The sequence below is a fragment of the Actinospineispora acaciae DSM 45401 genome (assembly GCF_000620785.1).
GTDB lineage: Bacteria > Actinomycetota > Actinomycetes > Mycobacteriales > Pseudonocardiaceae > Pseudonocardia > Pseudonocardia acaciae.
Genome location: NZ_JIAI01000024.1, coordinates 1 through 57,314 on the forward strand (window position 1 = coordinate 1; position 57,314 = coordinate 57,314).

The 57,314-nt window shown below is 73.0% G+C and carries 53 protein-coding genes and 1 pseudogene (1 of these 54 running past the window's edge); 38 read left to right on the forward strand and 16 right to left on the reverse strand.

Annotated features, from left to right (window positions below):
* The 11 genes and pseudogenes from N912_RS0145190 to N912_RS0145240 form a co-directional block, all read left to right on the forward strand.
* Nucleotides 1–349: pseudogene (locus N912_RS0145190) on the forward strand (Acg family FMN-binding oxidoreductase); the annotation flags it as partial.
* A 54-nt stretch (nt 350–403) separates the two neighbouring features.
* Nucleotides 404–1,750 (forward strand): hypothetical protein, encoded by a 1,347-nt coding sequence (locus N912_RS0145195; RefSeq protein WP_245645931.1) that lies wholly within the window; start codon nt 404–406, stop codon nt 1,748–1,750.
* 11 nt (nt 1,751–1,761) lie between these two features.
* The gene (locus N912_RS0145200; RefSeq protein ID WP_028927638.1) at nt 1,762–2,829 is read left to right on the forward strand and encodes an NAD-dependent epimerase/dehydratase family protein; all 1,068 of its coding nucleotides are present in this window, start codon (nt 1,762–1,764) and stop codon (nt 2,827–2,829) included.
* Nucleotides 2,830–2,885: 56 nt separating this feature from the next.
* Nucleotides 2,886–3,554: a glycosyltransferase family 2 protein gene (locus N912_RS0145205; RefSeq protein ID WP_037070063.1), complete on the forward strand. Its 669-nt coding sequence runs from the start codon at nt 2,886–2,888 to the stop codon at nt 3,552–3,554.
* The gene (locus tag N912_RS0145210; protein ID WP_028927640.1) at nt 3,551–4,267 is read left to right on the forward strand and encodes a TIGR04282 family arsenosugar biosynthesis glycosyltransferase; all 717 of its coding nucleotides are present in this window, start codon (nt 3,551–3,553) and stop codon (nt 4,265–4,267) included. The genes N912_RS0145205 and N912_RS0145210 overlap by 4 nt, the downstream gene beginning before the upstream one ends.
* Complete coding sequence (locus N912_RS64230) at nt 4,264–4,932, forward strand: class I SAM-dependent methyltransferase (RefSeq protein ID WP_064745581.1); 669 nt, start codon at nt 4,264–4,266, stop codon at nt 4,930–4,932. The genes N912_RS0145210 and N912_RS64230 overlap by 4 nt, the downstream gene beginning before the upstream one ends.
* A 111-nt stretch (nt 4,933–5,043) precedes the next feature.
* Nucleotides 5,044–6,015, forward strand: coding sequence for an aldo/keto reductase (locus N912_RS58760; RefSeq protein WP_245645932.1), 972 nt, complete (start codon nt 5,044–5,046; stop codon nt 6,013–6,015).
* Nucleotides 6,012–6,851, forward strand: coding sequence for an amidohydrolase family protein (locus N912_RS0145225; protein ID WP_037070075.1), 840 nt, complete (start codon nt 6,012–6,014; stop codon nt 6,849–6,851). The genes N912_RS58760 and N912_RS0145225 overlap by 4 nt, the downstream gene beginning before the upstream one ends.
* Nucleotides 6,848–8,383, forward strand: a complete 1,536-nt coding sequence (locus N912_RS58765; protein WP_342670907.1) for a sugar ABC transporter ATP-binding protein — start codon at nt 6,848–6,850, stop codon at nt 8,381–8,383. Before N912_RS0145225 ends, N912_RS58765 begins: the two co-directional genes overlap by 4 nt.
* Nucleotides 8,380–9,387, forward strand: coding sequence for an ABC transporter permease (locus tag N912_RS0145235; RefSeq protein WP_028927642.1), 1,008 nt, complete (start codon nt 8,380–8,382; stop codon nt 9,385–9,387). The genes N912_RS58765 and N912_RS0145235 overlap by 4 nt, the downstream gene beginning before the upstream one ends.
* Before the next feature lie 40 nt (nt 9,388–9,427).
* Nucleotides 9,428–10,390 carry an ABC transporter substrate-binding protein gene (locus N912_RS0145240; RefSeq protein ID WP_028927643.1) on the forward strand — a complete coding sequence of 321 codons (963 nt, stop codon included), beginning with the start codon at nt 9,428–9,430 and terminating at the stop codon, nt 10,388–10,390.
* A gap of 101 nt (nt 10,391–10,491) precedes the next feature.
* On the opposite strand, the gene N912_RS58770 is transcribed toward N912_RS0145240, so the two are convergent.
* A complete protein-coding gene (locus N912_RS58770; protein ID WP_156994398.1) occupies nt 10,492–10,758 on the reverse strand; it encodes a hypothetical protein in 267 nt (88 codons plus the stop codon).
* Between the two features lie 333 nt (nt 10,759–11,091).
* On the opposite strand from N912_RS58770, the gene N912_RS0145250 reads away from it, so the two are divergent.
* A complete protein-coding gene (locus N912_RS0145250; RefSeq protein ID WP_028927644.1) occupies nt 11,092–11,505 on the forward strand; it encodes an erythromycin esterase family protein in 414 nt (137 codons plus the stop codon).
* A gap of 3 nt (nt 11,506–11,508) precedes the next feature.
* Here the strand turns inward: N912_RS0145250 and N912_RS0145255 are convergent, their stop codons facing one another.
* Nucleotides 11,509–11,826, reverse strand: coding sequence for an AzlD domain-containing protein (locus tag N912_RS0145255; RefSeq protein ID WP_028927645.1), 318 nt, complete (start codon nt 11,824–11,826; stop codon nt 11,509–11,511).
* Complete coding sequence (locus N912_RS0145260) at nt 11,826–12,530, reverse strand: AzlC family ABC transporter permease (RefSeq protein ID WP_051581697.1); 705 nt, start codon at nt 12,528–12,530, stop codon at nt 11,826–11,828. The genes N912_RS0145255 and N912_RS0145260 overlap by 1 nt, the downstream gene beginning before the upstream one ends.
* A gap of 51 nt (nt 12,531–12,581) precedes the next feature.
* On the opposite strand from N912_RS0145260, the gene N912_RS0145265 reads away from it, so the two are divergent.
* The gene (locus N912_RS0145265; protein ID WP_028927647.1) at nt 12,582–13,163 is read left to right on the forward strand and encodes a CGNR zinc finger domain-containing protein; all 582 of its coding nucleotides are present in this window, start codon (nt 12,582–12,584) and stop codon (nt 13,161–13,163) included.
* Here the strand turns inward: N912_RS0145265 and N912_RS58775 are convergent.
* Entirely contained in the window at nt 13,139–13,699 is a 561-nt protein-coding gene (locus tag N912_RS58775) for a MerR family transcriptional regulator (protein WP_037070066.1), read from the reverse strand. The genes N912_RS0145265 and N912_RS58775 overlap by 25 nt on opposite strands.
* Nucleotides 13,700–13,813: 114 nt before the next feature.
* Here N912_RS58775 and N912_RS0145275 point away from each other — a divergent pair, with 114 nt between their 5' ends.
* The 19 genes from N912_RS0145275 (at nt 13,814) to N912_RS58805 (ending at nt 35,838) form a co-directional block, all read left to right on the forward strand.
* Entirely contained in the window at nt 13,814–15,244 is a 1,431-nt protein-coding gene (locus N912_RS0145275; protein WP_156994399.1) for an MFS transporter, read from the forward strand.
* A gap of 139 nt (nt 15,245–15,383) precedes the next feature.
* Nucleotides 15,384–17,045, forward strand: a complete 1,662-nt coding sequence (locus tag N912_RS0145280) for an ABC transporter ATP-binding protein (RefSeq protein ID WP_051581698.1) — start codon at nt 15,384–15,386, stop codon at nt 17,043–17,045.
* Nucleotides 17,042–18,808: an ABC transporter ATP-binding protein gene (locus tag N912_RS58780; RefSeq protein WP_051581699.1), complete on the forward strand. Its 1,767-nt coding sequence runs from the start codon at nt 17,042–17,044 to the stop codon at nt 18,806–18,808. The genes N912_RS0145280 and N912_RS58780 overlap by 4 nt, the downstream gene beginning before the upstream one ends.
* Nucleotides 18,805–19,812, forward strand: coding sequence for an ABC transporter substrate-binding protein (locus tag N912_RS0145290; protein ID WP_245645933.1), 1,008 nt, complete (start codon nt 18,805–18,807; stop codon nt 19,810–19,812). The genes N912_RS58780 and N912_RS0145290 overlap by 4 nt, the downstream gene beginning before the upstream one ends.
* A 245-nt stretch (nt 19,813–20,057) precedes the next feature.
* Nucleotides 20,058–20,888, forward strand: coding sequence for an ABC transporter substrate-binding protein (locus N912_RS0145295; protein ID WP_245645934.1), 831 nt, complete (start codon nt 20,058–20,060; stop codon nt 20,886–20,888).
* A 74-nt stretch (nt 20,889–20,962) separates the two neighbouring features.
* Complete coding sequence (locus N912_RS0145300) at nt 20,963–21,973, forward strand: FecCD family ABC transporter permease (RefSeq protein ID WP_037070082.1); 1,011 nt, start codon at nt 20,963–20,965, stop codon at nt 21,971–21,973.
* Complete coding sequence (locus tag N912_RS0145305; RefSeq protein WP_028927653.1) at nt 21,973–22,788, forward strand: ABC transporter ATP-binding protein; 816 nt, start codon at nt 21,973–21,975, stop codon at nt 22,786–22,788. Before N912_RS0145300 ends, N912_RS0145305 begins: the two co-directional genes overlap by 1 nt.
* A 102-nt stretch (nt 22,789–22,890) precedes the next feature.
* Nucleotides 22,891–24,510: a thiamine pyrophosphate-binding protein gene (locus N912_RS0145310; RefSeq protein WP_084211956.1), complete on the forward strand. Its 1,620-nt coding sequence runs from the start codon at nt 22,891–22,893 to the stop codon at nt 24,508–24,510.
* 16 nt (nt 24,511–24,526) lie between these two features.
* The gene (locus tag N912_RS58785; protein WP_169748068.1) at nt 24,527–25,900 is read left to right on the forward strand and encodes an MmgE/PrpD family protein; all 1,374 of its coding nucleotides are present in this window, start codon (nt 24,527–24,529) and stop codon (nt 25,898–25,900) included.
* Nucleotides 25,891–27,057, forward strand: coding sequence for a pyridoxal phosphate-dependent aminotransferase (locus N912_RS0145320; protein WP_037070068.1), 1,167 nt, complete (start codon nt 25,891–25,893; stop codon nt 27,055–27,057). The genes N912_RS58785 and N912_RS0145320 overlap by 10 nt, the downstream gene beginning before the upstream one ends.
* Nucleotides 27,058–27,135: 78 nt before the next feature.
* Complete coding sequence (locus tag N912_RS58790; RefSeq protein WP_245645935.1) at nt 27,136–28,389, forward strand: MFS transporter; 1,254 nt, start codon at nt 27,136–27,138, stop codon at nt 28,387–28,389.
* A 40-nt stretch (nt 28,390–28,429) separates the two neighbouring features.
* Nucleotides 28,430–29,191, forward strand: a complete 762-nt coding sequence (locus N912_RS0145330) for a LamB/YcsF family protein (RefSeq protein ID WP_028927656.1) — start codon at nt 28,430–28,432, stop codon at nt 29,189–29,191.
* Nucleotides 29,192–29,908, forward strand: coding sequence for a 5-oxoprolinase subunit B family protein (locus tag N912_RS0145335; RefSeq protein WP_028927657.1), 717 nt, complete (start codon nt 29,192–29,194; stop codon nt 29,906–29,908).
* On the forward strand, nt 29,898–30,857 hold the full coding sequence (locus tag N912_RS58795; protein ID WP_051581700.1) for a 5-oxoprolinase subunit C family protein: 960 nt from the start codon (nt 29,898–29,900) through the stop codon (nt 30,855–30,857). The genes N912_RS0145335 and N912_RS58795 overlap by 11 nt, the downstream gene beginning before the upstream one ends.
* Nucleotides 30,854–31,693 carry a carbon-nitrogen hydrolase family protein gene (locus N912_RS61325; RefSeq protein WP_051581701.1) on the forward strand — a complete coding sequence of 280 codons (840 nt, stop codon included), beginning with the start codon at nt 30,854–30,856 and terminating at the stop codon, nt 31,691–31,693. Before N912_RS58795 ends, N912_RS61325 begins: the two co-directional genes overlap by 4 nt.
* Nucleotides 31,694–31,722: 29 nt before the next feature.
* A complete protein-coding gene (locus N912_RS0145350; RefSeq protein WP_051581702.1) occupies nt 31,723–32,394 on the forward strand; it encodes a GntR family transcriptional regulator in 672 nt (223 codons plus the stop codon).
* 165 nt (nt 32,395–32,559) lie between these two features.
* Complete coding sequence (locus N912_RS0145355) at nt 32,560–33,513, forward strand: carbamate kinase (RefSeq protein WP_028927659.1); 954 nt, start codon at nt 32,560–32,562, stop codon at nt 33,511–33,513.
* Nucleotides 33,513–34,619 carry a barbiturase gene (gene bar, locus N912_RS0145360; RefSeq protein ID WP_028927660.1) on the forward strand — a complete coding sequence of 369 codons (1,107 nt, stop codon included), beginning with the start codon at nt 33,513–33,515 and terminating at the stop codon, nt 34,617–34,619. Before N912_RS0145355 ends, bar begins: the two co-directional genes overlap by 1 nt.
* 4 nt (nt 34,620–34,623) lie before the next feature.
* Nucleotides 34,624–35,838, forward strand: a complete 1,215-nt coding sequence (locus N912_RS58805; RefSeq protein WP_051581703.1) for a CaiB/BaiF CoA transferase family protein — start codon at nt 34,624–34,626, stop codon at nt 35,836–35,838.
* A gap of 47 nt (nt 35,839–35,885) precedes the next feature.
* Here the strand turns inward: N912_RS58805 and N912_RS0145370 are convergent, their stop codons facing one another.
* The 4 genes from N912_RS0145370 to N912_RS0145385 form a co-directional block, all read right to left on the reverse strand.
* Entirely contained in the window at nt 35,886–37,124 is a 1,239-nt protein-coding gene (locus N912_RS0145370) for an amidohydrolase family protein (RefSeq protein ID WP_028927661.1), read from the reverse strand.
* Complete coding sequence (locus N912_RS0145375) at nt 37,121–38,029, reverse strand: carbon-nitrogen hydrolase family protein (RefSeq protein WP_028927662.1); 909 nt, start codon at nt 38,027–38,029, stop codon at nt 37,121–37,123. Before N912_RS0145375 ends, N912_RS0145370 begins: the two co-directional genes overlap by 4 nt.
* On the reverse strand, nt 38,029–39,411 hold the full coding sequence (locus N912_RS0145380) for a uracil-xanthine permease family protein (protein ID WP_028927663.1): 1,383 nt from the start codon (nt 39,409–39,411) through the stop codon (nt 38,029–38,031). Before N912_RS0145380 ends, N912_RS0145375 begins: the two co-directional genes overlap by 1 nt.
* Nucleotides 39,412–39,504: 93 nt before the next feature.
* Nucleotides 39,505–41,178: a PucR family transcriptional regulator gene (locus N912_RS0145385; RefSeq protein WP_211261625.1), complete on the reverse strand. Its 1,674-nt coding sequence runs from the start codon at nt 41,176–41,178 to the stop codon at nt 39,505–39,507.
* Between the two features lie 78 nt (nt 41,179–41,256).
* Here N912_RS0145385 and N912_RS58810 point away from each other — a divergent pair, with 78 nt between their 5' ends.
* From N912_RS58810 to N912_RS0145410, 5 genes are read left to right on the forward strand one after another with little or no spacing between them, the layout of a single operon-like run.
* The gene (locus tag N912_RS58810) at nt 41,257–42,084 is read left to right on the forward strand and encodes an oxamate carbamoyltransferase subunit AllH family protein (protein ID WP_051581704.1); all 828 of its coding nucleotides are present in this window, start codon (nt 41,257–41,259) and stop codon (nt 42,082–42,084) included.
* Nucleotides 42,084–43,553, forward strand: a complete 1,470-nt coding sequence (locus N912_RS0145395) for an AllF/FdrA family protein (RefSeq protein ID WP_028927665.1) — start codon at nt 42,084–42,086, stop codon at nt 43,551–43,553. The genes N912_RS58810 and N912_RS0145395 overlap by 1 nt, the downstream gene beginning before the upstream one ends.
* 21 nt (nt 43,554–43,574) lie before the next feature.
* A complete protein-coding gene (locus tag N912_RS0145400) occupies nt 43,575–44,966 on the forward strand; it encodes a YlbE family protein (protein ID WP_028927666.1) in 1,392 nt (463 codons plus the stop codon).
* A 19-nt stretch (nt 44,967–44,985) separates the two neighbouring features.
* Nucleotides 44,986–46,302, forward strand: a complete 1,317-nt coding sequence (locus N912_RS0145405; protein ID WP_169748069.1) for a metal-dependent hydrolase family protein — start codon at nt 44,986–44,988, stop codon at nt 46,300–46,302.
* Nucleotides 46,303–46,349: 47 nt separating this feature from the next.
* On the forward strand, nt 46,350–47,708 hold the full coding sequence (locus N912_RS0145410) for an MFS transporter (protein WP_037070089.1): 1,359 nt from the start codon (nt 46,350–46,352) through the stop codon (nt 47,706–47,708).
* Here the strand turns inward: N912_RS0145410 and N912_RS0145415 are convergent.
* From N912_RS0145415 to N912_RS0145445, 7 genes are read right to left on the reverse strand one after another with little or no spacing between them, the layout of a single operon-like run.
* The gene (locus N912_RS0145415) at nt 47,695–49,026 is read right to left on the reverse strand and encodes an MFS transporter (RefSeq protein WP_064745583.1); all 1,332 of its coding nucleotides are present in this window, start codon (nt 49,024–49,026) and stop codon (nt 47,695–47,697) included. The genes N912_RS0145410 and N912_RS0145415 overlap by 14 nt on opposite strands.
* The gene (locus tag N912_RS0145420; protein ID WP_028927670.1) at nt 49,005–51,086 is read right to left on the reverse strand and encodes a CoA-binding protein; all 2,082 of its coding nucleotides are present in this window, start codon (nt 51,084–51,086) and stop codon (nt 49,005–49,007) included. Before N912_RS0145420 ends, N912_RS0145415 begins: the two co-directional genes overlap by 22 nt.
* Nucleotides 51,083–51,916 (reverse strand): enoyl-CoA hydratase/isomerase family protein, encoded by an 834-nt coding sequence (locus N912_RS58815; protein ID WP_051581706.1) that lies wholly within the window; start codon nt 51,914–51,916, stop codon nt 51,083–51,085. Before N912_RS58815 ends, N912_RS0145420 begins: the two co-directional genes overlap by 4 nt.
* On the reverse strand, nt 51,907–52,743 hold the full coding sequence (locus tag N912_RS62955; protein ID WP_051581707.1) for an acyl-CoA dehydrogenase family protein: 837 nt from the start codon (nt 52,741–52,743) through the stop codon (nt 51,907–51,909). The genes N912_RS58815 and N912_RS62955 overlap by 10 nt, the downstream gene beginning before the upstream one ends.
* On the reverse strand, nt 52,740–53,825 hold the full coding sequence (locus N912_RS0145435; protein WP_028927671.1) for an acyl-CoA dehydrogenase family protein: 1,086 nt from the start codon (nt 53,823–53,825) through the stop codon (nt 52,740–52,742). Before N912_RS0145435 ends, N912_RS62955 begins: the two co-directional genes overlap by 4 nt.
* Nucleotides 53,822–54,865 carry an LLM class flavin-dependent oxidoreductase gene (locus tag N912_RS0145440; protein ID WP_028927672.1) on the reverse strand — a complete coding sequence of 348 codons (1,044 nt, stop codon included), beginning with the start codon at nt 54,863–54,865 and terminating at the stop codon, nt 53,822–53,824. The genes N912_RS0145435 and N912_RS0145440 overlap by 4 nt, the downstream gene beginning before the upstream one ends.
* Nucleotides 54,862–55,797, reverse strand: coding sequence for a cyclase family protein (locus tag N912_RS0145445; protein ID WP_028927673.1), 936 nt, complete (start codon nt 55,795–55,797; stop codon nt 54,862–54,864). The genes N912_RS0145440 and N912_RS0145445 overlap by 4 nt, the downstream gene beginning before the upstream one ends.
* 126 nt (nt 55,798–55,923) lie before the next feature.
* On the opposite strand from N912_RS0145445, the gene N912_RS0145450 reads away from it, so the two are divergent.
* Nucleotides 55,924–56,592 (forward strand): TetR/AcrR family transcriptional regulator, encoded by a 669-nt coding sequence (locus tag N912_RS0145450; RefSeq protein WP_037070071.1) that lies wholly within the window; start codon nt 55,924–55,926, stop codon nt 56,590–56,592.
* A gap of 9 nt (nt 56,593–56,601) precedes the next feature.
* Here N912_RS0145450 and N912_RS58825 read toward each other — a convergent pair whose 3' ends face one another.
* Nucleotides 56,602–57,314, reverse strand: the 3' portion of a protein-coding gene (locus N912_RS58825; RefSeq protein ID WP_051581709.1) for an MFS transporter. It continues 559 nt past the right edge of the window; only the last 713 of its 1,272 coding nucleotides appear in the window; the start codon falls outside the window, past its right edge; it ends in the stop codon at nt 56,602–56,604.

Sequence of the window (57,314 nt, forward strand, 5' to 3'; positions counted from 1 at the left end):
ACCGCAGGACCGGTGGGTACTGCGCGACTTCAGCGCCGGCCGGGCGCGCCCCCGCGTGGCCGGCAAGGACTTCGAACCGGATCCCCTGATCGCCGTGGTCGGCTCGTTCCACGACCACCGGCTGGCCCGCCTGCAGGCCGGCCAGGCCATGCAACGAGTCCTGCTCACCGCCACCTACCTCGGGCTGTCCGCGTCCTTCCTGTCCCAGGTCGTCGAGGTGCCCGAAACCCGCAAGGACCTGCGCGCGCTGATCGGCGGCGGCCTGTGGCCACAGACCCTGCTCCGGATCGGATACGGCTCACCGGTGCCCCGCACCCCGAGGCGCCCCGTCGCCGACGTGCTCGGCTGAGCCGTCACAGATCGGTAAGGGTCGGAACGGGTCGGCGCGTCCTACCGTGTGGCGGTGTTGATCTCCGCTCGCGCGCGGCGCCGGGGCGTGGTGTCGCCGGACGCGGCGGCGCTTCTCGGGTGCGTGGCGCTGGTCGCGGCGGCCGTGCTGGTGGGTCGGGCGCTGCTCGCGCGCGGCGTGGAGATCCTTCTCGGCTTCCCGCCGCTGAACGCCGAGTGGCTTCCGCACGTCGGCCCGGGCACACCGGCGGCGCTGCTGGTGGCGGGGCTGGTGGCGACCCGGGGTCCGGCGCTGGCCGAGCGGTTGGCCTGGCGGCCGCTGCTGGCCGGCGGCTACGCCGTGTCCGTGGCCTGGACGTCGTCGCTCGCCCTGGTGGACGGCTGGCAGCGGGGCGTCGCCGGCCGGCTGGCCACCGGGGACGAGTACCTGCACGACGTGCCGAGGGCCGGCGAGCCGGGCACCCTGCTGCGTACCTTCGCCGACCACATCCTGACCAGCCAGGTCGATCCGGGACAGACCGAGTTCTGGACCACCCACGTCGGCGCGCACCCGCCCGGCGCGTTCCTGGTGTTCGTGCTGCTGGACCGGGCGGGGCTGGGCGGCGGCGCGTGGGCCGGGGTGTTCGTGCTGCTGACCGGCGCCTCCTCGGCGGTCGCGGTGGCGGTCGCGGTGCGCGCGCTGGGCGGGCAGGCGCTGGCCCGGCGGGTGCTGCCGTTCGCGGTGCTGGCGCCGGCCGCCGTGTGGGTCGGGGTGTCCGCGGACGGGCTGTTCGCCGCCGCGCTGGCCTGGGCGGTGGCGCTGGCCGCGCTCGGCGCCACCGGCACGGGGTGGCGTGCGGACTGTGCCGCGCTGGCCGGTGGGGTGTGCTGCGGTGGCTGCCTGTACCTGTCCTACGGGCTGGTGCTGGGCATGGCGCTGCCCGGTGCGGTGCTGCTGGTGGCTCGGCGGGTGCGGGCGGCGGTGCTGGTCGGGGCGGGGTCGCTGCTGGTGGTGGCCGGGTTCACCGCGAGCGGGTTCTGGTGGTTCACCGGGTTCGAGCGGGTTCGGGTGATCTACGCGGCGAGCGCCGCCGCCAGCCGGCCGTACGCGTACTTCGTGTGGGCCAACCTGGCCGCGTTCCTGTTCGCGATGGGTCCGGCGGCGGTGGTGGGCCTGCGGCGGGCGCTGGCCGCGCCGCGCGCGCTGCCGGTGGCCTCGGCCGCCCTGGTGGGTGCCGCGCTGGTCGCGGTGCTGTTCGCCGACCTGTCCGGGTTGAGCAAGGCCGAGGTGGAGCGGATCTGGCTGCCGTTCGCGGTGTGGCTGGCGGTGCCCTGCGCGCTGCTGGACCGACCCGCGAGGTGGCTGCTCGCGCAGGCCGGGTTGGCGCTGGTCGTCAACCACCTGTTGTTGACGGTGTGGTGAAGGGCGGAGACGTGCGGATTCTGATCACGGGCGGGGCGGGTTTCATCGGATCGCACATCGCCGACCGGCTGGCCTCGCGGGGCGACGAGGTGCTGCTGCTGGACGCGCTGCTGCCGCAGGCCCACGCCGGCGCGCCGCCGTGGCTGCGCGAGCACCGGCTGGTGGTGGGCGACGTGCGCGACGGCGAGCTGCTGCGCGAGCTGCTGGACGGGGTGGACGCGGTGTGCCACCAGGCGGCGATGGTCGGGCACGGGGTGGATCCCTCCGACGCCCCGGACTACGCCAGCCACAACGACTACGGCACCGCCGTGCTGCTGGCCGCCATGCACGCGGCCGGGGTGCGCCGGCTCGTGCTGGCCGGCTCGATGGTCGTCTACGGCGAGGGTCGCTACGACTGCCCCACACACGGCACCGTCCGGCCGGGTCCGCGCCGCGCCGAGGACCTGGCCGCCGGCCGCTTCGAGCCGGCGTGCCCGGACTGTGCGGCGCCGCTTCGGCCCGGGCTGGTCACCGAGGACGCCCCGGTCGACCCGCGCAGCACCTACGCGGCCAGCAAGCTCGCCCAGGAGCACCTGGCCTCGGCGTGGGCGCGGCAGACCGGCGGCTCGGTGTGGTCGCTGCGCTACCACAACGTGTACGGCCCACGGATGCCCCGGGACACCCCGTACGCCGGGGTGGCGTCCCTGTTCCGCTCCGCGCTGGCCGCCGGCCGGGCGCCCCGGGTGCTGGAGGACGGCGCGCAGCGGCGCGACTTCGTGCACGTCACCGACGTGGCGGAGGCGAACGCGCTGGCCCTGCGCGCCGACCCCGCCGCAGGCGGCCTGACGGCGCTGAACGTGTGCTCCGGCGAGCCGCACACGGTCGGCGAGCTGGCCGCCACGCTGGCCGAGGCGATGGGCGGCCCGCCGCCGGTGATCGTCGGCGGGGCGCGCCCCGGGGACGTGCGGCACGTGGTGGCCTCCCCCGTCAAGGCGCGCGCCGTGCTCGGCTTCCACGCCGTGACCGGCTTCGCCGACGGGGTGGCCGCGTTCGCCACCGACGAGACGCGCGAGCCGGCCGCCACCGCACGGGCGTCATGAATCCGTAAGCACGCGATCCGGCCTCCCGGCGGCCCCGTCTCCCTACCCTGCCAAACATGATCAGCGTGGATGTGGTGCTGCCCTGCCTGGACGAGGCAGAGGCACTGCCCGGGGTGCTGCGCCGGCTCCCCACCGGGTACCGGGCGATCGTCGTGGACAACGGCAGCACGGACGGCACCGCCCGGGTCGCGGCCACCGCGGGCGCCGTGGTGGTCCGCGAACCCCGGCGTGGCTACGGCGCCGCCGTGCACGCCGGGCTGCTCGCGGCCAGCGCCGAGTACGTGTGCGTGCTGGACGGCGACGGCTCGTTGCCGCCGGAGGCGCTGCCGGCGATGGTCGCCGCCGTCGACGAGGGGGCCGACCTGGCCGTCGGCCGGCGGGTGCCGCACGGCGCGGGCGCCTGGCCCTGGCACGCGCGCGCGGGCAACGCGCTGATCGCGATGGTGCTGCGGCGTCGGGGCATCCCGGTGCACGACATCGGTCCGGTGCGTGCCGGTCGCCGGGCGGCGCTGCTCGCGCTGGACGTCCGGGACCGGGGCTCCGGCTACCCCCTGGAGCTGCTGCTCCGCGCCAACGCCGCCGGTTGGCTGGTCCACGAGACGGACGTCGAGTATGCGCCGAGGACCGGCGGCCGGTCCAAGGTGTCCGGCTCGGTGCGCGGCACGGTGCGCGCCGCCTGGGCGATGGCCGCCGTGCTGGTCTCAGTGCTGGCCGGTGCGCGGTGATCCGGCCGCCCGACACGGCGGCGCTGTTGCTGCTCGCCAAGGCCCCCGTCCCCGGCCGGGCGAAAACCCGGCTGTGCCCGCCGGCCACGCCCGCCGAGGCCGCACTCATCGCCGCCGCCGCGCTGCTGGACACCCTGGACGCGGTGCGCGCCGTCCCCGGCGCGCTCGGGCTGGTCGCCTGGACGGGCCGGCTGGCGGACGCGCCACGGCGCGCCGAGCTGCGCGCCGCACTGGCCGGCCTGGCGGTGTTCGCCCAGCGCGGCGACCGGCTGGGCGAGCGCATCGCGCTGGCACACGCCGCCGCGGCGAGCCGTCTGCCGGGCCGGCCGGTCCTGCAGATCGGCATGGACACCCCACAGCTGCGCGCCACCGACCTCACCGATGCGCTCGCCCCCCTGCGCGCGCCGCACGGACCCGACGCGGTGCTCGGCCCGGCCTACGACGGCGGCTGGTGGGCGCTCGGGCTGCGCGACCCACGCGCGGCGCGGGTCATCGCGGCGGTGCCGACCTCCCGGCCGGACACCGGTGAGCGCACCCTGCGCGCGCTGCGCACCGCCGGGCTGGACGTCGCACTGTTGCCCGAGATGCGCGACGTGGACACCGCCGAGGACGCCCTGTCCGTCGCCGCCTCCGCACAGGCCGAGGCCACCGCTGCCCGGTTCGTGGCCGCGGTGAGCGACGTGCTCTCGCCCCTGCCCGGCGCCACCCGATGACCTCGGCAACCGACCACTTCGCCTACCCGCTGGCCGGTCGCCGCTGCCGGCTGGAGCGGGCCGGCGCCACCCCCACCCGGCTGCATCCCCGCCGCTGGCACGACCGCGCCGGACGCTCCGACCGGTCGCTCCTGGACGCCTGCCGGGGGCCGACCATCGACCTCGGCTGCGGACCGGGCCGGCTGGTGGCCGCGCTGACCGAGCGCGGCGTGCCGGCACTGGGCGTGGACAACTCACCGACGGCGGTACGGCTGTGCGCCGCACGAGGCGCGCCGGTCCTGCGCCGCGACCTCTTCGGGCCCGTTCCCGGCGAGGGCCGGTGGCACCACGCGCTGCTCGCGGACGGCAACATCGGCATCGGCGGTGACCCGGTCGGCCTGCTGCGGCGGGTCCGCCGCCTGCTGCACAGCCACGGCTCGGTGCTGGTGGAGCTGGCCGCCGAGCCCGAACTGTGGCGCGGCCAGGCCCGGCTGCTCGCACGCTCGCGGCCGGTCAGCGGCTGGTTCGCATGGGCGCTGGTCGGGCCGGCCGCCATCGGCGCGATCGCATCCGCCGCCGGCATGCGGCTCACCACCATCCACCGGGACCCGACCCACCGCCGAGCGGTCGCCCACCTGCACCGGCAGGATGCCACCATGGGCTTCGGAGGTTCCCCAGAAGTCTGATGTCTGTTCCGTCAGGCACCACATCGCGTGCCCGAAAGTCGCATATTGACGCGGATACATCAGATCTCTACGGTACGGCTGAGCAGTGTCGCGGAGATGGGGAAGGTCCCTGTGAGTGATGGGGCGGAGGCGCCGCCGGTAGGGCCGCTGGGCATGGGCGGCGCGAACCTCGGCAACCTGTACGCGGCCATGTCCGACCGGTGCGCCGCCGAGATCCTCGCCGCCGCCTGGGACGGTGGCATCCGGTACTTCGACACCGCGCCGCACTACGGCCTTGGCCTGTCCGAGCGGCGCCTCGGCGCGTTCCTGCGAGGCCTGCCGAGGGACCAGGTGGTCGTGTCCACCAAGGTGGGCCGGCTGCTGCGCCCCTCCCCCGGCACCGCGCACCGCACCGACGAGGCCAACGGGTTCGCCGTGCCGGCCGACCACGAGCGGGTCTGGGACTTCAGCCTGGACGGCGTGCGGCGCGGCCTGCACGAGTCGCTGGAGCGCATGGGCATCGACCGGGTGGACGTGCTGTACCTGCACGACCCCGACGAGTCCGACGACCCGGCCGGCGGGCTGCGCTCGGCCACCGAGGCGCTGGCGCGGCTGCGCGAGGAGGGCACTGTCCGCGCGATCGGGGTCGGCTCGAAGTCCGCCGAGACACTGCGCGCGGCCGCCGACACCGGCGTGTTCGACTTGCTCATGGTCGCCGGCCGGCTCACCCTGCTGGAGTGGGACCAGGGGCTGGTCGACTCCTGCGCCCGGCACGGCACCGGGATCGTCGTCGCCGGGGTGTACAACTCGGGCCTGCTGTCCCGCCCCGACCCGTCGCCGGACGCGCACTACGAGTACGGCGCCACGCCACCGGACGTGTGGGAGAGGGCGCGCGAGCTGGCCGACACCTGCACCGCGCACGGCGTCGAGCTGCCCACCGCGGCGCTGCAATTCCCGTTCCGGCGCGGGCACGAGCTGGTGCGCGGCGTGGTGCTGGGGGCGTCCAGCCCGGAACAGGTCCGCTCGAACCTCGCCCGGCTGGCGCTGCCGGTGCCGGACGAGCTGTGGGCGCGGCTGGACCGGACCGGGGCGGGCGTCCGGTGACGGCCCCGCTGGTGGACACCCACCTGCACCTGTGGGACCTGGCCCGGAGCCCGTACCGGTGGATCACGCCGGCGCACGGGCCGCTGCACACCACCATCGGACCCGACCGCGCGGCCACCGAGCTGAACCGGGCCGGCGTACCCAGGGCCGTGCTCGTACAGGCCGACGACACCGACGCGGACACCGACTTCATGCTGGAGGTCGCGCACCGCGAACCCTGGGTGGCCGGCGTGGTCGGCTGGGTCCGGCTGGACGATCCCGCCGCCGCGGCCGCCCGGCTGGACGAGCTGGCCGGCGAGCCCGCCCTGCGCGGCATCCGCCACCTGGTGCACGACGACCCGCGCGACGACTTCCTGCGCCTGCCGGCCGTGCGCACCTCGCTGCGCCTGCTCGCCGGGCGCGGCCTCGCCTTCGACGTGCCCGACGCGTGGCCCCGCCACCTGGCCGACGTGGCGGACCTGGCCGCCGGCCTGCCCGAGCTGACGGTCGTACTCGACCATCTCGGCAAGCCCCCGGCCGACCCTTCCGACCTGCCCGAGTGGCGGCGGTTGTTCGCCGCGATCGCCGCCCGTCCGAACACCGTGGCCAAGCTCTCCGGCCTGCAGCACCTGCCTGCCAGCTCGCTGCGCCCGGTGTTCGACGCCGCGCTGGAGCTGTTCGGGCCGGACCGGCTGGCCTGGGGCAGCGACTGGCCGATGACGCTGGGCGGGAACGGCTACCCCGGTACGCTCGCCGCCACCATGCCGCTGGTCGACGAACTGACCGCGGACGAGCGCGCCGCGCTGCTCGGCGGCACGGCCGAACGGGTCTACCGCCTCGGGGAGGTGAGATCGTGACGGCCCCCCTGCTCGAGGTGCGCGGCGTGCGCAAGGAGTTCCCCGGCGTGGTGGCGCTGGACGAGATGCACCTGGACCTGCACGCCGGCGAGGTGCTCGCCGTGGTCGGGGAGAATGGCGCCGGCAAGTCCACCCTGATGAAGATCCTCAGCGGCATCCACCAGCCGGACGCCGGCGAGGTCCGGATCGACGGCGAACGGGTGCTGGTCGGCGACCCCAAGCACGCCCAGGAGCTGGGCATCAGCATCATCCACCAGGAGTTCAACCTCATCCCCGACCTCACCGTGGCGCAGAACGTCTTCGTCGGGCGCGAGCCCCGGCGCGGGCGGATCTTCCTGGACCACCGCGCGCTGGTCACCATGACCCGCGAGCTACTGGACCGGCTGCACCTGCCGCTGGACCCGAACGCCCAGGTCGGCCGGCTCACGGTGGCCCAGCAGCAGATGGTGGAGATCGTCAAGGCGCTGTCCCAGGACGCCCGCGTGCTGATCATGGACGAGCCGACGGCGGCGCTGAACGACGCCGAGGTGGACGTCCTGCACGGGCTCATCCGGCGGTTCCGGGACGCCGGCACCGGCGTCATCTACATCTCCCACCGGCTCGAGGAGCTCAAGGCGATCAGCGACCGGATCACGGTCATCCGGGACGGCCGGTTCGTGGACACGCTGACCACCAGCGCGGCCAGCCTGGCCGACGTGATCACCCGCATGGTGGGCCGCGAGCTGCCGCCCGCCTCCGGCCCCGCCGAAGCGCCGGACGCCGGGCGCCCGGTGCTCTCGGTGCGCGGCCTGTCCACCAAGGCGCTGCTGCGCGACGTCGGGTTCGACCTGCACGAGGGCGAGATCCTCGGGTTCGCCGGGCTGATGGGCGCCGGCCGCACCGAGGTCGCGCGGGCGCTGGTCGGCGCGGACCCGACCACCTCGGGCACCATCGAGCTGCACGGGCGGACGGTGCGCATCCCCGACCCGGCGACCGCGGCGCGGCTCGGCGTGGGCTACCTGTCCGAGGACCGCAAGCACCTCGGGCTCATCCTGGAGCAGACCGTCGCGGAGAACATCGCGCTCAGCTCGCTGGCCCGCTCGTTCCAGACCGCCGGGTTCGTCAAGCGCCGGAGCATCGCGTCGCGCGCCGCCTCCGCCATCGACGACCTGCGCATCAAGACGCCCTCGCTCGGCGCGCTGGTGCGCAACCTCTCCGGCGGCAACCAGCAGAAGGTCGTCATCGCCAAGTGGCTGGTCCGGGACTGCGAGGTGCTGATCTTCGACGAGCCGACCCGGGGCATCGACGTCGGCGCCAAGGAGGAGATCTACCGGCTGGTGCGCGACCTGGCCGCCGAGGGCAAGGCGATCATCGTCATCTCCTCGGAGCTGCCCGAGGTGCTGCGGCTGTCGCACCGCGTCGTGGTGATGAGCGAGGGCCGGGTGACCGGCCGGCTCGAGGCGCGCGACGCCACCCAGGAATCGATCATGCATCTGGCCACACTCCGTGCCGGCGCGCGGGAAGAACTCCCGGAGGGAGCAGGCAGCCCATGACGTCCACGACCAGCAAGCCCACCCGCGCCGCCACCGACGAGGGCGCCGACCGGCTGCGCACCGTGCGCGGCCGGCTGCAGCAGCTGCTCGCCAGCGCCGGGCTCGTGGTGATCTTCGCGTTCTTCGCGATCGCCGACTCGAACTTCCTCAACTACGGCAACGTCACCAACATCCTGTTCTCCACGGTGGTCATCGGCACCCTCGCGCTGGGCACCACCGCCGTGATCATCGCCGGCGGCATCGACCTTTCCATCGGCACCGGGATGGCGCTGTGCGCGGTGGTCTCCGGCGTGCTGATCGTGAACACCGGCCTGCCGATCCCCCTCGGCGTGCTCGGCACCATCCTGTTCGGCGGGCTGATCGGACTGGTCAACGGGGTCAGCGTGGCCGTGCTGAAGCTGCCGCCGTTCATCGCCACGCTGGCCATGATGATGGTGGCCCAGGGCCTCGCCCTGGTGCTCTCGCACAGCGCGCCGATCTACTTCAGCGACCACCCCGGCTACTCGGACATCTCCATCGGCAACCTGATCCCCGGCTCCGGCTTCCCCAACGCGGTGCTGGTGCTGGCCCTGGTCGCGGTGGTCGCCGGCGTGCTGCTGAACACCACGGTGCTCGGCCGCTACACCTACGCCATCGGCAGCAACGAGGACGCCACCGCGCTGTCCGGCATCGCGGTGCGCCGGTGGAAGATCGTCATCTACGTGATCGGCGGGCTGTTCACCGGGCTGGCCGGCATCATGATCTCGGCCAGGCTGGGGTCCGCCCAGCCGGCCACCGGGTTGGGCTACGAGCTGCAGGCCATCGCGGCGGTGGTGATCGGGGGCACCTCGCTGTCCGGCGGCAAGGGCTCCATCGTCGGCACCCTGATCGGCGCGCTGATCATCTCGGTGCTGAACAACGGACTGCAGATCATGTCCATCCCGCAGGAGTGGCAGAACGTCATCCTCGGCGTGGTCATCCTGCTGGCGGTCTACGTCGACCAGGCGCGCAAGCGCACAGCTTGACCCGAGTCCACCCGCGCCCCGAAGACCAACGGAGGTCACCTTGCGCACCCGACACACCCTGACCGCCCTGATCGCCGCGGCGGCGGCGCTGACCATGGTCCTCGCCGGCTGCGGTTCCGGCGGCGCCAAGAACGGCCAGCCCTACATCGCCATCGTGTCCAAGGGCTTCCAGCACCAGTTCTGGCAGGCGGTGAAGCGCGGCGCCGAGCAGGAGGCGGCCAAGCAGAACGTCCGGATCAGCTTCGACGGCCCCGCCACCGAGGCCGACGTGGAAGCCCAGGTCACCATGCTGACCAACGCGATCGGCAAGAGCCCCACCGCGATCGCCCTCGCCGCCCTGGACTCGCGGGCGGCCGCGCCGATCCTGCGCCAGGCGCAGGGCAACAAGATCCCGGTCGTCGCGTTCGACTCCGGGGTGGACAGCGACATCCCGGTCACCACCGCGTCCACCAACAACAAGGCGGCCGCCGCCGAAGCCGCGAAGCACCTCGCCGCGTCCCTCGGCGGCACCGGCAAGGTCGGCCTGGTGGTGCACGACCAGACCAGCAAGTCCGGCACCGACCGCCGCGACGGCTTCACCGAGTGGATGCGCGCCAACGCCCCCGGCATCCAGCTGCTGCAGCCCCAGTACGGCGGCGGCGACCAGGCCAAGTCCGCCGACATGACCAAGGCGATGATCGCGGCCAACCCGGACATCAAGGGCATCTACGGCTCCAACGAGGGCTCCGCGATCGGCGTCCTGAAGGGCGTCCAGGAGAGCGGCGTGCAGGGCATCAAGATCGTCGGCTTCGACTCCGGCAAGGCGCAGGTGGACGCCGTGGCCAGCGGCCAGATGCTCGGCGCGATCACCCAGAACCCGGTCGGCATGGGCGCCGAGGTGGTGCGCGCGGCGATCAAGGCCAGCAAGGGCGAGCCGCAGCCGAAGGTCATCGACACCGGCTTCTTCTGGTACGACAGCACCAACGTCGGATCCCCGCAGATCAAGGACGTCCTCTACCAGTGAGAGAACGACCGCGCTGTGCCTCGGCCTCCTCGACGTCCTGGTGAGGATCAACGGCGTCGCGGAGCCGAGGCACCAGGGCGGGAAGCACACCGATGTCCGTCCTACCGCCGTGCCCGCGAGATCCGGCCGCCCGGCTTGAACACCGACAACGCGGCCGCGGCGCTGATCATTGCGACGTGGTAGAGCGCCATCACCACCAGCACGGTCTGCGCCCGGAGATACTCCGGCGTACCGGCCGCCTCGGCGTGTGCCACGGCGTAGCGCAGCATCTCGGGTGACACCGAGATGGTGACCACCACCGTGGCCAGCAACAGGGCCAGCTTCGCCGGCACCCACCAGTGCCGGGTCAGGCCCCAGCGGGTTCCCACGGCCAGCACCAACCCGGTGAACAGTGTCAGCAGCGCCGCCGGGCGGGCCAGCGCTGGATGTGGACGGACCGGACCATGAGCTGGCGCCGCTCGGCGATCTCGTCGGTGGGGCCGAGCTGGTCGGGCTCGGCGAGTCGGTGCACACCTCCGGCGGCTTTCTCCGCCAGCCCGAGACAGTGCCACCCCTGGCGAACCGCGCAGGCGCCGCGCCCACATCAATGGTCCGAACCCCGCCGTCCACACTCATAGTTCGTTTCCCCTGGTCACCACCCGTGAGTGGTTAGAGGTGCTATGGCACCGCTTACCACTCACGGCTTCTGAGCTGGGTGTTTGTTGGGCGGCGGCCGCCTCGGCGAGGTCGAGGGCGGCGAGACGGACCGCCTTGGGCTGCGCGGCTACTGGATGGGCGCGGCGAAGGGGATGGGCACGCTCCTGCGCGAACGGCTCGGCGAGCGCTACCGGGCGGTCGCGCTGACCGGGTACCACGTCGCCACCCAATGGCCGGGCAGGCCAGCCGTGCTCAACGACGGGCCGGACCCGCGGTCCCACTCGTTCGACCGCCGCCTGCACGAGCTCGACGCCCCGTACCTGATCGTCGACCCGGCCGCGACCGAACCGAGGCGCACCCTGTTCGGCCGGCCGAGGAAGGAATGGCTCGGCCGGCCCAAACAGGCTCAGGTCATCGTGCGCGAGCAGTTCGCCGCCGTGCTCTACCTCGACCGCTCACCGGCCATGACACCGCTGTGAGGGTCACACGCCGGGCAGCAGCCGCAGCAGTGCCGCGGCCGCCACGCCGCAGGCCATCGCGGCCAGCATCGGCGCCCGCAGCAGCCGCACGGCGCCGGCCACCCCGACCCCGGCCACCACCGGCCACTGCACCGCGCCCCAGTGCTCGCCGGCCAGGTTGACCACCACGAACGCGGCCAGCAGCGCGGGCGCCAGCAGCGTGATCACCCGGGCCGCCGGCGCCGGCAGCTCGCGGTGCCCGAGCGCCGCCGGGCCGACCGCCTTGATGGTGAAGCTGATCGCCGCCACGATCAGCACCGACACCCACACCGCGGCACCCATCACGCCCCCGCCGCCCGGGCGGCCCGCAGCCCGACCAACGCCGGCAGCGAGGCCAGCAGCAACGCCAGCCCCATCGGCAGCACGAACACCAGCCCGGCGGCCAGCAACGCGCTCACCCCGGCGATGGCCTTGGCCCGGCGCGACCCGCGCAGCTCGTCGATCAGCAGGATCAGGAAGAAGGCCGGGAACATCGCGTCTAGCCCCAGGTCCTGCATCAGCCCGTGCGGCGGCGCGACCACCGCCCCCACCACGGTGCCGATCATCCAGGCCGCCCACTGCACGGCGGTGGTGCCGAACAGCCGCTCCCTGTCGAACCGGCCACCGCCGAGGTGCGCCGCCGCCCAGGAGGCGTCCACCACCGCCTGGCCCTCCAGCGCGCGGCGCACCCGGCCGCCCTTCAGGCTCGGCCCGATCGCCAGGCCCATCGGCAGGAACCGCATGTTGATCAGCGCGGCCGCGGTCACCGCGACCAGCACCCCTCCCCCGCCGGCCAGGCCGCCGACGAGTGCGAACTGCGCCGAACCCGAGAACACCAGCAGAGACGACACGATCACGGCCACCGCGCTCCACCCGCTGCCGGTGGCCAGCGCACCGAACGACACCGCGAGCACGAAACTCGGCACCGCCAGCGGCAGCCCGATGCGGAGGCCGGCGCGGAACCGGGCTCTCGTGTCATCCGGATCCGTCGTTGGTTCTGCAGTCATGCGCCCGACGCTAACACCCAAATCGATGTACAGGCATTAGGATATGGCGGCATGACGACCGGCCGGCCCGACCTGATCGGCGGCCATCCGCTGCTCGACCTGGTGAACACGGTGTCCTGGCGCCGCGACCCGACCAGGGTGCGGGACAACCTGTCCGACCCCGCCGCGCTCCCGCGCTGGCTGGGCCACACCGGCCTGCTCACCGACGCCGAGCTCGCGGCGCTCACCGACCTGGACGCCGACACGCTCGCGCGGGTGCGGGACATCCGTGAGACCGCCTACGCCGTGCTCGTCGCGACGGCCAACGCTTCCGAGCCGGAGCCCGAGGCCCTCGACGCGCTGAACGCCGTCCTGCTCGACGCGCTGCGGCACGCGCGCCCGGTCCCCGCGCTGCCGTTGCGCTGGACGATGCCCGTACGCACGCCCGCCGACCTGCCGCACCGGATCGCACTCGGCGCGTGGGAGCTGCTGTGTTCGCCGGACGTGCGGCGGCTGCGCGAGTGCGCCGGCTCCGCCTGCGGTTGGCTGTTCCTGGACCGCAGCCGCAACCACACCCGCCGTTGGTGCAGCACGGCCGACTGCGGCAACCGCGATCGGGTCCGCCGGCACTACGAGCTGTCGCGCCGGCGATAGGCGCGCTGGCGGCAGGCGTGCGAGCAGTAGCGGCGAGGTCGTCCGGTGGCGGGTCGAACGACGGGTAGACCGCAGACCTCGCAGGTGTCGTCATCGACTGTTTCGTCACGTGACGTTTCGTCACGGTCGCCCGGCGGCCAGGAAGTGTGGGCGGCGATGTCGCGGTCCATCAGGTGACACCGGGTGGGATCGTCGTTCTCGCAGATCAGCAGGTGGGTGAGGTAGCGCCGGGCGCTGTCCAACCGGGCGCGCTGCCGGTCGATGACGGCGATGCGGCTGGTCACCGTGTCGCGCCAGTCGTGGGTGTTGGTCGTGCCGCTGAAGACATTCCGCACGTCGTCGAGCGACATCATGCCGGTCTGCCGGAACAGCTGGATGAGCGCGATCCGGCGCAACTCGTGCGGACCGTACGCGCGCCGGCCGCCGGCGCCGGACAGCGGCTGGACGAGCCCTTCCCTCTCCCACCACCGCAGCGTGGACACCGGCAGCCCGAACGTCGCGGCGGCCTGGCCGATGGTGAGCACGTCCCGATCCATGCTTCCCATTTGACATGAAGTCGGCTTCACCCGGAAGGGTTCTTGTTGAAAACGATTCTCGCTGCTGGCGAGCGGGGACGTGACGGAACCGAGCCAACCGGGAGACGAAGCGCTGTGACGAATGGGGCGAGTAGGGCGACAGCCACCGGCCGGGAGCACGCTACCGGCGCGGGCGGCGGGCTCGGCGTGCTGGCCGCACTGCTGGTGTCGGGGTTCGGCTACGGGCTCGCGGCGGTGATGGTGATCCCCGCGCTCGGACAGATCGGCGGGCACTACCACCTGTCGGGCGGGTCGGCGTCGTGGGCGTTGACGATCAACCTGCTCGGCGGCACGGTGACGACCCCGATCATCGCGCGGTTGGCGGACCGGCACGGGCACCGCCTGGTCGGCGTGATCATCATGGCCGGCCTCGCCGTGGGCAGCGTGGTGTGCATCCTCGCCCCGGGGTACGGCGCCTTCCTGGCCGGCCGCTTCATCCAGAGCCTGGCTTCGGCGATCTTCCCGATCGGCTTCTCGATCCTGCGCGCCACCCAGCCGCCCCGCCGGCTCGGGCTCGGCATCGGGCTGCTCAGCGCGATGACCGGCCTCGGCGGGATCGGCCTGCCGCTGTCCGGCATCCTCCTCGACGCCTCGGGCCTGGCCGGCATGTTCGTCCCCGCCGTGGTCCTCGGCGTGGTCGGCGCCCTCGCCCTGGGGGTGACCGGGCCACGCCACGAGTCCAGCACCGGCCAGGTCCGGATGGACTGGGCCGGCGCCGGCCTGCTCGCCGTCGGCCTTGCCGCGATCCTGCTCGGCATCGACCGAGGCCCCGACTGGGGCTGGGCCTCCGCCGCGGTCATCGCGCTGCTCGCCGCCGGCGCGGCCGTGCTCGCCGGGTGGGTGATCGTGGAGCGACGCGTCGCCGCGCCGCTGGTGAGCATGCGGGTGTTCACCCAGCGTCCGGTGCTGATGAGCAACATCTCCGCGTTCTTCATCGGCTTCGGCATGTACGCCGCATACGTCGTCATCCCCGAGCTGGTCACCACCCCGGCGTCCACCGGCTACGGGTTCGGGCGCTCCGTCGCCGTCTCCGGGCTGGTCCTGCTGCCCGCGATGGTGCTGCTCCCGGCCGGGGTCCAGGTCGCCGCCCGCGTCACCGCGCGCACCGGACCCCGGCCGGTGCTGATCGCCTCGGTCGCCGTCATGATCGTCTCGTTCGCCTGGCCCGCCGTCGCCCGTCACACGCTGGCCGACCTCATCGGTGCCGGCGTCCTCCTCGGACTGGCCGTCGGCGGCGCCTACGCCGTGCTGCCCACCGTCATCGCACAGGCCGTCGCACCCGCCGACACGGGCGTCGCGACCGGGATCAACCAGATCGCCCGTGCCGGCGGCGGCGCCTTCGGCACCGCCATCGCCGCCACCCTCCTGGCCAGCCTCGCCGGCCCCGACGGCGTCCCCCACGACCACGCCTACACGGTCGTGTTCACCGTCCTGGCCATCGGCACCGCGCTCGCCATCCTCTCCGCCCTCGGCCTCGGCCCGCACCGCCCTTGCCGTTGCAAATGATTCTCGTTTTCATGTAGAAAGTGACGTGCTCACGCGGTGAGCGACACGTTTGTGGGGGTGGCCCGTGTGGTCGGCGATCAGGTTGTTTCTGGGTGTGCGTCCGAGGGCTTGGATGGGGATAGCCGGTCTCGTCGGGCTGATGTTGCTGGTGACGGCGACCTATGTGGGTCAGGGTCTCCTGATCGCGGACCTGCTGTTCAGGGCGTTTTCGTCGGTCGATGCCGGTGGTCTGCTGGCGTCCTTGGCCGTGATCGGCGTGTTGCAGTTGGTTCGGATCGCGCTGCTCGTCGTGCGGGACTCGTGGGCGCCTCGGGTGTCGGCGCGGGTCAAGGAGGCGGTGCGTGAACGCCTGACGGTGAAGCTGATGGAGATCGGGCCCGGGCAGGCGCAGCGGATGCGTACCGGGGATCTCCAGTCGACGCTGGTGGACTCGGTGGAGCTGCTCGACCCGCTGGTGGGCCGGTTCGTGCCGACGGTGGTGGCGTCCGTGCTGGGGTCGTGTTTCGCGTCGGTGTACGTCATGGCCGTCGACCCGGCGGTGGGCCTGGTCGTGCTGGCGTGTGCCCTGCTGGCGCCGCTGTCCAAGCTGGTCGGGGAACGGTGGATCAGGGAGCGCGGCGGCCGCTGGATGGTGTCCTACCGGGGCATGTACGCCGAGAGCCTGGACGCCGTGCAGGGGATGGCGACGCTCAAGGCGTTCAACGCCAGCGGCCGGCGGGGCCGGGAGCTGGTCGAGCGCGGTGAGGCGTTCTGCCGGGACTCCATCGGGCTGATGGTGGCGTGGTGCGCCACGTCGAGCATCGCCGCGCTGATGGTGCCGATCGGGACCACGGCGGCGGTGGGCCTGGGCGCCTGGCACGCGGCCACCGGCACGGTGAGCGTCGCGGGGCTGTTCACGATCCTGATGCTGACCCGCGAGACCTTCCGGCCCATGCACGAGCTGGAGGTGGCGTACCACTCCGCGTACTACGCCATCCCGGCCGGTCGCGCGGTCGCCGACGTCCTGCGCCTGCAACCGAGGGTGCGGGACACGGTGATCACGGCGCCGGCGTTGCGGAGCGACCCTCCCGGCCTGGAGTTCCGCGATCTGCGGTTCTGTTACCCGACCCGCCGCGCGCCGGCGCTGGACGGGTTCAGCCTGGTGGTCGCGCCGGGCGAGCGGGTGGCCATCGTGGGCCGTTCCGGAGCGGGCAAGAGCACGGTGCTCGGGATGCTGATGCGGTACTTCGACGCCGACGCGGGCACGATCCGCGTCGACGGCCGTGACATCCGTGAGCTCCCGCTGGCCGGCCTGCGGGCGCTGGTCGGCGTCGTCGCGCAGGACACCTACCTGTTCCACGGCACGGTTCGGGAGAACCTGCTGCTCGCCAGGCCGGACGCCACCGACGAGGAGATCCGTCGCGCGGTGACCGCGGCGCGGGCGGCCGGGTTCATCGACCGCCTGCCGCGGGGGTTCGAGACGGTCGTCGGCGAACGCGGCCTGAAACTGTCCGGCGGCGAGCGCCAGCGCATCGCGATCGCCCGCGCCCTGCTCAAGGACGCCCCCGTGCTCGTCCTCGACGAACCGACCTCCAGCATCGACGCCGCCAACGAGGCGGAGATCACCCAGGCCCTCGGTGACCTGACCCGAGGCCGCACGACCGTCGTCATCGCGCACCGGCTGTCCACGGTGCGCGACGCCGACCGGATAGTGGTGATGGACTCCGGCCGGGTGGTCGAGTTCGGCAGCCACCCGGACCTGCTGGCACGCAACGGCCTCTACGCCGAGCTGGTCGCGACCCAGACCGGGGTGCCGGCGTGACCGCGGCGGTGTCGGGACGGTCGCTGGTGACCAGGCTCCGGAGCCTGATGCCCCTGCTGGGCGAGCACCGCAGGCTCATCACGGTGGCCTACCTGGCCGGGGTGCTGCACCAGCTGCTCCTGCTCGCCTCGGCGGGGATCGGCGCGTACGTGGTGGCGCGCGCGGCGTCGGGGGCCTCGCCGGGCCAGCTCACCGGCTGGTTGGTCGGGCTCGGCTGCCTGATCGTGCCGCTGGTCGCCATGAACCTCGCCGACAGCACCTACGCCCACGTCGCCGCGTTCCGCGCGCTGGCCGACACCCGGGCCAAGGTGTTCGCCGCCTTCGAACGGCTCTCCCCCGGTTACATGCTGGAACGGCGCTCCGGCGACCTCGGCTCCGCCGCCGTCTCCGACGTGGAGCAGATCGAGCTGTTCTTCGCCCACACGCTCAGCCCGCTGGCCGTCGCGTCGACGGTTCCGGTCGCCACCACCGTCGCGCTGGGCTGGTTCCACTGGTCGCTGGCCTGCGTGCTGGTGCCGGTCCTGGTGCTGCTCGCCTCGGTCCCGGCGTGGTTGCGGCGCCAGGCCGAGCTGCACGGACACGAGCTGCGCGACTCCCTGGCCCGGATGAGCGCCGACAGCACCGACACCTTCCAGGGCCTGCGCGAGCTGGTGAACTTCGGCGCCCACGCCCAGCGGCTCGGGCTGCTGCGCACCCACGGCGCCCGGCTGGCCAGGGCGAAGGCCGCGCACGGGCGCCGGGGCGGCATCGAGTACGCCGCCACGGACACCATCGCCCTGCTGGGCATACTCGCGGTGCTGGTGCTGGGCGCGCGGCTGGTCGTGGCGGGCGACCTCGACCGCTCCCTGTTCCCGGTCGCCGTGGTGCTCGCCGCGATGGCGATGCTGCCGGTGCTGAAGGTGACCGAGGTGGCGCGCGAGCTGTCCATGGTCGCGTCCTCGGCCGACCGCATCACCACGCTGCTCGACGCGCCGGCCCCGGTGTCGGACCTGGTCGGCCGGGCGCCGGCCGGACCGGTCGTGCCGCATGTCCGCTTCGACGCCGTCACCTTCGCCTATCGCGGCAACCCTCGGCCCGCCGTGCGCGAGGTCGGCTTCGAGATCCGTCCCGGCGAGACCGTCGCGCTGGTCGGCCACTCCGGCGCGGGCAAGTCCACCTGCGCCAACCTGCTGCTGCGGCTCTGGGACGTCACCGCCGGGTCGGTGTCCGTGGGCGGACACGACGTCCGCGACTTCCCGCAGGAGGACCTGCGCCGCCTCATGACGCTGGTGCCGCAGGACACCTTCCTGTTCAACACCAGCCTGCGCGACAACATCCGGCTCGGCCGCGCCGACGCCTCCGACGACGAGGTCGAGGCCGCCGCGCGGGCCGCCCAGGCCCACGAGTTCATCACCACGCTGCCGGATGGATACGACACCGTCGCCGGCGAGCTCGGCGCGCTCATGTCCGGCGGGCAGCGGCAACGGATCGCGATCGCGCGGGCGCTGTTGAAGGACGCGCCGATCCTCGTCATGGACGAAGCGGTGTCGAACCTCGACGCCGCCAGCGAACACGCCGTCACCCGGGCAATGGACGAGGCCCGCCACGGCCGCACCACCCTGGTCATCGCCCACCGCCTCTCCACCATCCGCACCGCGGACCGAATCGTCGTCCTCGCCGACGGACAGGTCGCCGAATCCGGAACCCACCAAGAACTCCTCGCCCGAGGCGGCACGTATGTCGAACTACTCGCCGCGCAACTGGACGGACACTCACAAGAATGACGATGCGTGTCATTACGTCCCTTGTCCTGACAATCTTCGCGCTCGCGGGGTGCGCCGGCGGTGGGTCGTCCGATCCGGGCAGGCCGAACGCCGCGACGGGTTCGTACCCGTTCACCATGAAGAACTGCGGCAAAGACGTGACGTTCCAGGCGCCGCCGAGGCGAGTCGTCGCGGCGAGCCAGGCCGCCGCCGAGATCCTCATCCACCTGGGAGTGGGCGACCGGATCGTCGGATCGGGATACGAGATCGACAAGGTGCCGGCGGACGTCGCCGAGCAGTACGGGAAGATCCCGATCCTGTCCGCGCCCCGCCAGGAGATCAAACAAGAGAAGCTGCTGGAAGCACAGCCGGACTTCGTCTACACCACCTTCGGGGACTTTCTGACCGCGGGGCGTACCGGTGACCGGGCGCAACTGTACGAGCTGGGCGTGCCGTCCTACGTGAGCGAGTTCGACTGCGTGATGCACCAGAGCGTGGCGGGCGCGAACTTCGAAATGATGTACCAGGAGTACCGCGATCTGGCCAAGATCCTCGACGTACCGGCCGAGGGCGAGAAATTTGTGACCGAGCAGAAGGCCGTGGTGAACAAGGCGCTGGGCGCCATCGAGAACAAGAACACCCCGCTGAAGGTGATGTGGTTCTACTCCACCTACGGCGGCACCCCGTGGGCAGCGGGCCCCGGCGGTCTGCCGCAGCACATCTCCGACCTCGTCGGGGTCAAGAACATCTTCGCCGACGCGTCGACCAGGTGGGCCGAGGTGAGCTGGGACGAGGTCGCCGCCCGGAGTCCCGACGTCATCATCCTGGCCGACCTGACCCGAGGCGAACCCGACGACACCGCGCGCGAAAAGATCGATCTGCTCAAGAAAGACCCCCTCACCAGCAAGCTCGATGCGGTGGCCAACGACAGGTTCATCACGATCCCCGGCCGCTACATGGATCACAGCTGCTGCACCGCGAACGCGGTTCCCGCGCTCGTCGAAGGACTGAACAAGTTCCGATGAACAGCCGACCGCCATGGCAACGAGTCCGCACAGGACTCACCGCACAACTGGACGGACGCTCACAAAAAATGAAGATGCGTGTCGTTACATCCCTTGTCCTGACAATCTTCGCGCTCGCCGGTTGCGCCGGCGGTAGGCCGTCCGACCCGGACAGGCCGAACGCCGCGACGGGTTCGTACCCGTTCACCATCAAGAACTGCGGCACGGACGTGACCGTCCGGGCGGCGCCGAAACGAGTCGTCACGATGAACCAGACCGCCGCCGAGATCCTCATCCACCTGGGGGTGGACGACCGGATCGTCGGGTCGGGCTACGAGATCTACCAGGTGCCGGACGAGATCGCCGAGCGGTACGAGAAGCTCCCGATCCTGTCCGCGCACGGCCAGGAGATCACGCACGAGAAACTGCTGGAAGCCCAGCCGGACTTGGTGTACAGCTCATTCGGGAGTTTTCTCACCGCGCCGCATTCCGGCGATCGTGAAGAACTGCACAAGTTAGGCGTGCCGACCTACGTGACCGAGTTCGACTGCACCGAGCACGTCGCCGTGCCCGGCGCGAACTTCCCGATGATGTACGAGGAGTACCGCCGGCTGGCCAGGATCTTCGATGTACCGGCCGCCGGGGAGAAACTGGTGACCGAGCAGCAAACCATGATCGACAAAGCGCTCGCCGCCGTCAAGAAACGGGACAGGCCGCTGAAGGTGATGTGGTTCTACTCCATGTGGGGTGGCACTCCGTGGGCGGCCGGTCCCGGCGGCCTGCCGCAGAATGTCTCCGATCTCGTCGGTGTCCAGAACATCTTCGCCGACGCCTCGACCAAGATGGCCGAGGTCAGTTGGGACGCGGTCGCCGCCCGAAACCCCGACGTCATCATCCTGGCCGACCTGACAAGGGGCGAACCCAACGACCTCGCGCGGGAAAAGATCGACCTGCTCAAGAAGGACCCCCTGACCAGCAAGCTCGGCGCGGTGGCCGCGGATCGGTTCATCATCGTCCCGGGAGCCCAGATGGACCCCGGCTACGGCAGCGCGTACCTGGTTCCCGCGCTGGTCGACGGCCTGAACAGGCTTCCGTGAACCTGCCGTCCGCCATGACGACCAGTGCCGATGTCAAGGCTCGGCCCCGGATCACGGGCCGTGGGCCGGTTCCGATGGTGGTCGTGTTCGTCCTGGCCGTGGCCGGGCTGCTCGTGTCGATCGTCGCGGCGTCGCTGTTCGGGACCGCGAGCATCGGCCCGCTCGACGTCGTCTCCACGATCATGCGGCACGTCGGCCTCGGTGGGATCGCTCCCTCCGCACCACTGCCGGGGCTGCTGGACGCCCTGATATGGGACTCCCGCGTCCCTCGGGTGCTGCTGGCCACCGCGGTCGGCACGGCGCTGGCGGTCTCCGGCACGGTCCTGCAGTCGGTCACCAGGAACCCGCTGGCCGACCCCTACCTGCTGGGGGTCTCCTCCGGCGCCTCCACCGGGGCGGTGGCCGTGATCCTGCTGGGCGTCGGCGGAACCAGCCTGTCCCTGTCGACCGGGGCCTTCATCGGCGGGCTGGTCTCCTTCGCCGTGTTGCTGGTCCTGCTCGGCGGGGGCCGCGTCGCCAGCCCCTCGCGCGTGGTGCTCACCGGCATGCTCGTGTACCAGTTCTTCGCCGCGGTCACCTCGGTCATCCTCATGGTCAGCGGGGACGCGAACTCCACCCGAGGGTTCACCTACTGGCTGCTCGGCACGCTCGCGGGCGCCCGGTGGCAGATGGTGACCGTCACCCTGCTGATCGTCCTGGTCGGGGTGCTGGCCATCCAGTTCTTCGCGCCCGCGCTCGACGCGTTCACGTTCGGCTGGGAGTCCGCGGCGGCCCTGGGGATCAACGTCACCTCGGCCCGCATCTGGCTGATGGTGCTGACCTCGGCGATCACGGCGGCGGCCGTGGCGTCCTCCGGCGCGATCGGCTTCCTCGGGCTGCTCGTCCCGCACGTCGTGCGCATCCTGGCCAGCCCGATGCACCGCGGCCTGCTGCCGCTGTCCGCGATCGTCGGCGCCACGTTCCTCATCTGGGTGGACACGTTCGCGCGGACCGCGTTCTCGCCGCACGAGGTGCCCGCGGGGGTCATCACCGCGCTGCTCGGCGCGCCCGCGTTCGCGCTGGTCCTGAAGCGTCTGGAGTCCTGATGGGCCGCATCACCGCCACCGGGCTGTCCTGGTCGGTCAAGGGGCACCGGCTGCTGGACGGCATCGACCTGGCCGCCCGGGACGGGACCGTCGTCGGGCTGCTCGGCCCCAACGGCTCGGGCAAGTCCACCCTGCTGCGCCTGCTCGCCGGGCTGCGCGACCCGGACACCGGAACCGTCCGGTACGACGACACCAGCCTTCGCGACCTCGGCCGCCGGGTGCTCGCGCGGCGCCTCGCCGTCGTCGAACAGGACGTGTCCGCCCACACCCACGTCAGCGTCCGCCAGGTCGTGGAGCTGGGCCGGACGCCTTTCCGGGGGCGCTTCGACGCGCTGACCGAACACGACCGGCGGATCGTCGATGCCGCGCTGGAACGGGTCGACGTCGCCGACAAACAACACCGGAGCTGGCACACCCTGTCCGGCGGGGAGAAGCAGCGCACCCAGCTCGCCCGCGCCCTCGCCCAGGAGCCCCGCGAGATCCTCCTCGACGAACCCACCAACCACCTCGACATCCGCCATCAGCTCGAACTGCTCGACCTGCTCAGAACGCTCGACGTCACGTGCGTCGTCGCCCTGCACGACCTCAACCTCGCCGTCCGCTACTGCGACCACATCGTCGTCCTCGACCACGGCCAGGTGGTCGCCTCGGGAACGCCCGAGACCGTGCTGACCTCCGACCTGATCGAGTCGGTCTACGGCGTCACCGTGCTCATCGACCGCGAACCCGTCACGGGCGTTCTCCGGGTCACCTACCTGGCCGCCACCGCCTGGGAAACGACCGCTCGCACGGCGATGCAACTCGATCCTCGGTAGCCGGTCAGGGCAGGCCCGTCCTCTCCGCCGCGTTGACAGCACCCGCACGAGCTGCTTGTATACAGTCGCATACGGCAGTATTCACCGGCGAAGGGGGCCACTGTGGGCGACCGTCCGGCATCGACGGCGGGGGTGGTCGCGGACTATCTGGTGGGGGCGGGGACGCGCTACGCGTTCGCGTATCCGGGTGATCCGACGATCGAGCTGATGGAGCGGTTCCGCGACCGGGGCATCGAGGTCGTGCTGGCCCGCCGCGAGGGCACCGCGGCGTTCATGGCCGAGGGGTACGCCATGGCGACCGGGGAGCCGGGGGTGTGCGTCTCCACCCTGGGGCCGGGGTCGACGGCGCTGGTCAACGGCGTCGCCTGCGCCACGCTGGACCGGGTGCCGATGGTGGCGATCTCCGGGCAGATCGAGTCGTCGCGCGAGCAGTACTTCACCCACCAGGTGGTGGACCACGGCAGGCTGTACGCCCCGGTCACCAAGTGGGCGGGCCGGCTGGAGCCGGGCTCGGTGGGCACCGTGATGCGCAAGGCGCTGCGCACCGCGACCGCGGAACGCCCCGGCGCCGTCCACCTCACCGCGACCGCCGACGCGATCACCGCCGAGGCCCGCGACGCGGGGGTCCGGCTGCCCCCGCGCGAGCCCGCCGCGGCCACCGTCCAGGTGATTGGCACCGAGCGCGGCGCGGACCCGGCGGCGCTGCTGCGGTCCGCGCGCCGGCCGGTGCTGCTGGCGGGGATCGGCGCGGTGCGTGCCGGGGCCACCGGCGGGCTGGTCGCGCTGGCCGAGCGGGCCGGCGCCCCGGTGGTGGTGTCGCCGATGGCCAAGGGCGTGTTCCCGGAGGACCACCCGTACTTCGCCGGCGTGCTCGACATGGCGTGCAACGCGCTGCTGTGGCGGTTCCTCGGCGAGTCCGACCTGGTCGTGGCGGCCGGGTTCGACGCGGTGGAGCTGATCAAGCCGTGGTCGGTGGCCGCGCCGGTGCTGCACGTGGACGGCACGCCCAACACCGACCAGATCTACGCCGCCGACGTCGAGGTGGTCGGCGACGTCGACGCGGCGCTGCGCTGGCTGGCCGAGGACTGGACCGGCCAGCCGCGCCGCACCGAGGCACAGGTCGCGGCGCACCGCGCCGAGCTGCGCGCGGCGTACTACCACGGCCGCACCGAGGGCGCGCTCAACCCGACCGACGTCGTCGACGAGGTGGCCGCCGCCGCCCCGGCGGGCGCCGTGGTGGTCAGCGACGTGGGCTCGCACAAGCTGCTGGTCGGCCAGGGGTGGCTCACCCGGGAGCCGCGCGGGTGCCTGATGACGAACGGGCTGTCCGCGATGGGGCTCGGGGTGCCGGGCACGATCGCGGCGAAGCTGGCCCGGCCGGACCGGGCGGTGATCGGCATGGTCGGCGACGGCGGGTTCGCGATGACCGCGACCGAGCTGCGGCTGGCCTCGTCGCTCGGGGTGGGCATCGCCGTCGTGGTGTTCGTGGACGGCAGCCTCAACCGCATCGAGCTCAAGCAGCGGGCCCAGAGCTACGCCAGCACGGCCACCCGCCTGGAGCACACCGACCTGGTCGCCCTCGCCGAGTCGATGCAGTGCGACGGGGTGCGGGTGGACTCGCCGGCGGCGCTGGCCAAGGCGCTGGCCGGGCTGGACGCGCTGAGCCGGCCGCTGGTCGTGGAGGCGCACATCGATCCGGCGCAGTACGAGTCGCAGTTCTGAAGGAGGCGGGCAACCCGTGACCGAAGTGATCACGACCGGGCCGCCGGAGGCGGTCGCCACCGCGCTGGCCGAGCGCGCGGTCGCGGCCCGGGCGAACGGGCTGGAAGAGCCGGTGCGCCGGGCGGCGGTGCGCGCGGTGGTGGACTGGTACGGGGCGGCGGTGGCGGGTGGCGTGGTCGCGCCGGCCAGCCTGCTGCGCGGGGTGCTGCCCGCCGGCGGGGGCCGCGCGCGGCTGCTCGGCGACGGAGCTGGTGTGACCACCGACGCGCGCACCGCCGCGCTGGTCAACGGCACCGCCGCGCACACCGTGGAGCTGGACGACATCTACAGCCCCGGCCTCTACCACCCGGGCGCGCCCACCGTGGCCGCCGCGCTGGCGGTGGCCGACGAGCGCGGCCACACCGGCCCCGAGCTGCTGCGCGCGGTCACCGTCGGGTACGAGGTCGGCGACCGGGTGGCCGAGGCCGTCAACCCCGCCCACTACGCGTACTGGCACACCACCGGCACCGTCGGGGCGATCGGCGCGGCCGCCGCGGTCGCCGAGCTGGTCGGGCTGCCCGCCGATCAGTTCGCGCACGCGCTGGCCACCGCGACCACGTTCGCCGCCGGGCTGCAGCAGGCGTTCCGGTCCGACGCGATGAGCAAGCCGCTGCACGCCGGGCGCGCCGCCGAGGCCGGGGTGCTCGCCGCGCTGGCCGCCGAGGCGGGCGTCACCGGCGCCCCGGACGTGCTGGACGGCCCTGCCGGGTTCGGCGCCGCGACGGCCCGGACCCCGGACTGGAACGCCGCAACCGAGCCGTTCGACGGCGACTATCGGATCCAGCGCACCAGCGTCAAGCCCTACCCCTGCTGCGGCCACACCTTCGCCGCGATCGACGCCTGCCTGGCGCTGCGCGAGCGGGGCGTGGGGGCCGGCGACGTCGCCCGCCTGGAGATCAGCAGCTACGGCACCGCGCTCGCGGTGGCCGGCAACCCGGCGCCCGCCACCGCGTTCGAGGCGAAGTTCAGCATCCCGTTCGTCGCCGCCGTCGCGCTGCTGGACGGCGCGGTGACGCTGGCGTCCTTCGACGCGGCCCGCACCGCCGACCCCGACGTGCGCCGGCTGCTGACAATCACCGAGCTGGCCGAGGACCCCCAGCTCACCTCGGCGTTCCCGGGCAAGCGGGGCGCCACGGCCGAGGTGGTCGACACGGCCGGACGGACCCACGCGGTGACCGTGCCGAGCCGGGCCGGGGACCCGGACAACCCGATCGACGACCGGCGGCTGGACCGCAAGCTGCGCGAGCTGCTCACCCCGGTGGCCGGCGCGCGGCGGGCCGAGGAGGCGAGCGCCGCACTCTGGCGGCTGGCCGAGGCCGGCCCGGTCGCCAAGGAGCTGCCATGGCTGTGACCGGATTCCTCCCCGCCGAGGCGGTCCGCCGGGTACGGGAACACAGCCAGCGCCCGGAGGGCCGCCCCGGCCCGGACGTGGTCGGCCTGCACCTCGGCGAGCCCAGCTACCAGACCCCGGAGTTCGTCCTCACCGCGATGGACGAGGCGCTGCGCGCGGGCTACACCCACTACGCGCACCCGCAGGGCGACCCCGAGCTCAAGCGGGCACTGGCCGAGCGACTCAACAAGCTCAACCGGGCTGGGTCGTTCGCCCCGGACGACATCGTGATCACCTCGGGCGGGTCGGCGGCGCTGGGCGCGGCGCTGCTGGCGGTGGTGCGCGGCGGCGACCGGGTGGTGGTCCCGGAGCCGACCTACTCGCTGTACGCGGACATCGTCCGGCTGGCCGGCGGCACCCCGGTGCCGGTGCGCTGCCGCCCCGACCTGGGGCTGGACCTGGAGGCGATCGACGCGGCCGCCCCCGGCGCACGGCTGGTGGCGCTGTGCAACCCGGTGAACCCCACCGGCGCGGTGTTCGACGCGCCCGAGCTCACCGAGCTGGCCCGCATCGCCCGCCGCCACGACCTGCTCGTGCTCGCCGACGAGGCCTACGACCAGATCAGCTACACCCCCCGGTTCGCCTCCACGCTGGACGTCCCGGAGCTGGCCGACCGGCTGATCTACTGCCAGACGTTCTCCAAGAGCTACGCCATGACCGGCTGGCGGCTCGGCTACGTGGCCGCCCCCACGGAGATCAGCAAGGCGGTCGCCGTGGTGCACCGCACCTTCAACAGCAGCGTGAACGCCGCGGTGCAGCGGGCCGGCCTCGCCGCGCTCGCCGACGACAACCGCTGGCCGGCCGCCCGGCTCGCCGACTACCGCCGGCGCCGGGACCTGGTCGTACGGCGGCTGGCCGGGGTGCCCGGGGTGTCCCTGGCCGAGCCGCAGGGCACGTTCTACGCCTTCGTCCGCTACGCCGCGCCGGTGCCGGCCCACGAGGTCGTCGCGCTGGCGCTGCGGCGGAAGGTGGGCCTGCGGGCGGGAACCGAGTTCGGCGAGCCCGGCCAGGGCCACGTCCGGCTCTCGTTCAGCGTGCCCGACGCCGAGCTGGAGGACGGCCTGAGCCGGCTGCGCCGGCTGTTCGCCGACCTGGACGACGGACTGCGCCGCCCGTGACTCAACGAAGAGGAACCGGTGATGATCGTGAGACTTTCCCCCGACGAGAGAATGGCGCGAAAGGCGGGGTTCGCTGCCATGGTCGGCACCGCCATCGAGTGGTACGACTTCTACATATTCGGCACCGCCGCCGCGCTCGTGTTCGATCGCGTGTTCTTTCCGGAGGTGTCGCCCGGAATCGGCATCCTGGCCTCGTTCGCGACATTCTGGGCGGGTTTCCTCACCCGGCCGCTCGGCGGCATCATCTTCGGCCACCTCGGTGACCGGGTCGGCCGCAAGAACTCCCTGATCATCACCCTGCTCTTCATGGGTATTGCCACGGTGGGCATCGGCCTGCTGCCCGGCTACCACTCGATCGGCTGGTGGGCGCCGCTGCTGTTGGTGCTGCTGCGCGGGGTTCAGGGTGTCGCGGTCGGCGGCGAGTGGGGCGGGGCCGTGCTCATCAGCACCGAACACGTCGGCTCGCGACGCCGGGTGCTGTTCGGCGCGTTCGCCCAACAGGGCTCCCCCATCGGCTACATCCTGGCCGGCGGGGCGTTCGCGATCGCCACCCAGCTGCCGTCCGACCCGTTCCTGACCTGGGGCTGGCGCATCCCGTTCGTCGCCTCGGCGCTGCTGGTCGTGGTCGGCCTCGTCATCCGGCTGCGGATCGAGGAGTCGCCGGTCCTGCAACGGCTGCGCGCCACCGACCGCACGGCCCGCTACCCGCTGGCGCGGCTGGTCAAGGAGCACCGGGCGCCGCTGGTGATCGCGGTCCTGGCCATCACGGCGGTGATGACCTCCGCGTACTTCAAGACCACGTTCGCGCTGTCCTGGACGACGAACCAGCTCGGGTTCGACCGCAACACGATGGTCACCGTCATCCTGATCGGAAACATCGTGCAGTTCTTCGTCCAGCCGTTCGGCGCGGTGCTCAGCGACCGTTTCGGCACCCGAAGAATGGTGACCATCTTCCTTCTGGTCGAGGTGGTCACGCTGCCGCTGATGTTCGCCCTGTTCGTCACCGGCGACCTGGGCCTCGCGGTGCTCGGCCTCATCCTGGCCATCATTCCCAACGTGATGTTCTACGCGACGACGGCGGGCGTTCTCATGCGGGCGTTCCCGGCCGCGGTCCGCTATTCCGGAATCGCCGTGTCGTACGCCGTCTCCGCCACCATATTCGGCGGGAGCGCCCCGGTCGTCGGCCAGGCGCTGCTGACCTGGACCGGGTCCATCGCGCCGGTGGCCGCGTACGCCTCGGCGATGGTGCTGGTGTCGCTGGTGGCCACCCGGGCGCTGTGCGGCCGCGCGGTCGACGACGCCGACATGGTCCCCCAGGGCGCTCGCGCGTGACTGCATACACTCGTGTACCGGACGACGGCAAGGACTCTCGATGAACGGCTCCATCAACCTCACCGCCGACCTCGGCGAGGGCTTCGGCGCCTACCGGATGGCCGACGACACGGCGATGCTCGACCTGGTCAGCGCCGCGAACATCGCCTGCGGCTTCCATGCCGGCGACCCCCGGATCATGGAGCGGACGGTGCGCGCGTGCGTCGAGCGCGGGGTCTCCATCGGCGCGCACCCCGGCCTGCCCGACCTGGTCGGGTTCGGGCGGCGCACGCTCGACTGCACCCCGCACGAGGCGTACACCGACGTGCTGTACCAACTGGGCGCGCTGTCGGCGTTCGTCCGCGCCCACGGCGGCCGCATCGCGCACGTGACCCCACACGGCCAGCTCGGCCACCTGACCCGCCGGCGGGAGGACATCGCCGACGCGGTGGCGCGGGCCGCGCGCGCGTTCGACGAGGAGATCAGGGTCGTCTCCCGCGAGGGCTACCTGACCGAGGCCGCGCACCGGGCCGGCCTGCGCACCGGCCACGTGGGTTTCGCGGACCGCGCCTACGGCGACGACGGCGAGCTGGTGTCGCGCACGCTGCCGGGAGCCGTGATCGACGATCCGGACGAGGTGGTGGCCCGGGTGGTGCGGATGGCGCGGGAGCGGCGGGTGGTCACGACCGGCGGGCGCGAGCTGGAGATCAAGTGCGACACGGTGCTGGTGCACGGCGACACGCCGGGCTCGGTCCGGCTCGCGCGGGCGGTGGCCGAGGGCCTGGCGGCGGCCGGGGTGGCGATCAGGCCGCTGGAGGACTGAGTGCCGCCCGTCCTGTCGGTCTACCCCTACGGGGACGCGGCCGTCTGCGCGCACGTCTCGGCCGCGACGCCGCCTCGGGCGTGGGAGGTCGTCCACGCGCTGGCCGGCTACCTGGAGCGGACCGGGCCGCCGGCGATCCTGAACACCGTCCCCACCTACGACACGGTGTTCGTCGAGTTCGACTGCGCCGCCGCGGACCGCCACCAGGTCCGCCAGGCCATCGAGGTCGCGTTCGACGCCCTGCTCTGCACCGAGCACCGCGCCGGGCCCGAGCCGCGACGGTTCCGGGTCCCGGTCGTCTACGGCGGCGAGCACGGACCCGACCTGGAGTTCGTGGCGAGCCACCTCGGGCTGCGCCCGGACGAGCTGGCCGCCGCCCACGCCGGGCACGTGCACAGCATCCGCTGCCTGGCCGGGCCGGTGGGCGGGCCGATGATGGCCGGCCCACCGCTGCCCTCCGACGTTCCCCGCCAGCGCAGCCCCCGCACCGACGTGCCGGCCGGGGCGGTGCTGCTGGCCGGCCGGCAGGCGTTCCTGAAGACCATGCGCGGGCCGGGCGGGTGGCAGATCGTGGGGCGGACCCCGCTGTCGCTGATCGACCTGGACGCCGACCCGCTGGTCCCGTGGCGGCCGGGCGACGAGATCCGCTTCGTCCCGATCGACCCCGAGCAGTGGCCGGCTTGGGAAGGGCGCCGGCCGGCCCACGATGACGGCTGACACGATCCTCGTCCGAGCCGCCGGCCGGACCGCGATCCAGGACCTCGGCCGCGCCCACGCCTCGCGCCGGGGCGTCTCGGCGAACGGCGCGCTCGACGAGTACTCCGCCCGCGCGGCGAACGCCCTGCTCGGCCAGCCGCAGGCGACGCCCCTGTTCGAGGCGACGGGCCTGCCGTTCGTGTTCTCCCCCTCGCGCGAGGTCTGCATCGCGGTCACCGGCGCGCGTGCCGACGTCACCGTCGACGGCCGGACGGTCCCGCAGTGGTGCCCGCTGCGGGTCGGCGCGGGCGGCGAGGTGGCGGTGCGGGCGATCCGGGAGGGGCTGCGCGTCTACGTGGCCGTCCGCGCCCGCCTCGACGCCCCGGTGTTCCTGGGCAGCGTCGCCCCGGACCGAGCGCTCGGGTTCGGCCGCGCGCTGGCCGACGGGGACCTGGTCGGCATCCGCCCGACCCCCGGCCGGCCGGAGGTGGCCGGGCTGCTCACCAGCCGGCTGCGCCCGTCCTCGGCGGACCGGCACGTCCTCTCGGTCGTCCCCGGGCCGGAGTGGTCGTGGTTTCCCGAGCCCCGGCGCTGGCTGTTCGGCCGCGAGTACGTGGTGGACCCGCGCAGCAACCACGTCGGGATCCGGCTGGTCGGCGAGCTCCCCCGGTTCGAGCAGCCGCCGGAGATGGCGTCGCGGGGCGTCGCGATCGGCGCGATCGAGGTCACGCCGGCCCGGGAGCTGGTGCTGCTGCACAGGGGCCGCAGCATCACCGCGGGCTATCCGATCCTCGCGGTCGCCGCGTCGGTGTCGCTGTCGCGCGCCGGGCAGCTGCGCCCCGGGGACCGGGTGCGGCTGGCCGAGACGTCCCTCGACGAGGCCACCGCGGCGTACCGCCGGCAACGGGCCGTGCTGGACGCGATCGAACGAGCCGCGCACCACGGTGCGCTGACGGGACGGCGCCGGTGAAGGAGCACATCGAGGTGGCGGCCGTGGAGTTCGCCCCGGACCCTCGGGACGGTGCCGTCGCAAACGCCCGCCGGATGGGAGAAACCGTCGAGCGGTTGGCCGCCGAGCGGCGCACCGACCTCGTCGTGTTCCCCGAGCTCGCCGATTCCGCCTACCCACCGAGATCGTTCGACGCCGATTTCGCAACGAGGCTTCGGCGGGAGTCGCATCCGGTGCCCGGCGCCGTGACCGACGTTCTCCGCCGGGCCGCCCGCGCGACGGGCGCGACGATTGTCGCCGGTGTCAGCGAACGCGCCGGCGCCGATCTCCACAATTCCGCGGTCGTCATCTCCGGTGCCGGCGAGCTCGTCGGCACGCAGCGCAAGGTTCATTTGTGGACCCAGGAGCGACACTATTATCGCGGCGGCGACCGGTTCGACGTGTTCGACACCGACATCGGCCGTCTCGGCGTCTCCATCTGTTACGACTCCCGGTTCCCGGAGTCGTCCCGGGTGCAGGCCATCGCCGGCGCCGAGATTCTGGTCTGCCTCTTCGCGCTGGTCGCCGACCCCGAGTTCAGCGGTGAGCGGCTCCTGGTCCACCGCGCCGCGACCCGCGCACTGGAGAACTCCGCCTACTACATCGCGTGCAACCGCCGAGGCACCGAGGACGCCGGCGAGTTCTTCGGCGGCAGCGTGGTCGCCGCGCCCAACGGCGAGACCAGCGTCGGCGCCGGCCTGGTCCGTTCCCGCCTGGACCGGGCGCGGCTGCTGCGGGCGCGCGAGTACGCCGACCCGCGCCGGGACCGCCGGCCGGAGGTCTACACGTCGCTGGTCACGGCGGGCCATAGGCTGTGAGTCCGCGACCGCCGACGACGAGGGAGAGCATGGGTACCGCATCGGCCAACCCGGGTCAGGGCACGTCGGGCCCCGGACGCCGAACGCCCTACGAGCGGCTCAAGGAGTCGATCTACCTCGGCGATCTCGCGCCGGGCCAGCACCTGGTGGAGACCACGCTCGCGGAGATGTACGAGGTCAGCCGCACGCCGATCCGCGAGGCATTGATGCGCCTGGAGCAGGACGGCCTGCTGATTCGGGATCGCAACGGCCTCACCGTGAAGGAACACAGCCCGGCCGAGATCCTCGACCTTTACCAGGTGCGAATCCTGTTGGAGACCGAAGCGGGCGGTGTGGCCGCCGACCGGCGCACCGAGAACGACATGCTGACGCTGCGCAAGGCCGCCAAGCGCTACGAGTCGGGAAGCATCGACGACCCCCGCGGCCTTGTCGAGCTGAACCGCCATTTCCACGAGGCCGTGTGGGCCTGCGCGCACCAACTCGCCCTGACCGACCTGTTGGGCCGACTCGAACAACACCTGGGCCGTTTCCCGGCCACCACGCTCACCCATCCCGGCCGCTGGGAACAAACCATCGAACAGCACCGCGCAATCGTGCAGGCGATCGATGCCCGAGACCGGGAACGAGCCGCCGAGCTCTGCGCCCAGCATTTCCGCATCGCCCGCGAGATCCGCCTGGAACTCTGGGAGAACGAGGCCTGACGGCCGACCCCCGTCCGGCTCGCCCTCCGCGCGCGACGCACCCGCGAGAGCGGGCGGCGGGCGGGTCGCCGGGTCGGCCCACATGTTCGGGTTCACGAAAACGCGAGGCGGGTTGGGCGAGATTTGCCAATGCCCGTGATTCGCGGGCAGATATAGCGTCGGCTCATGCGGGTGTTGATCGCTCTCGGTGGCAACGCGATGACCAGTGCCGATGGTCGTGCCCGACCGGAGGACCAGCGGGCGGCGGTCGCGGGGGCGATGCGCACCGTCGCGGACCTGGTCGCCGATGGCGTCGAGGTGGTGCTCACGCATGGCAATGGCCCCCAGGTCGGCAATCTGTTGGTCAAGAACGAGATCGCGGCCGATGTCGTCCCGGCGGTGCCGTTGGACTGGTGCGGCGCACAGACGCAAGGGTCGATTGGCGTTCTCATTCTGAATGCGTTGGATTCCGCACTGGCTCGTCGCGGCGCCGCAACACGTTCGGCCGTGCTGGTTTCGCGTACGCTCGTCGATCCGACCGACCGGCACTTCGCCTCGCCGAGCAAGCCGATCGGCCGCTATCTGACCTCGGATGAAGCGGCCGCACTCATCGAACATGGACAGGTCTGCCGGGACCGCGGTGAGCGTGGCTGGCGGCGTGTGGTCGCCTCTCCTCGGCCGAGGGAGTTCCTGGAGTTGGCGGCGGCCAGGGCATTGCTTGCGAGCGGCCATGTGGTGGTGTGTGCCGGCGGTGGCGGCGTGCCGGTCGTGCGCGGCGCGGATGGCGAGTTTCACGGCGCCGATGCGGTCGTCGACAAGGATCTGACGGCCGCGATGCTCGCCGCCGAACTGGACGTGGACGTCCTCGTCATTGCCACCGACGTCGATGCCGCGGTCGCCGGCTGGGGCACCCCCGCAGCCCGGCCCATCGGCGAGGTCGGCGTCGCGGAGTTGGCCGCGCTGGCGGCGGACGGCCACTTCGCGGACGGCAGCATGGGTCCCAAGGTCGAGGCCGCCTGCCGATTCGCCGAGCGCGGCGGACGCGCCGTCATCACGTCGCTGCATCGCATTGCCGAGGCGTTGCGAGGCGACGCCGGCACGATTGTCAACCCAGTGAAAGTGCGTGAAGGAGGATACTGATGCCCGAACCGATCGAGGTACGGAAGATTCCGTTGCGGAATGTCAGCGATGCCAGCGGTCTGGCGACGCTCATCGATGACAAAATCCTGGAGGCCGACCGCGTCATCGCCGTGATCGGCAAGACCGAGGGAAACGGCGGGGTCAACGACTACACCCGCATCCTGGCCGACCGCGCCTTTCGTGAGGTGCTGCGGGCGAAGGGGACGCGAAGCCCCGAGGAGGTCGAACAGGTTCCGATCGTGTGGTCGGGCGGCACCGACGGTGTCATCAGCCCGCACGCGACGGTCTTCGCGACCCTTCCCGCCGACGGTGCGGTACGGACCGACGAGCCCCGGCTGACCGTGGGCCACGCGATGAGCGAGACGCTGCTCCCCGAGGACATCGGCCGCGCCGCGATGATCAGCAAGGTCGCCGACGCGGTCCACCTTGCCATGAAGCGGGCCGGCATCACCGATCCGGCGGACGTCCACTACGTGCAGACGAAGACCCCGCTGCTGACGATCCACACGATCCGCGACGCGAAGGGCCGGGGCCAGACCGTGTGGACCGAGCACACCCACGAGTCGATGGACCTCTCCAACGGGTGCACGGCGCTGGGCATCGCGGTCGCCCTGGGCGAGATCGGGATGCCGGCGGACGAGGAGGTCATGCACAACCGTGCGCTCTACTCGTCGGTCGCGTCCTGCTCGTCGGGCGTGGAGCTCGACAGGGCACAGGTCGTGGTGATCGGCAACGCTCGCGGTGTCGGCGGCCGGTACCGCATCGGTCACGGGATCATGCGGGACGCGCTCGATCGGGACGGGATCTGGTCCGCGATCAAGGACGCCGGGCTCGACCTGCCGGGACGTCCCCACCCCGACGACCTGGACGGCCGCCTGGTGAACGTGTTCCTCAAGTGCGAGGCCAGCCAGGACGGCACGGTGCGCGGCCGCCGCAACGCCATGCTCGACGACTCCGACGTGCACTGGCACCGGCAGATCAAGGCCTGCGTGGGCGGGGTCGCCGCCTCCGTGACCGGCGATCCCGCGGTGTTCGTGTCCGTGTCGGCGGCCCATCAGGGGCCCGACGGCGGTGGCCCGGTGGCCGCGATCGTCGACCTTGGCTAGGGCGATGGAACCCGACACCGTCTGCCGCCCGCTGAGGGACGTCCTGGTGGTGGACCTGAGCCGCGCGCTCGCCGGGCCGCACGCCACGATGATGTTGGGCGACCTCGGCGCGCGGGTGGTGAAGATCGAGACACCCGGAAGCGGGGACGAGACCCGTGGCTGGGGGCCGCCGTTCGTCGGCGCCCCGGACGGTCAGGAGTCCACGTACTTCCTGTCGGCCAACCGGAACAAGGAGTCGATCGCGCTCGACCTGAAGTCGATCGACGGCCGGGCGACCCTGGCCGAGCTGGTCCGCCGCGCCGACGTGCTGGTGGAGAACTTCCGCACCGGGGTGCTGGATCGGCTGGGTTTCCCGGTGCGGCGGCTGTTCGAGCTGAACCCGCGCCTGGTGGTCCTCTCGATCTCCGGCTTCGGTCACGACGGCCCCGAGGGCGGTCGAGCCGGGTACGACCAGATCGCCCAGGGCGAGGCGGGGCTCATGTCCGTCACCGGGTCGGGGCCGGACGACGCGCAGCGTGTGGGGGTGCCGATCGCGGACCTGCTGGCCGGCATGTACGGGGCGTACGGGGTGGTCGCGGCGCTGCACGAGCGGCGGCGCACGGGGGTCGGGCGGGTGATCCGCACGTCGCTGCTGGCCGCGGTGGTCGGCGTGCACGGCTTCCAGGGCACGGCGTGGACGGTGGCCGGGCGGGTCGGCGCGGCGCGCGGCAACCACCATCCCTCGATCGCCCCGTACGGGCTGTTCCGGTGCGCGGGCGGCGCGGTGCAGATCGCCTGCGGCAGCGAGGGCCTGTGGCGGCGGCTGTGCGGCGAGTTCGGCCTCGACCCGGACGCGGACGGCATGAGCACCAACGCCGAGCGGGTCCGGCGCTCCGACCTGCTGCGACGCACGATCGAGGGCGCGTTCGCCGGCGAGAACGCCGAGGCGTTGCTGGCCCGGCTGGACCGGGCCGGGGTACCGGCCGGGCGGGTCAGGACGATCGACCAGGTCTACGGCTGGGACCAGACGGCCAGCCAGGGCTTGCTGATCGATGTCGAGCACGCCACGTTGGGACCGCTGCGGCTGCCAGGCCCGCCGCTGAGGTTCTTCGACGCCACCGGCGCGGAGACACCGACCGCCCGGCACGCGGCGCCGCCCACGCTCGACCAGCACGGAGACGCCCTGCGCACCGAGTTCCGGCCGGCTCCCGCCGACGCCGGGCGGCGAGACGGCCGATGAACGCACCGGTCCGGGCGGCGGTGGCGGCGCCCGGACCGGTACGCGCGCTACCGCGCAAGCCAACTGTCGCTGCTGCTCTCGGCGACCACCTGGCCCGACGCGACCACGAAGCGCGGCGGCAGGTGGTGGGCCACGGCCTCGCGCAGCGTGCTCCCGTTCAGCACCACGAGATCGGCCGGTGCGCCGACGGCGAGCCGGTGGCCGCCGATACCCAGCACCTGGGCGGCGGTCGTGGTGACGGCGTCGAAGAGCGCCTCCAGCCGCTCCCCCGCGCTCGCGCCGAGCACGTGCGCGGCGAGGAACACGACCTCCAGCATGTTCTGCCGCCCGAACGGGTAGTAGGCGTCCTCGCAGTCGTCCTGCCCGAGCGCCACCGGCAGCCCCTGCGCGCGCAGCTCGAACACCGGCAGGTGCAGGGCGCCGGTGTGCGGGTCGCTGACGAACCCGAGCCCGGCGTCGCGGGCGAGTCGGGCGAGGCGCTGCAGGGACGGCTTCGAGTACTGGCTCAGCGCCCTGGCGTGGTTCGCCACGCCGCGGCCCCGCAGGCCCAGCCGGATCAGCTCGGAGGCGAGCATCTCCGTGGTGCGCAGCCACGGGTCGCCCGCGTCGTCGACCAGCATCGCCACCCGGCGGCCGTGCTTCGCGGCCAGCTCGCACATGCGCCGGACGTGCTCGCGCGCGTCGGTGTCGGTGTGCTCGATCCACGGAATGCCGCCGACCACGTCGGCGCCCAACGCCACCGCCTCGCGCACCAGGTCCTCCGCGCCGGGGTCGCACAGGAGCCCGTCCTGCGGGAAGGCGACCACCTGCAGGTCGATCACGCCTCGGAACTCCTCGCGCAGCCGCAGCAGCGGCCGTACCCCGCGCAGCCCGGCGCGGGAGTCCACGTCGGCGAAGGCGAGCACGTGCCGCAGCCCGTGCTGGAGCCCGGAGCGAAGGCAGCGGCGCGCGTTGGCCTCGATGCGCCCCTCGTCGTAGGAGTCCTTGGCCACCGAGGCCAGCTCGATCGACGCGAGCGCCGCGTCCATGCCCGCGCCGGAGTAGGCGGCCAGGGCCGCGTCACCGACCAGGTCGAGCGTGTAGACCTTGTCCAGGTGCATGTGGGCGTTGACGAACGACGGGGTGACCAGCGCGCCGTCCGCCTCGACGACGCGGGCGCCCGGCAGCGGGGTCTCGGACACGGCCGCGATCGAGCCGTCCCGGATGCCGATCCAGCGCGGGCCTTCCGTCCCTCGCAGGCGGGCCTCGGCGACGGTCAGGTCGTACTCGTCGGTCGAGGATGTCATGTGGGTTGCCTCCCGTGCGGAAATGGTGTGGCCGCCTCGCCGAGCAGGGTGTCGGCGTGGCGGCGGATCAGGGCGAGGTTGCGGTCGGCGAGGTGGTCGAACCCCTGCGGCACCGACGAGCCGGGGGTGAGCGAGGCGAGCGCGGTGGCCGGGTCCAGGCGGGCGGATACCCAGCACTCGTGCGACGCCGCCCGCGCCACCACGTCCGCGGTGGGCGTGACGACCATCGAGTTGCCGAAGTAGCACACGCCGGCGGCGTCCACCCCGGTGGCGTTCGCACCGATCAGGTAAACGTGGTTGTCGTAGGCCCTGGCGCGGTTGGTGAGCGTCCACAGGTCCGCCGAACGCAGCAGGGCGGAGGGCCGGCAGATGATCTCGGCGCCGCTGATCGCGGTGATCCGGGACAGCTCCGGGTAGTCCCCGTCGAAGCAGATGATCAGCCCGATCCGGCCCAGCGGCGTGGACACCACACAGATGTCCTCGCCCGGCGTGACCCAGCCGCCGCGATCGCGGCGCTCGCCGGCGAACGGATGCGTCTTGCGGTACACGCCCAGCACCCCGGACGGTCCGAGCAGCACCGCGGCGTTGTACACCACGCCGGGCTCCGGACCACGCTCGTAGGTGCCCACCACGAGGTGGATGCCCAGCTCGGCCGCCGCGGTGGCGAACGGGGCGAGCACCGGACCGGGGACGGCCGACACCAGCCGCCACAGCGTCTCGACGTCCACGCCGGGGGTGAACCCGGTCGTGACCGACTCCGGCAGCACCACGAGCTCGGCCCCGGTGGCGGCGACGCAGTCGCGTACCAGGGCGACCGCGCGCGCCGAGTTGTCCGCGACGGTCTCGGCGCACAGCGGCCTCGGGGACGGCGCGACCTGGACCGCGGCCACCGTGCAGGCGCGCATCAGCCGACCCCTTCGCGATCGAGGTGTCGTTCGACGGCCCGGCGAGGCGCGAACGGGCGCACCAGGTGGTAGCCGACGAGCACGATCAGCGTGCCGGCGGTGATCCCGGTCAGGGAGAAGCCGGCGGTGATCGTGATGGTCAGGTTCCCGATCCCGGCGAGGATCCCGGCCGCGAGGGGCACCAGGTTGAGCGGATCGGCGAAGTCGACCCGGTTCTCGATCCAGATCTTGGCGCCGAGCAGCCCGATCATGCCGTAGAGCACCAGCGTGATGCCGCCGAGCACACCGGTCGGGGCCGAGGCGATGACGGCGCCGAACTTCGGGCAGAAGCCGAACAGGATCGCCACGGCGGCGGCGATGTAGTAGGCGAGCGTCGAGTAGATCCGCGTCGCGGCCATGACGCCGATGTTCTCCGCGTAGGTGGTCGTCGGCGAGCTGCCGACCAGGGACGCGAGGGCGGTGGCCACCCCGTCGCCGACGAACGCGCGACCCAGGTACGGGTCGAGGTCCTCGCCGGTCATCTCCGAGACCGCCTTGACGTGTCCGGCGTTCTCGGCGAGCAGGGCGATGGCGGACGGGACGACCAGCAGGACGAAGGTGAGGTGGAACGTGGGCAGGTGCGGCCCGGTCAGCTCCCCCAGCGTCGGGCTGGTGATCGTGCTGGGCAGCCCCAGCCACGGCGCGTTCGCGACCGAGCTCCAGTCGATGCGGTGGACATCCACGCAGGCGCCGCCCGTGCACTGGCGCACCAGCGAGATCTGGTCGGCGACCCACGAGACGGCGTAGCCGAAGACCAGCGCCAGGAAGATCGCCATGCGGCCGACGAAGCCGCGCGCCACCACTGACATCACGATGACGAACGCGGCGGTGAGCAGCCCGACCCACTGGTCGGACCGCAGGTACGTCGTGGTGACCACGCTCGCCAGGTTGAACCCGATGATCATGACGACCGCCCCGGTCACCACCGGCGGCAGGATCGCCCGCACGTGGTGGGCACCGCCGAAATGCACCAGCAGGCCGACGGCGACGAGCAGCAGGCCGGCGATCAGGATCGCGCCGGTGACCGCGGCCGAGTCGCCGCCCTGCGCGCGGATCGCCGCCGCGCCGGCGAAGAACGAGGCGGAGGTGCCGAGGTAGGACGGGACCTTGCCCTTGACGATCAGCAGGAAGATGATCGTTGCCACCCCGGACATCATGATGGCGAGGTTCGGGTTCAGGCCCAGGATCGTCGGGAACACGAACGTCGCTCCGAACATCGCCACGACGTGCTGGACGCCCAGCCCGATCATCCGAGGGCCGGAGAGCCGCTCGTCCGGGCGCACGGCCTGGCCGTGCGGCGGCGCCTTCCCTCCGTGAACCAGTCTCCACCCGAGCGTTGGCATCGATGCCGTCCTTAGGTCCGATCAGCGCAGACACGGAACGTTAGGGGCGGCTCGGCGAGCGCAGACATGTCGAAATGTGACGAAGACCCCCACCTATGCCGGTGGCGCGTTACCAAGCCCGCGCATCCGCACGACCCGCAGCGCCAGCGCCACGTTGAGCCTCAGCTCGGGATCGGTGGTGAACGGCCCGACCAGCCCTTCGAGCTTGCCGATCCGGTAGCGCAGCGTGTTGTAGTGGAAGTGCAGGGCGCGGGCCGCCTCGGCCACGCTGCAGCTGTGGTCCAGCAGGGTCTGCAGCGTCCGGCGCATGTCGGCGGCCTCCCCGGTGTCCGCCGCCAGCGGGCCGAGGGCTTCGGCGGCGAACGACCGCAGCTCGTCGTTGTCGGTGACCAGCGAGATCAACCGGTGCACACCGAGGCTGTCGAAGTGCGCCACGCCGCCGGGGCCGTGCATCCGCCGCCCCACGGTGACCGCCCTGCGCGCCTGGTCGTAGGCGGCGGGCAGGTCGGCGACCGAGCGGATCGGCCGGCTCACGCCGGTGCTGAAGGAGCGTCGGCCGCCACCCCGGTCACCTCGGACGGCACGGATGATCTCGTCGACGACGGCGATCGCGGTGTCCTCCGTCGCGGGCATCAGCGTGACCACCTCGTGGCTGAAGCCCACCACCGGGGCGGTCTTGTCCCGGGCTCGGACCACCTGCTGCCAGCCCGCGGTCAGCCGGTCCCGCGAGTTCCACGCGGCCTTGGCCGGCCGCGTCCCGTCCGGGTCGGTGTCGTCGAGCCGCGCCACGATGACCACCAGCGGCCGGTCGACGTCCCAGCCGAGCTGGCCGCAGTGCTCGGCGACCCGCTCCGGGCCGCCGGCCGTGCCCAGCAGCGCGTCGCGCAGGAAGTCCCCTCGGTACTTGGACTCGACCGCGGCGACCGCGAGCTGTTTGGTGATGGCCAGCGCGGCGACGGTGGCCGCCCGCTCCAGCGCCTGGACGGTGACCGGGCTCAGCTCGGCATGCCGGCCGTAGGCGACGACCCTGCCGTGGTCGGTTCCGCCGGCGACGATCCGCGCGAGCGCCACCTGGCCGGGCCGGCCCTCGGGGGCGGGCTGGAGCCCGGTGGTGACCCGCTCGGTGAGGAAACGGCCGGTGGGGTCGAACAGCGGTAGCTGGTGCAGCGCCTCGGCGTCGCCCGCGACGGTCTGCACCCTGCCGTCCGGCGTGCAGATCAGCACGTCGACGTCGAACAGGGTGGCGAACTCCTCGGCGATCTGGGGCAGGTCGCCGCCCTCCAGCACGATCGCGGTCAGTGCCCGGTGGAGCCGGTCGGCGATGTCGAGCGCCGAGGACTGCCGGTCCACGAGCTGGGTGAAGACCTGCGAGATGACGTCGTCGAACGACACGGCGGCCGGCAGGAGCAGCAGCGGGAAGTCTCGCTTCTCGGCGGCGCCCAGCATCGTGTCCGGCGGCTCCCGCAGGTACCGGCCGGCCTTCACGGCCAGCGCGGTGACGCCGCGCGCCGCCAGCCCGTCGATGAGATCGCACAGCGCCGCGTCGTCGAGCAGCTCCCCGGCACGGCCGTGCCGCAGCGGGAACCCCGTGGTGAGCAGCAGCTCGTGCCGCTTCACCCAGGCCAGGATGTCGGGGACCTCCATCACGTTCACCGACTGCACGATCCGGTCGAGCCCGCCCCGGCCCGCCAGCAACCGCGCGCCCGAGACGCTCGGCAGCGCGAGGACGTCACCGACCGTCAGCGTGTAACCACCCTGCCTTGGCAAATCTTGCCGGTCGGAGCGCGCATTATTGGTAGGCGGTTCCATAGGGGGAGGGTATTCGCTGCCCTAGCGTCCCGATACATGAAGTTCTCGGCCGCCGCGAGCACCACCGTGGGTGCCGCTGTGAGCGGCGAGGTCCGGCCGGCACGGTGGCTGGGGGTGGGCGAGCGCGCGCTGTACCTGATGGTCGGGGACTCGACGGTGGTCGCCGTGGTGACGCATGACGCGGTGCGGCTGCCCTGCGCGGTGGTGCTGCCGAGCCGGCACGACGAGCTGTCGCTGCACACGCTCGCGGGCACTCGCCCGGCCGCCCGGGTCGGTGCCGGCCGCATCGAATGGCTCGGGCCGGCGGGGACGGTGGTTGTCGAGGTCGCCCGGTGGTGGCGGCCGCCTCGGGTGCGGCCCGGCCGGCTGCCGCACCCGACGCTCGGGCGGCTGCGGCACGGGGTGGCAGGGCGTGACATCGGCGTCGAGGCCCGCCGTGTCGCGGCGCTCGCGGCCGCCACCGACGAGGCAGGACAGGCCGAGGCGGCCGTCGGCCTGCTGGGGCGCGGGCCCGGTCTCACCCCGAGCGGGGACGACGTGCTGGCCGGGTTCCTCGTCGCCGCGCGCGCCTTCGGCCGGCCCAGCCGCGGTGTCGAACGGGCGGTCGCCCTGCATGCCGGGCGGGCGACGAGCGCGCTGTCGGCCCAGCTTCTGCGTCACGCCGCGCGGGGTGAATGCGCCGAGCAACTGGCCACCGTCCTCACCTCGCCGCGCCGCGGCGACACCGCGTCGACGGCCCGTCCGGTCGCCCGGCTGCTGGCCGTCGGCCACACCTCGGGGGCCGCGCTCGCGCACGGCGTGCTCGCCGCGGCAACGACCAACCGGATTCGGGCCGCGACCGGTGTCGCGGGACAGGAGGTGTGATGAGCGTCGTGCATGTCGAGGCGCGCCAGGGAGCCTATGCGGACTCGGTCGCGCTCATGCAGGTCAGCAAGGCGGCCGCGGCGACCGACGGTGTCGAGGCGGCGCTGGTGGCGATGGCGACCGAGCTGAACCTGGGCCTGCTCGGGTCGATGGGGTTCGCCCGCCCGGATCCCGTGGGCCCGAACGACCTGCTGGTCGCCCTGCGCGCCCGCGACCACACCACCCTGGCGGCCGGACTGGCGACCGTGGAGCAAGGACTCGCTCCCCGTCCCCGGGCCGCCCCCGGTGTGCTCGGCGAGCAGGCCCCGCGCACGGTCTCCTCGGCGGCCCGCCGTGCCGGGCCCGGGCTCGCGCTCGTCTCGGTGCCGGGAGAGCACGCGTTCACCGAGGCCATGGACGCCCTCGACGCCGGCTGCGATGTCATGATCTTCTCCGACAACGTCCCTGTCGAGCAGGAGATCCTGCTCAAGGACACCGCCGCCGCGCGCGACCTGCTCGTTCTCGGACCGGACTGCGGCACCGCCGTGATCGACGGCGTCGGGCTCGGCTTCGCCCACAACCTGGCGCCAGGGCCGGTGGGGGTCGTCGCCGCCTCGGGAACGGGCGCCCAGCAGGTCCTCTGCCTGCTCGACGCGGCCGGTGTGGGCATCAGCGCGGCGCTCGGCGTGGGGGGACGCGACCTGTCCGGCGCCGTCGCCGGCCGCTCCACCCGCGCCGCGCTCGCGGCGCTCGACGACGACCCGGCCACCGAGCTCATCCTGGTCGTCTCCAAGCCACCCGACGAGAAGGTCGCCCGCCAGGTGCGCGAGTACGCCCTCGGCCTGCGCACGCCCGTCCAGTTCGCGCTCGTCGGCCCCGGCCAGCCCGACCTGACCGCCGCCACCGAGACCGCGCTGCGCGGCCTCGGGGTCGCGGTGCCGCGCTGGCCGCGCTGGCCCAACAGCCACCCCGGCCCGCGACCCGGGTCGCTGCGCGGCCTCTTCGCCGGCGGGACGCTCTGCGACGAGGCGATGGTCATCGCCGCCGACCGCCTCGGCCCCGTCCTGTCGAACATCCCGCTGCGGCCCGAATGGCGCACCCACCCGCACGCCCCCACCCCCGGCCACTCGATGATCGACTTCGGGGACGACGAGCTGACCACCGGGCGCGCCCACCCCATGATCGACCAGTCGCTGCGGCTCGCCCGGCTGGCCGCCGAGGCATCCGATCCGGCCACCTCGGTGATCCTGCTCGACGTGGTGCTCGGCCACGGCGCGCATCCCGACCCCGCGGCCGAGCTCGCCCCGGCCATCGCGACGGCACGGCGGGCCGGGCGGGTCGCCACGGTGATCAGCTTGATCGGCGCCGCCGCCGACCCACAGGACCTGGCCGGGCAGGCGGTCGCGCTGCGCGACGCCGGGGCGCACGTCTTCCTGTCCAACGCCCACGCGGCCGCCTTCGCCTGCGACCTGATCGCCACCGGCGGCTGACAGACCCGGAGGAGAGAGACCATGAGCGACCTGATGCGCCGCGAGCTGCAACTGATCACCGCCGGCCTCGACCTGTTCGCCGAGTCCGCCGAGCGGCAGGCCGCCCGTGTGGTCCGCGTCGCGTGGGAGCCGCCACCGCCCGGCACGGCCGGCGACCTCGCGCGGGTGCTGGCCGACCCCCGCCGAGAGCCGGCGAACGCGCGGGCCGCCCAGCGCGTCCTGACCACGCGCGCCCACCTGGTCGACGTCCTGCCCGCCGCCGATGCGCTCGGCCTCGGCCCCGGGCGGCTGCTCCACGCCGGTCCGCCGCTCGCCTGGGAGCACGCGTCCGGCCCGATGCGCGGGGCGCTGATCGGGGCCACCCTCCTCGAAGGGCTCGCGCCCGACGCCACCGGCGCGTCCGCCCTGCTGGAGCGGGGCGACATCGACCTGGAGCCGTGCCACCACCGGGGCGCGGTCGGCCCCATGGCGGGGGTCGTCTCACCCTCGATGTGGGTGTTCGTGCTCGAAGACCTCGAATCCGGCCGCCGGACCCACTGCACGCTCAACGAAGGACTGGGCAGGGTGCTGCGCTACGGCGCCTTCTCCGACGACGTCCTCGACCGGCTGCGCTGGATGTCGGCCGTGCTCGGCCCGGTGCTGCAAGCGGCGGTCCGCGCCCATGGCCCGATCGACATCACCGCGATCCTGTCCCAGATGGTGCAGATGGGCGACGAGGCGCACAACCGCAACCGCGCCGGGACGCTCATGCTCGTGCGTGAGCTGCTGCCGAGCGCCGTCGAGTCCGCGCACCCCGCGCGGGACGTCGCCGACGTCGCCCGTTTCATCGGCGGCAACGACCACTTCTTCCTCAACCTCGCCATGCCCGCGTGCAAGCTCGCCCTGGACGCCGCCCGCGACATTCCCGGCTGCACGATGGTGGTGGCCATGGCCCGCAACGGCACGGAGTTCGGCATCCAGGTCTCCGGCACCGGCGACCGGTGGTTCACCGCCCCCGCGAAGGTGCCGGAGGGGCTCTACCTCGGTGAGTACGGACCGAGCGATGCGAACCCCGACATCGGTGACTCCGCGATCACCGAGACCGCGGGGCTCGGCGGGGCCGCGATGGCCGCCGCGCCCGCGATCGTCCGGTTCGTGGGCGGCACCGTGACCGACGCCCTCGCGAGCACCCTCGGCTGCTACGAGATCACCCTCGCCGAGCACGGCTCGCTGTCGATCCCGGCGCTGGACTTCCGGGGAACGCCGGTCGGGATCGACGTCACCCGCGTCGTCAGGACCGGCATCCTCCCAAAGATCAATACGGGCATAGCGGGCCGGATCGCGGGCACCGGCCAGGTCGGAGCCGGCCTGGTCACGCCGCCCGCCGAGGTCTTCTCCTCGGCGCTGCGCGCGCTCGCAACGGCCGCCGGCTGACGGCGAGGCGGTGGCAATGATGCGCGAACCTGGTCACGCGAGGGTCAACTACGTCGGCGCGCGGGTGGTCGACGTCGTACGGAGCACGGTGCTGGAGGACGCGGTGCTCGTCACCGAAGGCACCAGGGTCAGCGGCTTCGGCCGGCGCGCCGACTACCCGAGGGAGCTGCCCGGGCAGGTCGTCGACTGCACCGGGGCCACTATCGTTCCCGGCCTGTTCAACTGCCATGTGCACCTGGCGCTCGACGGAGACGCCACGCCCTATCCCATCAAGCTGCCCTACCTGAGGTCCTTGGCGGAACCCGACCTGTTCGCCATCTACGCCGAGCAGGCCCGCCGCAACCTGCTCGCCGGCGTCACGACGGTACGCGACACCCACCCGGGGCCGGGCGGACAGACGACGACCTACCTGGTCCTCCAGGAGGCGCTCCGCCGAGGGCTGCTCGTGGGCAGCCGCGTCTACCTCTCGCTTCGGCCGCTGGTGGTGCCCGGCGGCCACGGCACGCACTGGCTGTCCCGGGCGGTGAGCGGAGCGGACGAGACGGTTCGCGCCGTCCGGGAGAACGTCGCCGAGGGCGCGAACCTCATCAAGCTCATGACGGCGTTCGCGTGGGGTCCGCTGCCGGGCAAGCCGGAGTCGTGGTCGAGGTACTTCGCCCCGGCGGAGCTGCGCGCCGCGGTGGACACCGCGCACGGGCACGGCCTGCCGGTCGCGGCGCACGCCCACGGCACGAAGGCCATCCTCGACTGCGTCGCCGCCGGGGTCGACTCCATCGAGCACGGCACCGGACTCACCCCCGAGCTGGTGGAGCTGATGGCGCAACGAGGCACCTTCCTCGTCCCCACGCTCGCCTCGTACCACAACTTTCACCGAGCGGGCCCCGGCCACGGGGAGACCGACGCGCGCGTCGGCGACTCCGACTATGTGCGACGGCGCCAGCGCGAGGGCCTGGAGCTGGCGATTCGGGCGGGCGTACGGATCGCGGCCGGTACCGACTCCGGGTTCGTCTACCTACCGCACGGCGACGTCATCGTCGACGAGCTCGAGCTCTACGTCGAGTGCGGCATGTCGCCCATGGGCGCGCTGCGGTCCGCGACCCGCACCGCCGCACAGCTCGTCGGCGTGGTCGACGAGCTCGGCTCGCTCGAACCGGGAATGGTCGCCGACCTGCTGGTCGTCGACGGCGCGCCGGACAAGGAGATCACGGCACTGCGCGCTATTCGCCGCGTCGTCAAGGAGGGCCGCGCTATCGAACCCGATGCCGGTTCGCCCCTGAACGCCGAACCGCTTTCCCGCAACGTCGTGCGAACCGAGATGCAGAACACCCGCCCGTAACGGGGCGCGCACGTACTGACTGTCATTCTCAATGTCGAGGAGTGACCATGTCCATCACCAGTACCGAGATTTCCGAACGGCTGGACGCGCTTTCGGTCGGCCGATTCCATCGTCGGGTGATAATCACCCTATCCTGCATCTTCTTCTTCGAGCTCGCCGACCTGAGCACGCTCGCATACGCCGGCCCCGGACTGCGCGAGCACCTCGGAATCACCCTGGACGAGTTCGCGCTCATCAACTCCGCCGGTTTCCTGGGCATGTTTCTTGGCGCGACGTTCGGCGGGCGGCTCGCGGACCGCGTCGGCCGGCGCCCGGCGCTCATCTGCGCGGTCAGCACGTTCAGCGTCTTCTCCGCGCTCAACGGCGCCGGTTGGAACGCCGAGACGCTGGCACTCGCCCGTTTCCTCACCGGCTGCGGGCTTTCTTTCATGGTCGTCACCGCGATCACCTATCTCGCCGAGGTCGTGCCCAGCACCCACCGTGGCCGGCTCCAGGCGGCCGTCACGGGATGCGGGATCATCGGCATACCTGTCATCGCCTTCGTCGCGCTCGCGACGGTGCCCCACGGCTCGTGGGGCTGGCGAGTCGTCTTCCTCTTCGGCGGGCTCGGGCTCGTCTTCGTCCCGTGGGTCGCCCGCCTGCCGGAGTCGCCCAGGTGGCTCGCCGAACGCGGCCGCGTCGCGGAGGCGGAACAGGCGGTGGCCACGATCGAGGGCGAGTCGGGCGCGGGCGCCACACCCGTCACGGCGCGGCCGCCCGCCCCGCCGGCGGATGCCCAGGGACCACCGCCCCGGACGGCGCGCATCGCCGAGCTGTTCGCGGCCGGTACCCGTACCCGCACGATCATGCTGATCGCGGTGTGGTGCTTCCAGACGCTGGGCTACTACGGGTTCGTGGCATGGGTGCCGACGCTCCTGGCGGCGCACGGCTACTCCATTGCCAACTCGCTGCTGTTCACCGCCCTCGCCGCGATCGGCGCCGTGCCCGGCGCCTTTCTCGCCTGGCCGATCTCCGACAGGTTCGGCCGGAAGCTACCGATCGCGCTCATCACGCTCGTGATCGCGGCGTGCGGCGTCAGCTACGGTCTTTCCCGAACCGCGCTCACCATTGTCCTGTTCGGCCTGCTGGTCAACATGCTTACCCAGACCTTCATCGCGCTGCTCTACGCGTACACGCCGGAGCACTATCCCACCGCGCTGCGCAACACCGGCACCGGCATCTCCTACGGTGCCGGACGACTCGCCAACATATGCGGCTCGTTCATTGTCGCCGCCATATTCGGCTCCTTCGGCTACGTGTGGGTCTTCGTCTACATCGCCGGCTGTTGGACACTGGTCTCACTGGCCGTCGCCCTGTTCGGCGCCCGCACCGAAAGGCGGCCGCTGGAAAGGCTCAACCGGCGGTGAGGTCCTTTCGGTAGGTTTCGCCGGCGCTGACCGCGGCGCCGGCGCTGATCAGGCAGCACGTCGCCATGAACGTGGAGAACAGCAGGTTGTGCGGTGCCCCGCCGGAGACGGCCAGCAGGGACGCCGCCAGGGCGGGGCCGAAGCCGCCGCCCAGGACGCCGCCCAGGTGGTAGGTGATGGAGGCGCCGCTGTACCGGGTTGTCGCGTCGAAGGACTCGGCCAGGAACCCGGACTGCACCCCGTAGACGATCGGGTGCACGGCGGTGAACAGGACGTATCCCAGCACGAGCAACCCGACCGACCGGGTGTTGATCAGGGCGAACGTGACGAAGGAGGCCGCGCCGGTCAGCAGCGCTCCCGCGATGTAGACCGGTCGGCGCCCGACCGACTCCGAGACCAGCGCCGCGATCGGCATGATCACCAGCGAGATCAGCGCGGTCGCGGAGGCGATGGCCAGCACCGTGGAGCGCGGGTAGCCCAGCTGCACCGCGTAGGCCGGCCCGAACGAGTTGAGCACCGTCTTGGCCGTGTACGGGCCGATCACCAGCAGGACGCCGATGACCAGCTTGCCTCGGTGGTTGCGCAGCAGCTCCAGCAGCGGCGGTCGCTCCCGCTCGACCTCGGCCGCGCGCCTGGCCTGCACCTCACGGAACACCGGGCTCTCGGTCACGCCCAGCCGGATCCACACCGCCACCACGACCAGCACGATCGAGACCAGGAACGGCAGCCGCCACCCCCAGGCGAACAGCGCCGCCTCCGACATGGAGCCGGTGACCAGTGCGAAGCACGCGGTGGACAACGAGATCCCGAGGCCGACGCCGACCTGTGGCACGCTCGCCGCGACGGCTCGCCGCCGGCTCGACGAGTAGTGCTCGAGCGAGAGCAGCACGGCGCCGCCCCACTCGCCACCGCCGGCCAGGCCCTGCAACAGCCGCAGCAGCGTCAGCAGCACCGGGGCCAGCACGCCGGCCTGCTGGTAGGTCGGCAACGCGCCGACCGCGACGGTGGACAGCCCCATCAGCAGCACGCTGGAGATCAGCACGTTCTTGCGGCCGAACCGGTCACCGAAATGGCCGTAGAGCAGCCCGCCGATGGGCCGGACGACGAACCCGGCGCCGAGCGTGCCGAACGCCGCGATGGTCCCCACCAGCGGGCTCAGGTCGGGGAAGAACAACCTGTTGAAGACCACCGCGGCGGCGGCCCCGTAGAGGTAGTAGTCGAACCACTCGATCAAGGTGCCCAGGAAGCTCGCCCACAGCACCCGGCGCCGGGACCGGAGAACGTCCGGCGCCGGTGTCAGCCGATCGTGCTCGACCATGGCAACGCGTCTCCTCCGCCGTTGGAGTGTTCGGGATGCGGCACCGCGACGGCATCGAGCAGCCAGATGCCGTCGGCGCGCAGCCGGACCGGGTTCAGCTCGAGCGTGGACAGCCGCTGCTCGGCGTGGAACCGGGCCAGGGCGTCGAGCAGCTCGCGCAGCCGGCGCCGGTCCGCGTCACCGACCCGCGCATCGAGCCGGTCGAGCGCCCGGTCCACGTCGTGGCCGCTGAAGGGGACGCCCAGGAACCGCACCTGGTCGCGTTCCTCGACGTCCGTCCCGCCCAGGCCGAGGGCGAGCACGGTGCCGACCGGCTGCCGGCTCAGGCTCACGAACAGGTCGAGCCCGGGGCCGATCATCCGCTCGACCAGCAGCTCGGTCAGCTCCAGCCCGGCGGACCGGGCCGTCGACACCAGCTCGCGCCGGGCGGCCAGCAGGGCGGCGCCGTCCCGGATGTCGAGCCTGACCAGCCCGGCCGCCGACTTGTGCAGCACGCCGGGGCTCAGCCCCTTGAGGACCACCGGGTAGGCGTCCAGCTCGGGCTCGGCGCTGTCGACCGGCCAGTGCCTCGCCGGGGGCACCCGGAAACCGTGTTCGCGCAGCGCCCGTTTCACCGCCCACTCGCTGGGCAGGTCGCCGGCCGGGCGGCCGGGTGGGGCGGTGGCCTCCGGTGAGCACGGGCGGGCCGGGGGTTGGTCGAGCCAGGCCGCGAGGCCGTCCAGGACCGCGTCCACCGAGGCGCCGACCACCAGCTCCGGGTGTTGCGCCCGCAGGCCGAGCACCGAGTCGGTGCCGGGCGAGTAGGCCAGCTGGCTCGCGATCGCGGGCACCCCGCACGCCCGTGCACCCTCCGCCACCAGGGCCAACTGCTCGCGGTGCGCCGGCAGCTCCGGCCCGGGCAGGCCGAGCGAGGGCAGGTAGACGCCCACCGCCACCTCGGCGTCGGCGAGCACGGCGGTGACCGCGCGGCTCATCAGGCTGGGGTCCGACAGCGCCTGGCCACCGATGTCGAGCGGGTTGTGGGTGCTGCCGAGGCCGAGCCCGGTCAGGGCGTCGCGGGTGTCCGGGCCGAACGGGTCCAGCCGGACGCCTCGGGCGTGGGCCAGGTCGGCGAAGTTGCCGACCGCTCCCCCGGAGGCCGCGATCACGCCGACGTTGTGCCCCGTCGCCGGGCCGGCCGCGCTGTCCAGCTGGAGCGCGAACAGCAGCCCGTCCAGGCCGCGCACCAGCCGGACACCGAGCTGGCCGAGCAGGTCGGCGGCCACCCGGTGGTCGCCGGCCAGCGCTCCGGTGTGGGTGGCCGCCGCCGTCCTGCCCTGTGCGGAGCTGCCCACGGTGAGCGCGTAGACACGGGTGCCGGCCTCGCGCGCGGCGGTGACGGCCGGGCGGAGCCGTTCCCACGGCGGCAACGCCTCCAGCAGCAGGCCGAGGACGCGCACCTCCGGCAGCACGCCGAGCGCGGCGACCCAGTCGGCCGCGTCGGTCCCCCCGGCGTTGCCCAGCGACACCGCGTGCGACACCCCGACCCCGGCCCGGTGCAGGCTGGCCAGGCTCCCGGTCATCAGCCCGCCGCTCTGCATGACCAACGCGACCGGGCCCGGCTCCACCGCCCACGGCACCGGGGCGCCGACCGCGCAGAAGCCCTCGCGCACCGCGTACATCCCGATCGTGTTCGGGCCGACCACCGCGATGCCGTGCCGGTCGGCCGTGGCCAGCAGCTCGCGTTCGCGCCGGGCACCTTCCCGGTCGCTCTCGGCGAACCCGGTGGACAGCACCACCAGCCCACCGACGCCGGACGCCGCCGCGTCCTCCGCGATCGCCGGCACCGCCGCCGCCGGTGTCACCACCACCGCCACGTCCACCGGCGGGGCGTCGCGCAGGGTGGGGAAGCACGGCAGGCCGTCGACCTCGGCGGCCTTCGGGTTGATCGCCACGAGCCGGCCGCCGAAGCCGCGCTCGCGCAGGTTGCGCAGCACCATCCGGCCGTAGAAGTTCCGCTCGGAGGCCCCCACGACCGCCACCGACCTCGGCGCGAGCAGGCGGCTGACGTCCCGGCTCACCTCGGCGTCGCCTCCGCCGAGGGCGACAGCGAGCCGCCGTCGCGGAACCAGGAGATGGCGTCCTTCAGCCCGCGCTCGCGGATCTGCTCGACCATCGCCTCGTTCTCCGGCGTGGTGTGCGCGATGGCGTCCCATTCCGCGCCGAACAGGAAGGCGGTGCGGAAGCCCTGGCTCTCCATCACGCGGTTGAGCGCGAGCTTCTTCAGCCGCAGCAGCGAGGCGGGGGTGCGGGCGATCTCGCGGGCGGTGCGGCGCGCGGTGGCCAGCAGCTCGCCGGGCGGCACCGCCCGGTTCGCCCAGCCGAGGTCCGCGGCCTCCGCGCCGGTCATCGAGCTGCCCGCGATGTAGGACAGCTCGCGCGCCCGCTTCATCCCGGTCAGCCACATGCTCACCGGCCCGAGCAGCCCACCGCCCAGCGGCACGCTCGGCCAGGCCACCGAGGCGTCGGTGGCGACGATGGTCAGGTCGGCGCAGACGCACAGCATCGACGCGCCGCCGATGCAGTGCCCGTGCACGGCGGCGATCACCGGCTTGTCCAGGTCCCAGACCGCGAGCCAGCGCTCCAGGTTGCGCCGCAGCCGGCGCCAGTCCTGGTAGGCGCCGGGCTCGGTGCCGTTGCCCTGGGCGCGCCGCACGTCGTAGCCGACGCTGAACGCCCGCCCCGCTCCGCGCAGGATCACGCACCGGGCGTCCTGGTCGTCGGCCAGCGCGTCGACCGCGCGGGAGAAGGCGTCGAGCATCTCGGTGTTGAACGCGTTGAGCTTCTCCGGACGGTTGAGCACCAGCTCGACGACGCCGTCGCCGAGGTCCGCACGCTCGATCAGGGGCACGGGGTTTCCTCCATGGATGTCAGCAGGTCCTCGACCAGGTCGCGCAGCATCAGGACGTGACGCACCCGCAGGTGGGCGCCGAGCTCCCAGGTCATGCCGATCCCGCCGAAGACCTGCAGCGAGATCTCACCGGCGCGCACGGCCCCGGCCAGCGCCAGCCGGACCGCGCCCGCCGCGGGCTCGCCGTCGTTGGCCGCCATCACCAGCGCGGTGGTCGCCTCGGCCACCCCCACCGTCGCATCGGCGAGCAGGTGCTTGACCGCCTGCAGCGCCCCGATCGGTCGGCCGAACTGCACCCGGGTCCGGGCGTGCTCGACCGCCCGCTCGACCAGGACCCGGGCGGCGCCGACCGCCTCGGCCGCCCACAACACCGCCAGCCGACGGCCCGACTCCGCGCCGACGGGCCGATGGCTCGCCAGGCAGACGCGCACGACGCGCAGGGTCGGGGCGAAGTCGTCGACCACCGCGTCCGGCGGCAGCTCACCCGCCAGGCCGACGACGTGTATCCCCGGCAGGTCACCGAACGGGATCCGCACCCGATCCGGGCGGAACCGCCTCGGAACCGCCACCGTCAGCGGCGCGGGCGACGCCTCGGGGACGGCGGGCCGCAGCGCGAGCGTCGCGGTCAACGGCAGCGGCACCGCGTGCCGGCCGACCACGGTGGCCACCTCGACCAGGTCACGCACGGACAGCCCGTACTCGTCACCGAGCCGGTCCCAGCCACCGTCCCGGATCACCGGCCACCGCCCGGACATGTCCGCCCGGGCCAGCAGCCCGGACAGCGCCGAGGCCGCCTCCAGCGCCGTCGGGCTCGCCGCCGCGGTCATCTGGGCAGCCCCAGCAGCCGTTCGGCGACCAGGTTGCGCTGTACCTCCGACGTCCCGGAGAAGATCGTGCCGGCCCGGCTGTCCAGGTACTCCGTGCGCCAGCGGTCGTCGTGCTCGGGGCAGCTCAGCGACACCCCGTACCCGGCGAGCTCCTGCCAGGTGTGGCTCCACATGAGCTTGAACACCGAGGCGATCTCGCGCGCCTCCGCGCCGTCCGCGCTCGCCTCCAGCGCGCGCAGGGCGTGCCAGCGGATCAGCTCCACCCGGATGTGCAGCCGCTCCAACTCCGGTCCGCCCGCTCGCGCGCAGCACTCCCGCAGCAGCCCGACCAGCGCGGCGAACGAGACGTACCGGGTGATCGCGTCGGCCGGCCCGCGTTCCTCGGTGAGCACCGACAGCGCCATCCGCCACCCGTCGCCCTCGGCGCCGACCCGGTTGCGGCACGGCACCACCGCCTCGGTGAGGAACAGCTCGCAGAACCGGGACGCCCCGCTGATCTGCCGGATGGGCCGCACCTGGACCCCCGGCTGGCGCATGTCCAGCAGGAACATCCCGAGGTTGCGGTGCCGGGGAGCGTCGGCGCAGGTGCGGGCCAGCAGCAGGCAGAAGTCCGCGTGCTGGGCGAACGACGTCCAGGTCTTCTGCCCGGTGACCCGGTACTCCTCGCCGTCCCGGACCGCGAGCGTCCTGACGTTCGCCAGGTCGGAGCCGGCCTCGGGCTCGGAGAACCCCTGGCACCACACCTCGGCACCGGACAGGATCGGCGGCAGGAACCGCTCGACCTGGCCCGCCGTGCCGTGTCTGATCAGCAGCGGCCCGGTCAGCAGCCGGCCCACCCGGCCGTACCCTTCCGGCGCGCCGGCCAGCGCCGCTTCCTCGTGGTAGACGAACTCCGCCCGCGCGCCAAGGCCCCGGCCGCCGTGCTCGGCCGGCCAGGACAACCCGGCCAGCCCGGCGGCGTGCAGCCGGCGGTCCCAGTCCCGGCGCATCGCCACCTCGTCGCGGTGCGCGGCGCGCACGGACGGCACGTTCTCGGCCAGGAATGCCCTGACCTCCGCGCGGAACCCGTCGAGCCCGGTCATCGCCCGGTGCCCAGCGCGTCGAGCAGCGACCCACAGCCGCGCACGAACTCGGCCGCGCCCAGCCCGGTGCCCGCCACCTGGAACACCAGCTCGTCCACCCCGCGAGCGGCCAGCTCGCCCTCCAGCCGCCGGACCCGCACCGGCAGCTCGCCCGGGGTGGCGACCAGGCAGAACTCGTCGACCATCGGCTCCGGGAGGCACTCGGCCAGCTCGTCCATCGACGTGCCCGGCCGGGCGCGGAACCGACGGCGGACCTCCGCGACCGGCGCCTCCCACGGCCCGCCCTCGACGACCGGGGCGTAGCTCGGCGTGGTGAAGTAGAACGCCAGGTTGCGCCGGGCACGGGCGCGGGCGCTCGCCTCGTCCTCGTGCACCGACGTGATCCGCCAGGCCGCCAGCCACGGCCGCTCCCGGCCCGGCCTCGCGCCCGGCCTCGCGCCGGTCATCGCGGGCAGCGCCACCCCGTCCAGATAGGGCAGGTACGACACCAGCGGGTGCAGCGCGACGCCGTCACAGCTGGCCGAGGCGTCGGCGAGCATCCGCCGGTTGACCCCGGAGCCGAACACCCGAAGCGGCGGCAGGCCGCGCAGCTCGTCGCCGGCCAGCGGGGTCGGCACGTCCGCGCGGTAGAACGGCCCCTCGTGGCGCAGCCCGTCGGTGGCCGCCCAGGCCGCCCGCATGACCGCCACGTAGTCGGCAAGGCGGGGGCCGGGATGGTCGAAGTCGTGCACCCCGTAGCGGCGGGTGCGCATGCCCTTGGTGCCCGCCCCGACGCCGAGGGCGAACCGCCCGCCCGTCGCGATGTGCGCGTCGGCCGCCGACGCGGCCATGGCCAGCGGCGCCCGGGTGAAGGCGTACGCGATCCCGGTCGCCACCCCGATCCGCTCCGTGTGCAGGCCCAGGGTGACCGCCCGCACCAGCGCATCGCGCGGGGTGGACTCCGTGGTCCAGATCCGGTGCAGGCCGGTCGCCTCGGCGCGGCGCGCCACCTCGATCAGCGGGCGGAAGGCATTGGTGGACAACACCAGCGAGCGCTTCATCGGATCGCCACCGGGTTCGCCGGGGAGCCGACGCCACCGGCGATGGCCATCGGCATGGACACGAACAGGAAGCTCCACCGCCCGTCCCCGGCACAGGCGCCGGCGAGCTCCTCGAAGTCGAACAGCTCCCCCAGCGGAATGCCCAGCAACGCCAGCAGCCGACGGTGCAGGCTGCCCACCGCCGGATCGCCGGGAGACACCTCGACGGCCGGGTTGTCGCAGGCCAGGCCGGCGATGTGCCAGTCCCACAGCAGCTCCGCCATGTCCTCGTCGGCGGCCAGGCCGGTGAACGGCGGCCGGCCGCGCTGGGCCAGCAGCTCCCGGTCCGCCTCGCCCAGCGCCCGGTACTCGCCGGCCCAGCCGGTCCGCACGCAGAGCAGGTCGCCGGGCCGGACCTCGACGTCCTGCTCGGCGGCCGTCCGCCGCAGCTCGGCCGCCGAGATGCTCCGCCCGGCGAACGCCGACTCCCCCGGACGACGGCTCCGCGCGTCCAGCAGCACGCCTCGCCCGACGATTCCGTGCCGCGCCCAGTGGTGCACGCCCAGCCGGTCACCCAGCGCGGGCGGATCCGCCGTCTCGCCACCGAAGAAGCCGAACTCCCGGAACCGGACGTGCCGGAAACCGTCCCACTGGGTGCCCGCCTGCGGGTGCAGCGCATCCAGCCGGTCGTCCCAGCTGTTGCGCCCGGTCTGGAAGACGGTGTGAGTGGCCGGTTCCCTGCCGTACAGCGGCGGATCGGGTAGCCCGGGGGGCAGCTGCACGCTGATCCGCCGCCCGGTCCGCACCTCGGCGACCGCCGACGCCACCCGGTCGTCGGTGAGCAGGTTCAGCGTGCCCAGCTCGTCACCCGCGCCGAAGACCCGCCAGGCATGCCGCACGCCGGGCACCCCCAGCCCCGGCAGCTCCGCGTACTTGGGCAGCTCGTCGTCCATCCACACCATCCATGACCCGAACACTTGATCGGACTCGTCCTAGTGCTTGTTCGGATCGAACCTAACAGCAATTCAGGTACTGTCAAGCACGGGCTAGCATGTGTGGCCGACCAGGAAGGGGCGCACGTGACGCGGGAGTTCGCCGACCGGATCGTGGCCGCGCGGGCCCCTCGCCGAGAGACCAAGTCGCTGATCTACCAGCACGCGCTGCGCCTGTTCGCCACCCGCGGCTACGCCAGGGCCAGCCTGCGCGAGATCGCCGAGGCGGTCGGCCTCGAGGTGGCCAGCCTCTACACCCACATCCAATCCAAGCAGGCGCTGCTGTTCGACCTCATGGAGTTCGGCAACCGCGACCTGCTCGAGCGCCTGGTCGCGGCGGCCGGCGGCGCAACCGACCGCCCGCTGCCCCAGCTTTACGTGCTCACCAGGGAAAACGTGCTGTCACACTGCCGGCACCGCCACCAGACCACCGTGGTCTACAACGAGATCCGCGAGCTGAACCCCGAACAGCGCGAACACATCGTCGCGCTGCGGCGCAAGATCGAGGAGCTGTTCCGGAGCCAGCTCCGGCGCGGCATCGAGGACGGCAGCGTCCGCCCACTCGACGTCGCCACCACCACGTTCGGCATCCTCGCGATGGGCCGGGGCGCGGCCGGCTGGTACCGCGAGGACGGCCGGCTGACCGCCGAACAGATCGCCGACGGCTACGCGGACCAGACCGTCCGCGCGGTGGCGGCCACGGCCCAGCTCCAGCGGATCGGCGACGAACCGATCAACCTCGCGGCGCTGTCCTGAGCGGCGTGTTCAGGGTTCCCCCAGGCCTGGCCCGATGGCGCGGCGCGCGAGGCGCGCCAGGGAGAGCAGGAGCAGGACGGCGGCCGGGACCACGCCGGCGACCGCCAGCCCGGCCCGGGGGCCGAGGTGCTGGGCGATCATGCCGAGCAGCGGTCCGCCGACGGCGCCGCAGCCCATGATCACGAGCAGGTAGGCGCCCATGACCCGCCCGCGCAGGGTCTGCCCGGCGGTGAGCTGGAGGGTGGCGTTGGCGGCGGTGTACATCTGTTGGGTCGCGATGCCGACCGCCGTGAGGGCGCACATGAGGCTCCAGGGCGTGGGCATGGCGGCGGCGAGCAGGTAGGCGCCGGCCAGGGCGTACCCGGTGCGGGTGAGCCCGCGCAGGGTGGTGCGGGTCCGGCCGGCGGCGATGAGCCCGCCGATGATGGAGCCGACGGCGGCGGTGGCGGTCAGCAGTGCGTACCCGAGGGGGCCGGTCCGGGCGGTGCCGGCGTAGGCGGCCAGCGTGACGGGCAGGTTCAGGGCGAACATGCTGAACACGCCGGCCACCGTGATGGGCCGCCAGATCTCCGGCCGCCGCGCCAGCCTGCGCAGCCCGCCGGGAGCGAACTCCGCGGCGCGCCGCACCGGGTGCGGGATCTGGTCGGGGTCGATGCGGGCGAGCGCGAGGAACGGGGCGACGTAGCAGGCGGCGTTGACCGCGAACGCCCAGCCGGGGCCCA

Coding starts and splice junctions, on each gene's coding strand:
- N912_RS0145205 (WP_037070063.1), top strand. CDS start 2,886: ATGATCAGCGTGGATGTGGTGCTGCCCTGCCTGGACGAGGCAGAGGCA.
- N912_RS64230 (WP_064745581.1), top strand. CDS start 4,264: ATGACCTCGGCAACCGACCACTTCGCCTACCCGCTGGCCGGTCGCCGC.
- N912_RS0145235 (WP_028927642.1), top strand. CDS start 8,380: ATGACGTCCACGACCAGCAAGCCCACCCGCGCCGCCACCGACGAGGGC.
- N912_RS0145255 (WP_028927645.1), bottom strand. CDS start 11,826: ATGGGTGCCGCGGTGTGGGTGTCGGTGCTGATCGTGGCGGCGATCAGC.
- N912_RS0145260 (WP_051581697.1), bottom strand. CDS start 12,530: ATGACTGCAGAACCAACGACGGATCCGGATGACACGAGAGCCCGGTTC.
- N912_RS0145265 (WP_028927647.1), top strand. CDS start 12,582: ATGACGACCGGCCGGCCCGACCTGATCGGCGGCCATCCGCTGCTCGAC.
- N912_RS58775 (WP_037070066.1), bottom strand. CDS start 13,699: ATGGATCGGGACGTGCTCACCATCGGCCAGGCCGCCGCGACGTTCGGG.
- N912_RS0145280 (WP_051581698.1), top strand. CDS start 15,384: ATGTTGCTGGTGACGGCGACCTATGTGGGTCAGGGTCTCCTGATCGCG.
- N912_RS0145290 (WP_245645933.1), top strand. CDS start 18,805: ATGACGATGCGTGTCATTACGTCCCTTGTCCTGACAATCTTCGCGCTC.
- N912_RS0145295 (WP_245645934.1), top strand. CDS start 20,058: ATGAACCAGACCGCCGCCGAGATCCTCATCCACCTGGGGGTGGACGAC.
- N912_RS0145300 (WP_037070082.1), top strand. CDS start 20,963: ATGGTGGTCGTGTTCGTCCTGGCCGTGGCCGGGCTGCTCGTGTCGATC.
- N912_RS0145305 (WP_028927653.1), top strand. CDS start 21,973: ATGGGCCGCATCACCGCCACCGGGCTGTCCTGGTCGGTCAAGGGGCAC.
- N912_RS0145320 (WP_037070068.1), top strand. CDS start 25,891: ATGGCTGTGACCGGATTCCTCCCCGCCGAGGCGGTCCGCCGGGTACGG.
- N912_RS58790 (WP_245645935.1), top strand. CDS start 27,136: ATGGTCGGCACCGCCATCGAGTGGTACGACTTCTACATATTCGGCACC.
- N912_RS0145330 (WP_028927656.1), top strand. CDS start 28,430: ATGAACGGCTCCATCAACCTCACCGCCGACCTCGGCGAGGGCTTCGGC.
- N912_RS58795 (WP_051581700.1), top strand. CDS start 29,898: ATGACGGCTGACACGATCCTCGTCCGAGCCGCCGGCCGGACCGCGATC.
- N912_RS0145350 (WP_051581702.1), top strand. CDS start 31,723: ATGGGTACCGCATCGGCCAACCCGGGTCAGGGCACGTCGGGCCCCGGA.
- N912_RS0145355 (WP_028927659.1), top strand. CDS start 32,560: ATGCGGGTGTTGATCGCTCTCGGTGGCAACGCGATGACCAGTGCCGAT.
- bar (WP_028927660.1), top strand. CDS start 33,513: ATGCCCGAACCGATCGAGGTACGGAAGATTCCGTTGCGGAATGTCAGC.
- N912_RS58805 (WP_051581703.1), top strand. CDS start 34,624: ATGGAACCCGACACCGTCTGCCGCCCGCTGAGGGACGTCCTGGTGGTG.
- N912_RS0145370 (WP_028927661.1), bottom strand. CDS start 37,124: ATGACATCCTCGACCGACGAGTACGACCTGACCGTCGCCGAGGCCCGC.
- N912_RS0145375 (WP_028927662.1), bottom strand. CDS start 38,029: ATGCGCGCCTGCACGGTGGCCGCGGTCCAGGTCGCGCCGTCCCCGAGG.
- N912_RS0145380 (WP_028927663.1), bottom strand. CDS start 39,411: ATGCCAACGCTCGGGTGGAGACTGGTTCACGGAGGGAAGGCGCCGCCG.
- N912_RS58810 (WP_051581704.1), top strand. CDS start 41,257: ATGAAGTTCTCGGCCGCCGCGAGCACCACCGTGGGTGCCGCTGTGAGC.
- N912_RS0145395 (WP_028927665.1), top strand. CDS start 42,084: ATGAGCGTCGTGCATGTCGAGGCGCGCCAGGGAGCCTATGCGGACTCG.
- N912_RS0145400 (WP_028927666.1), top strand. CDS start 43,575: ATGAGCGACCTGATGCGCCGCGAGCTGCAACTGATCACCGCCGGCCTC.
- N912_RS0145405 (WP_169748069.1), top strand. CDS start 44,986: ATGCGCGAACCTGGTCACGCGAGGGTCAACTACGTCGGCGCGCGGGTG.
- N912_RS0145410 (WP_037070089.1), top strand. CDS start 46,350: ATGTCCATCACCAGTACCGAGATTTCCGAACGGCTGGACGCGCTTTCG.
- N912_RS0145415 (WP_064745583.1), bottom strand. CDS start 49,026: ATGGTCGAGCACGATCGGCTGACACCGGCGCCGGACGTTCTCCGGTCC.
- N912_RS62955 (WP_051581707.1), bottom strand. CDS start 52,743: ATGACCGCGGCGGCGAGCCCGACGGCGCTGGAGGCGGCCTCGGCGCTG.
- N912_RS0145435 (WP_028927671.1), bottom strand. CDS start 53,825: ATGACCGGGCTCGACGGGTTCCGCGCGGAGGTCAGGGCATTCCTGGCC.
- N912_RS0145440 (WP_028927672.1), bottom strand. CDS start 54,865: ATGAAGCGCTCGCTGGTGTTGTCCACCAATGCCTTCCGCCCGCTGATC.
- N912_RS0145445 (WP_028927673.1), bottom strand. CDS start 55,797: ATGGACGACGAGCTGCCCAAGTACGCGGAGCTGCCGGGGCTGGGGGTG.